Genomic DNA, 57,245 nt, shown 5'->3' with positions numbered 1-57,245 from the left:
GCCGCGCAGTTCGCGGACTGCGCCGTGACGACCGCGCTGGTCACCGGAGACCTGCTGGACCGGCTCCCCGCGGATCTCCCGGAGCCCGTGGTGCTGGACGGGGGAACACCCGAACTCGCTGAGGCACCCGCCGGGCCGGCCGACGCCGATGTGGCCGCGGACTCGCCGGCGTACGTCATCCACACCTCCGGATCGACCGGCGCCCCCAAGGGCGTCGTCGTCTCGCACGGCAACGCGCTGCGGCTGTTCACCGCGGCGTGGCGGCTGTTCGACCTGGACGAGACCGATGTGTGGACGCTCTTCCACTCCTGCTCCTTCGACTTCTCGGTGTGGGAGCTGTGGGGGGCACTGGCACACGGCGGCCGGCTGGTGGTGGTGCCGCAGTGGGTCACCAGGGCACCGGACGCCTTCGCCGAGCTGCTTCAGCGGGAGAACGTCACCGTGCTCAACCAGACCCCGTCCGCGTTCGGACAGCTCTCCCGGGTCCTGCTGGACGCGCCACGGCCGCTCGCCCTGCGCTATGTGGTCTTCGGGGGCGAGGCACTGGACCTGCCGTCCCTGCGCGACTGGACGGACGTGTACGGCGACGAGGCGCCCCGGCTGGTCAACATGTACGGGATCACCGAGACGACGGTGCACGTCACCTTCCGGCGGATCACCCGGGCGGACACGGCGAGCACCCGCTCCCTGATCGGCCGTCCGCTGCCGGATCTCACGCTGTACCTGCTCGACGACGAGCTGCGGCCGGTGCCTCCCGGTGTCCCCGGAGAGATCTTCGTCGGTGGCGCGGGCGTCACCCCGGGCTACCACGGCGCGGCAGCCCTGACCGCGCAGCGGATGCTGCCCGACCCCTACAGTCCGCAGCCCGGCGCCCGGATGTACCGGAGCGGGGACCTGGCCGTCCGGCTCAGGGACGGGGAGCTGGCCCATCTCGGCCGGCTCGACCACCAGTACAAGATCCGTGGTCACCGGGTCGAGACCGGAGAGGTGCAGGCCGCACTCGGCCGGCTCGACGAGGTCGCGGAGAGCGCGGTGCTGGTCACCGACGACCGCGTCCGCGGGAAGACCCTCGTGGCCTACGTGGTGCCCGAGCCCGGCAGGGACGTCACCCCGACCCGGGTCCGCCGTGCGCTGCTGCGCACTCTGCCGGACTGGCTCGCCCCGTCCTCGGTGGTGCTCCTGGACTCGTTGCCGCTGACCCGCAACGGCAAGCTGGACCGGCAGGCGCTCGCGGCCCGGCAGCGCGACGCCGGCCGGGAGCCCACCCGGTCCGCCGCGCCGCAGGGCCCCACGGCGGTCGCTCTGGCCGCGATCTGGGCGGAGCTGCTCGGTGTCGACCACGTCGGCGCGGAGGACGACTTCTTCGAACTGGGCGGCCATTCGCTGATGGTCGTGCACCTGGTGTCGACGATCCGGGCCCGGCTCGGCGTCGAGGTCCCGCTGGACACCCTCTTCCGGCGACCCGAACTCCAGGCGATGGCGGACGAAGTGGACCGTCTGACGGCCGGGCCCGGACCCGCGGCCACGGACAGCGACGGCGCTGCGGCGCATGCTGCGCCCGGGGCCCTCGGTGACGGCCCGCCGACCTCGTCCAACGATCTGCGGGCGGTGCGGGCCGAGATCGACTCCCGGCTGGCGGCCGTGCGGCCGCCGGCCGGCGGCGCCGGCCTCCCCGCGGGGGAGCCCGGTACGGTCCTGCTCACGGGGGCGACCGGGTTCGTCGGCGCCTTCCTCCTCGCCGAACTCGCCGAGAGCGGCGCGCACGTGGTCTGCCTGCTGCGTGGCGGGGCGGATCGCAGGGACGGGCTCGTGGCACGGCTGCGGGAGCTGGGACTGTGGCGGGAGCGGTACGCGTCGCGTGTCGAGGTCGTGGGCGGTGACATCGGCCGGCCGCTGCTCGGCCTCGCCCCTGACGCGTACCGGGACCTGTGCGGCCGGGTGGGACGTGTCGTGCACGCCGCCGCCTGGGTCAACCACATCTATCCGTACGACCGGCTCGCCGAGGTCAACGCGCACAGTGCCGCCGCCCTGCTGGCCTTCGCCGCGACCACCGTGCGCAAGAGCCTCACGCTGGTCTCCACCAGCGCCGTCTTCGAGGCCGCCGACCTGCCCGAGGGCAGCGAGGTCGGGGCGGTCCCGGTGCGCTGCCTGCCGGGGCAGAGCAGCGGCTACGTGCGCTCCAAAGCGGTCGCCGAACTGTACGCGGAGCAGGCGGGTCACTTCGGGGTCCCGGCCGCCGTGGTGCGCATCCCCAGCGTCTTCGGCGACCGCCGCCTCTTCCAGATCAACACCTCCGACGCGATCTGGAGCTGGACCAGGGCCATGCTGGTCACCGGCCGCTACCCACGCAGCTTCGACGATCCGGACAACGAACTCTTCCAGGCGCTGCCCGCGGACATCGCCGCGCGCGCGATCGCCGCCGTCAGCCGGAGCACGGACGAGCCCGGCTGCCGGATCGTCAACGCCGTTCCCCGAACGGTCGGCGGCACCCGGCTGCTGCTGGAGGGGCTGCGCGCCGCGGGACACGACCCGCGGCCCATGCCCGACCGGGAGTGGTATGACCTGGTCGGCCGGCTCGACGCCCGTGAGGTCTGGGTCGCGGGCATCGCCACCCGTCTCGCGCGGCGTCCCGGCACCGGAGCGCCCCGGCAGCGACTCCACCGCTTCTCACCGGCTCCGGACCCGGACGTCGCACGCCTCGTCGACGCCCACGCCATCCGGTCACCGGCCGACATGGCCGGCTACATCGGATCGCTGACCGGGTCCGGTGGTTCCACGGCGGAGCACCTCGTCCGCTGACGCACGTGTACGGCCCTGCGGTTCTCCCGGTACAAGGAACGGATTCAGGAGCGACATTGAGCACGGACAACCGGAACTACCTCGTGGTGGTCAACCACGAGGAACAGTATTCGATCTGGCAGGCCGACCGGGACATCCCGGAGGGCTGGACGGCCACGGGCTTCGACGGAACGAAGGACGCGTGCCTGTCGCACATCGCCGAGGTGTGGAAGGACCTGCGGCCGCTGAGCCTGCGGAGACGGCTGGCGCAGTCGGCCGCCGAAGGGGGGAACCGACGGTGACACCGCGCGACGAGGCCGACGACGCCATCGCGGTCATCGGGATGAGCTGCCGGTTCGCCCCGGACCTCGCCACGCCGGAGAAGCTCTGGTCGTTCCTGGCCGACGGCGCAAGCAGGATCAGCGACATGCCGGACAAGCGGTGGGAGCCCTACACCTCCGGCAGCCCCGAAGCGACCGCGATCCTGCGCAAGACCACCCGTCACGGGGCCTTCCTTGACGACATCGAGGGCTTCGACGCGGAGTTCTTCCAGATCACGCCGCGCGAGGCGGAGTTCCTCGACCCGCAGCAGCGCATCTGCCTCGAACTCGCCTGGGAGGCGCTCGGTGACGCGGGCGTGCCGCCGCTCTCCCTGTCCGGTACCGAGGCAGGCGTGTACATGTCCGCCAACTCCAACGACTACGGCCGCCGGCTGCTGGAGGACATACCGCGGACGGGCGCCTGGGCGGTCAACGGAACGACGTACTACGGGATGGCCAACCGCATCTCGTACTTCCTCGATCTGCGCGGTCCGAGCATCGCCGTCGACACCGCGTGTGCCGGCTCGCTGACCGCCCTCCACGTCGCCGCGCAGAGTCTGCGGCTCGGCGAGACACCGCTGGCGATCGTCGGCGGCATCAACATCATGGCAACGCCCGCCCTGGTGGTGGCCCTGGACGCCGCGGGCGCGACCGCGCCCGACGGGCGCAGCAAGGCGTTCGACCAGGCCGCCAACGGCTACGGCCGCGGCGAGGGCGCCGGAGTGATGGTGCTCAAGCGCCTGACCGACGCCCGCCGCGACGGCGACCGCGTCCGCGCGGTCATCGTGGGCAGCGGCGTCTTCCAGGACGGCCGGTCCGACGGCATGATGGCGCCCAACGGGGACGCGCAGGAACACATGCTGCGCCAGGTCTACGAGCGGGCGGGCATCGAGCCTGCCTCCGTCGACTACGTCGAGGCGCACGGCACGGGAACGCCCCTCGGGGACGTCGCGGAGAGCCGGGCCCTCGGCGCCGTGCTCGGCGCGGTACGCCCGGCCGGCGACCCCCTTCTGTTCGGCACCCTCAAGCCCAACATCGGGCACGTGGAAGCCGCCTCGGGCATCGCGGGCGCCATCAAGGTCGTGCTGTCGATGGAGCACGGCCTGATCCCGGCGAGCCCGCACGAGGTGGTCAACCCCGATCTCGATCTGGCCGCGCAGGGGCTCCGCCTGGTGGGCGAGACGACGCGGTGGCCGCGCCGGGACGGCCCGCGTCGTGCGGGGGTGTCCAGTTACGGCGTGGGCGGCACGGTCGCGCACCTGATCCTTGAGGAGGCGCCCGAGGCACCGGCCGGCCGGACCCCGGACGCCGGGCCCGAGGAGACCCCGCGCGTCTTCCCCCTCTCGGCCGTCGCCGAGGCGGGGGTGCGCTCGCTGGCCGGGTCGGTGGCCCAGTGGGTCCGTGAGGACACCGGCACGTCGCTCTCCTCCGTCGCGCACACGCTGACCCGCCGGCGGTCGCACCTGGCGGTGCGGGGCGCGGTCGTCGCCTCCTCCAAGGCGGAGCTGGCCGAGCGACTGGACGTCCTGGCGGCGGGCGACAGGTCGCCCCAGGTGGCCTTCGGGCAGGTGGTGGCCGGGGCCCCCGGAGCGGTCTGGGTGTTCTCCGGGCACGGAGCCCAGTGGACCGGCATGGGCCGGGGGCTGCTGCGCGACGCCCCGGCCTTCGCCAGGACCGTCGACGAGCTGGCCGAGGTCTTCCGGGCCGAGCTGGGGTGGACGCCCCGCGAAGTGATCGACGAGGGCGGCCCGTGGACCGTCACCACCGTCCAGGCCATGACGTTCGCCATGCAGGTGGCGCTCGCCGAGACCTGGCACGCGCAGGGCGCGCGGCCGGCGGCGGTGATCGGGCACTCGGTGGGCGAGATCGCGGCAGCCGTGGTGGCGGGCGCGCTCGGCCTGAAGGACGCGGCCCGGTTCGCCTGCCGCCGGGCCAAGGCGCTGGAGGCGGTGGCCGGGCGAGGAGCCATGGCGCTGGTGGGCCTGCCCTTCGCGGAGGCCGCAGAACGTCTCGCGGGCCGTGCCGACGTGGTCGCCGCCATCTCCGCCGGCGCCCGGTCCGCCGTCGTCTCCGGTGACACCGAGGCCGTCGGGGAGCTGGCACGCCGGCTCCGGGCGGAGGGAGTGGACGTGCGGCGGGTCAACAGCGACGTGGCCTTCCACAGCCCGCACATGGACGCCGTGCTGCCGCAGGTGTCGGCCGCCGCGCGGGAACTGACCGCCCGGAAGCCCCGGGTGCCGCTCTACAGCACGGCCCTGGAGGACCCGCGCTCCGGGCAGCCGCGGGAGGGGGCGTACTGGGAGACCAACCTGCGTGCGCCGGTGCGCTTCGCCGAAGCGGTGGCGGCGGCGCTCGATGACGGTGCCCGCGTCTTCCTGGAGGTGTCCGCGCACCCCCTCGTGGCGCACTCGGTGACGGAGACGGCGCACGCGGCCGGTGCGGAGGACGTGCTGGTGGCGGTGAGCCTCCGCCGCGACCAGCCCGAGCTGGGCACGCTGCTGGTGAACCTCGCACAGCTGCACTGCGCGGGCGTCGAGGTGGACTGGCGGTACGAAGGCGAGCTGGCCGCGCTGCCCGCTGTGCACTGGCAGCACCGCCCCTACTGGATCTTCCCGGAGAGGTCGGCCGAGAGCCGCGGCCGGGGCCACGACCCCGACACCCACACCCTCCTGGGCGGGCTCAGCACGGTGGCGAGCGCTCCCGCGCAACGCGTGTGGCAGACCCACCTGGACATGTCGAGCCGCCCGTATCACCAGGACCACAAGGTGGTGGGCGTCGAGACGGTGCCCGCCTCCGTGGTGATCAACTCGTTCGTCACGGCGGCGGCCCGCGACGGCGGCACCCCGGGGCTGACCGACATCGTGCTGCGCACCCCGCTCGCGGCCACCCCGCCCCGCGTGGTGCAGGTCGTGCTCGACCAGAACCAAGTGCGGCTCGCCAGCCGCATCCGGCGGGCCGACGGCGCGGGAGGCGACGAGGACCAGGACCACGAGTGGATCACCCACGCCACGGCGAACGTGGACCGGGGCGCCGTCGTGGGGTCGCGGCCGATGGAGGACGTCGAGGCGATCCGCGCCCGCTGCCCGGAGGAGTGGACCTGGACCCGCGTCGACCAGATCTTCCGCAACATGGGAGTGGACGGCTACACGTTCCCCTGGGTGGTCGAGGAGCTGAGGCGCAACGCGGCGGAGCAACTCGCCGTCGTGACCGTCGACCACACGCCGAAGCTGCACCCGAGCAGCTGGACAGCCGTGATCGACGGCGCTCTGACGGTGAGCGGCGTCCTGGTGACCCAGGAGGACTCGCGGACGCTGCGCACGTCCTCCCATCTCGACGCGATCGCCTTCCGGGGCGATCCGCCAGGGCGGATCGTCGTGCACACAACACGGTCCGCGGCATCGCCGGAGACCACCATCGACGTGCTGGTCTCCGACATGGACGGCAACGTCGTGTGCGAGGCGACCGGCCTCCGTTTCACTCAGGTGCACGACAAGCCGGGCAGCGCCCTGCCGCCGCGCCGGCTGGTGCACGAGATCGCCTGGGAACCGGTGGGGCCGTCGACGGACTCCGGCCTCCCCGTCGAGCACGCGGTGCTGCTCGGCGCCGAGGCGGTCACCGCGCCGCTGGCCGAGCGGTTCGCCGCGCGCGGCGTGCCGTGCCTGCGACTGGAGCGGGCCCAGGACCTGCCCCACGTGCCCGGGAACGGCAACGGGGTCCTGGTGGTGGCCCCGGAACCGCAGCGCGCCGGGGAGACGCCGGAAGAGGCGGCCGAAAGGTGCGCCTGGACGCTGATCGACGCCGCTCAGCACCTGGGCCGGCGCCCGTCGCGCACGGCGGACGGCACCGGGCAGCCGCTCAGACTGTGGTGCGTGACCACGGGCGTGCGCGCGCCCCGGCGCGAGTCGGATCTGTCCCACGCGCCGCTGTGGGGGGTCTCCAGGATCATCGCCGGTGAGCGTTCGGACCTGTGGGGCGGTGTGGTCGACCTCGCGGCCGAGGCGGCCCCGATCGGCGCGGGCACGGCCGATCTGCTGCTCGACCTCTTCCGCGGCCTGGACGGCACCGAGGACATCGTGTCGGTCACACAGGACGGCGCGTTCGCCGCGCGGCTGACGCAGGTGGAGCGGCCGGCCGGGAACCAGGCTCCGGAACTGCGGCCCAACGGCACCTACCTGATCACCGGTGGGCTGGGCGGGATCGGTCTGGAGGTCGCCCGGCACCTGGCAGACCGGGGCGCCCGCCGCCTGGTGCTGGCGGGCCGGCGCGGACTGCCGCCCCGGTCAAAGTGGGAGCGGGTGCGGGAGCCCGCGGTGCGGGCCCGGGTCGACGCGGTACTCGCGCTGGAGGCGAGGGGCGTGACCGTCCGGGTGCTCGCGCTGGACATCTCGGACGCCGACGCGGCGGCCGCAGCCCTGTCGCCGTCGGCGCTGGACCTGCCGCCCATCCGCGGGGTGGTGCACGCGGCGGGTGTCGTGTCGGACGCGCTGGTGGACAAGACGAACCGGCAGGGCCTTCGTACGACGCTGGCCCCGAAGGCCGGGGGCGCGATGGCGCTGCACAGGCTGTTCCCCGCGGGCACGCTGGACTTCTTCACGATGTTCTCGTCGTGCGGGCAACTCGTCCGGCTCACCGGGCAGGCCAGTTACGCGGCGGCCAACTCGTTCCTGGACGCGCTCGCGGTGCTCCGTCACGCGGACGGCCACACCGAGACGACCAGCCTCGGATGGACGCAGTGGTGGGGAACGGGTATGGGCGAGACCACGGCCGGCACCACCATCCTGGAGGCCGAGTCACGGGGGCTGGGCGGCATCTCCGCGGCCGAGGCGTTCCGCGCCTGGTCGTTCGCCGACCAGCTCCGCTCGCCGTACGCCGCGATCCTGCGCGTGCTGCCGGAACGGTCGCTCCCGGTGTTCTCAAGGCTGCAGGCGGCCGAGGCGGAGGAGTACGGGGCCGGTGCCGAAACGGTCGACTGGGCGGCGCTGTCCGAGGGGGAGATCGCGGAGCGGGTCCTGGCCGAGGTGCACGGAAGCGTGGCCGCCGAGCTCAGCCTGCCCACCGCCGACATCGCGGTCGACCGTCCGCTGGTCGAGCTGGGGGTCGACTCGGTGATGACGGTGGGGCTCAGGGTCCGGCTGCACCGGCGCTTCGGCGTCGACCTGCCTCCCACGATCCTGTGGAGCAGTCCGACCGTGCGGGCTCTCGCCGACTTCCTGGCCGGCGAGATCCGGGGCGACGACACGGCCGAGGACGGAGCCGGTGCCGTGGAGGCGGCGGTGCCGGCCTGACGGGCGGTCCCACCGGGGCAGGGGACACGGCGTCCCCTGCTCCGGTGGGCCGGCCGGCGGCCAGGTCAGGCCGCTGATCGAGCCGTGCCAACGGGGAGGAGACCACGATGAGTTACCTCGGTGTGCCGGGGGCGGAGCTGTACTACGAGGTGTCCGGGGCCGGACCGGTGCTGCTGCTGATCTCCGGAGGGACGGACGACGCGCGCGACTTCGAGGGGGTCGTACCGCTGCTCCAGGACGCCTTCACCGTCGTCGCCTACGACTGCCGCGGGCTCTCCCGCAGCCGTCTCGACGGCGATCCGGTGGACGTCCCGGTCGAGGTCCACGCCGACGACGCCCGGCGGCTGCTCCACGCGGTCGGCGACGGGCCGGCCCAGGTGTTCGGCAGCAGCAGTGGCGGCCAGATCGCGCTGTCCCTGACCGCCCGTCACCCGGAACTGGTCCGCGCCGTGGTGGCCCACGAGCCGCCCGCCGTCACCCTCCTCCCCGACGGCGACCCGCGCCGCACCGCGCTCGCCGAGGCCCGTGCCGTCCACGCGCGCGAGGGCGTGCGGGCGGGCATGGCGGCGTTCGTCGCGGCGGCCGGCCTCGACAGGGTGCGGCACCCCGGGCGCCATGCGCCCGAGAGCCCCAGGGCCGCGGTGAACACGCAGAGGCGGCTCGTCCGCATGGAGCGCAACCTGGAGTACTTCCTCTCCCACGTCGTCGGGCCCGCGGCCGACTACGTACCGGACGTCGACGCCCTGTCGTCGGTGCCGGCCCGGGTCACCGTCGCGGTCGGGGACGCCTCCGAGGGCCAGCTCGCCCACGCGGCGGGGCGGGCGCTGGCCGTCCGGCTGGGCCGGGAGCCCGCCGTCCTCCCGGGCGGCCACGCGGGGTTCGTCACCCACCCCACGGCGTTCGCCCGGGTGCTGCGCGCACTGCTCGCAGTGCGGCCGGGTGCGGTCTAGAGGGGCGTCTGCTGGTGGAGGACGACACGCCAGGCGTCGTCCTCGCGGCTGTAGACGGTGGTGGCGAGAGCGGCGTGGTCGACGTCGCCCTGGTCCGTCCGGGCCGTGTAGTCGACCCGGTAGGTGACCAAAGCGCTGTCCGGCGACAGCAGCCGGACCTGTTGGCCGCTCAACTCGCTGCGTACGAACGGGTTGTGATTGGCCTCGATCAGCGGAACGATCTGCTCCTTGCCGGCCGTTCCGAAGCGGCTCACCAAAAGGGCGTCCCTGCGCAGCAGCCGGTCGTACGCCGGCCCGTCCCCGTCACGGTTGGCCCGCCAGAGTTCCTCTTCCAGGGCGGACAGCAGTTTCTCGACATCGCTCATGAGGCCTCCGGGGTGCACGACCACGTCGGAGACCTACAGTACGGATGTCACGGCCGGTCGCCAAAACGGCACTCTGCGTGGCCCTGGGTCCGGCGGAGGGACCGCTCCGGCGTTCTGTATGGATGTATGCATACGGGTGCGGTCGTGAATGGATCGCTGATACCGTGCTCGCATGAGCGACACCCCCGCAGAGCGGTTGCAGCGCCTCTTCGAGGGGCACCGCCTGACGCCCGCGCAGCGGCGCATCGCGCACAGCATGGTGCGCCGCGCGGGAGACGCCCCGTTCCTGTCCAGTGTGGAGCTCGCGGAACTGGCGGGGGTCAGCCAGCCGTCCGTCACCAGGTTCGCGGTCGCGCTCGGCTTCGACGGCTATCCGGCGCTCCGCCGCCACCTGCGCGAGGTCGCGCCCGCCGCCGCGCCCGAGGAGGCGGACGAGGGGGCCGAGTACAACGCGTACCAGCAGGCGGTCCTCGGTGAGATCGACAATCTGCGCGAGCTCGCCGCGCTGCTCGCCGACCCGTCGCCCGTCGAGCGGGCCGGGCGGCTGCTCGCCGCGTCCCGGCCGCTGCCCGTGCTCGGGCTGCGCGCGGCCTCCTCGCAGGCCCGGGGTTTCGCGTACTTCGCCGCCAAGGTCCACCCCGACGTGCGGCTGCTCGACGAGGGCGGCACGATGCTCGTCGACCGCCTCGACGCGGCCCGCCGCGCCGGCGCCACCGCACTCATCTGCTTCGCCCTGCCCCGCCACCCGCGCGAGGTGGTGGAGGCGCTGGGGCACGCCCGGAAGGCCGGTCTCACCGTGGTGACGGTCGCCGACTCGGCGTTCGCGCCGGTCGCCGCCCACAGCGATCTGCTGATCCCCGCGGCCGTGGGCACGGGACTCGCCTTCGACACGGTCTGCGCGCCCATGCTGCTCGGACGCGTCCTGCTGGAGGCCATGTGCGACGAACTGCCGGACGCGCCCACGCGCCTTGAGGAGTTCGACGCCGCGGCCGTCGCCCGCGGACTCTTCGCCGAGTAGGCGCCCGCCGCGCCCGCTCCGTACGTTTTCTCAGCGCGCGTTCAGCTTTTCTCATACCTCCCTCACATGCGCTGATTACTGTGCGGCCACCAACGGCACGGACAAAGGAGGCAGATCGTGGCGCGCGGAGGGCAGCAGTCGCTCGCACGGGTGGCGGTGATCGTCCGGGCGGGCTGGGCACCGCTGTTCTGGCTGGGGGTGCTCTCCGCCGCGATCGGCCTGCTCCTGCCGGGGCTCAGCGGGCGGCGCGTGGGCGGGTACGCGGGCGCGGCGCTGTTCGTCGTCTGCGCGGCCTTCGTCGCGCTCGTGCGCCGCGGCCGCTACCGTGCCTGGGCCGAACGTGCCTCCCGCGCGGGCAAGTTCGACTTCCTCCAGGACCGTGCCGTGACCCTGCGCGCCTGGCGCCGCGCGCACCGCTGGTGGCTCGTGGGCGCGTTCGTGCTCGGCGTCGCCTCCTCGTTCGCCGCGCCCGCCGTCCTCGGCCTCGCCTTCGCGGGCGCGGGGGCCGGGCTCCGGCTCAAGGCGGGGTGGATCGGCCGCAGGGAGCGCGAAGACGAGAGGGCCCTGTGGGTCCGTACCGACTGGGCGGGCACCGGCAGCCCCGTGGGCAAGCGGGTCAAGGGCTACCGCACCACGGGCCTCGCGGCGGGCGACGCCGCGCCCGGCGGGGCGCTGCGCCGCTGAGCCGGGGCCCGCGGTGCGCTCGCGGCGGGCCGCCGGGGGCGGCCCTGGTTCAGATCTCCAGGCCCGCCTCGATCTTGACCAGCTGGTGGCGGGCCATCGCCAGGTTCGAGCGGGCCTTGTCGAGCGCGAGGTAGAGGAAGAGGCCGTTGTTGCCCCGCCCTCTGAGCAGCCGGATCAGGTGGTACTGGGTGCCCAGCGTGATCAGGACGTCCTCGATCTCGTCCTTCAGGCCGAGCAGTTCCATCGTGCGGACCTTCGCCCGTATGACGTCGGTGTTGCCCGCCGCCGCGACCGTCAGGTCCAGGTCCTTGCCGCCGCCGACCGTGCCGAGCGCCATGCCGCTCGTGTAGTCGACCAGTGCCGCGCCGAGCGCGCCGTCGATGGTGGTGAGGGCTTCCTTGAGGGAGGCTTCGGTGTTGGCCATGGGTGTCGCACTTCCTTTGCCGTCGGGTGCGGCCGCCGCCTTCGGCGCTCTGCGGCCGCGTCTCGTAGGGGATGTGGGGGGTTTCGCACGAGCAGGGGTCATCGCTCAGGCGTTCTCCAACCGGTCGAGGGCGCCGTCCACCAGTTCGCCGATGCGCGCGCTCGACCTGCGGGCCTCCAGATGCAGGCGGCCCACGTTGGTCCTCGGTTCGGCCACCAGGGTCAGGACCGCGGACGCGCCCGCCGCGTACGTGGCGACGTAGCCGTGCTCGCCCTGTACGAGCAGTTCGCGGAAGGCGCCCTGGCCGGTGCTGGCGGTCAGCCGCTGCGCCACCCCGAGCGCCGCCGCGGTCAGCGCGGCCACGCCCTCCGCCTCGGCGCCCGCGCTCTCCCGGGCGAGCACCAGCCCGTCGACGCTCGCCGCGAGCGCGCCCGTCACCTGGGGCAGGCGCGCCCGCAGGCGCCGCAGCTCGCCGAGTACGTCGGCCTCTGCCGTCATCAGCTGTCTCCTCTCGGCGCGCTGCCGCAGCGTGCGCCTCACGACGGGCTCGTCAGGGCGGGGGAGCGGGGGATCACAGGGTCGCCTCCAGCGCGTCGCGCAGCCTGCGCAGCAGCGCGATGTCGGGGTCGTCGGAGACCGCCGCGACCCAGGCCGGCACGGCCCCCGCTGCCCCCGGCGGGGGGAGGGCCTCCCGGGGCGTGTCCACGAGTCCCGCCGCGGCGAGCCTGCGGATCTCCAGCAGGGTGTGGAAGGCCGGGCGGCCCAGCGCCCACGCGATCGCGGCGGGCGACTTGGTGCCGTCGGCCAGCGCGAGTACCTCGCGCTGCCTGTGCGGCACGGCCTGCCCGGGAGCGGGCTCGCGGGCGACGACCGGCGCGGTGTCGACGCTCCCGTACGGCCAGACGTCGTCGAGCAGTTCGCGGCGGCGGAGCGTCTCGCGCTCGACGGCCGCCGCGGACACGGGCCGCACGGTGCCGAACCAGTGCGCCGCTCCGTACCGGAACCTGGTCGGCCCGCTCCCCGGCGCGAGCGCGAAGAACGCCGCGTCGAACACCGCGCCCACGTGGCACAGCTCCAGCTCGCCCCCGCGCACCCGGCCGCTGTCGACCAGGTGGCGCGCCACCTCGCGGCGGGCCCCCGCGCGGTCGACCGCCTCCTGCCACGCGGTGGGCGCCAGCCGCCCGCCCGCGGTGAGCAGCACGTCGACGCCGGGCGCCGCCGGGCTCTCCGCGTGCACGACCCGGCCCCCGGCGAGATACAGGGTGCCGTGGTCGCGCAGCAGGGCGCCGGTGGCCCGCTCCTCGGCCAGGCGCAGCAGCATCGGGGAGACGGAGCGCGCGGTGGTCATCCGAGCACCAGCCGTTCCGCGAGCTGCCGCACGCGTATGCGGGCCAGCGCGAGGTTGCCGGTGTCCCGGTCGAGCCAGAGGTGCAGGAAGACGCTGCTGTCGAACGTCGTGTCCACGAAGCACAGCACGTGGTAGCCGTCGCGGGTGGAGACGATCACGTCCTCGACGGGCAGCCCCTTGCCTCCTGCCGCGCCGTTCCCCCCGCCGCTCCCCGCCCCGGCGCCCGCGCCGCCGCCCACGCCGGGGCCCGGTGCCGCGCCGTCCCAGGCGTCCGGCGTGAACGTCGGCAACTCGGCCGCCGCGCGCGCCAGTTCCGCGGTCTCCGCGGCCGCCGCCTCCTGGTCGCCGCCGGGCGGCTCGCCCGCGGTGCCGAGGGCGAGCCCGCTCGTCCAGTCGACGACCGCCGCGCCGCGCGCCCCCGGCAGGGCCATGGCCTCGTCCAGGCATGCGTCGATTCCGGGCACGCGCACTCCCTCCCCCAGACGGATGTCCTGACGCACAGTCGTGCGGAATCCGTGACGGCGACACTACGCACAGCACACGCCATGGGAGGGAAGTCCGGCCTTTTCCTTCACCGGAATTCAGTTATGAACGTGGCATATGCAAAAACCTGTCCGATCCCGACCGCCCCCGACCGCGACCGCCCGTTTCACCGGAGGTCGGGGCACGGGGGCCGGGGGTCAGGGCGGGGTTGGGGGGCCGCGGGCGGGAGCCGGGGGCGGGTGCGTCGTGGCGCCGCGGGACGTGCGCGCCGGGGCGACGGGCCCGCGCGGCCAGGGTTTTCGTTTGGCTCAGGGCGGATCTGGGAGCGGGGTCCGGTGCCTGGGGGCGCCCCCGGCCGGAGGCTGGGGAGGATCGCACGGCGGAGGAGGTCATGGTGGAGTCCTGGCGGCCGACGACAACGCCGCGAGTGGGGGCCCCGGCCGGGGGCTGGGGGAGGTGCCGGGACACGCGGGCCCGGCATGATCCACGCGGCAAGAGGTCCTAGGGCAGCAGCGCGTCCGTGTGGGCCGCGCCGGACTCCGTGACGATCTCCTCGACCGTCTGGGGCGTGCGCACCGTGGCGAAACGCACGTCCTGGCTGCCCGCGGGGTCCTCCGTGAAGCCGTACACCCCCGGCCTCGGCAGGCTGTTGTACGCGTAGTGGTGGGCGAAGTAGTACGCGCCGGTGTCGAGCGCGGCGACCACGTCGCCCTGCTGGATCAGCGGCAGCGGCCGGTCCGTCGCCAGCAGGTCGCCCGCGAAGCAGGCGGGGCCCGCCACGTCCTGCGCGACCGGCTCTCCGGTGCGCGGCTCGCCCTCGGCGTCGTACGCGGCGATGCGCAGCGGCCACGACTCGGGCGCGTACACCGTACGCGTGGCGACCTGCACGCCCGCGTGCGTCACGGCGATGGGCCTGGCGCCCGCCGACTTGGTGTACTCGACCTTCGCGAGGACCGTGCCGTGCTTGGCCAGCAGCGACCTGCCGAACTCCGTCACCAGCCCGTACCGCCCCTCGAACAGGCCGGGCACCGCATCCCGCAGCGCGTCCACGTACGCGGCGAAGTCCGGGGTGTGCTCGTCGGAGGCGAAGTTCACCGGGAGGCCGCCGCCGATGTCGAGCGTGTCGACCTGCCGCCGGCCCGCCGCCTCGTTGATCTCCTCGGCGAGCCCGTACAGCACCGCTATGCCCTCGGCGATCAGCTTCAGCGGCACGCCCTGCGAACCGGAGTGCGCGTGCAGCCGGGTCAGCCACGGCCGCCGCGCGTACGCCTCGACGACCCACTCGCGCACGCCCGGGTCCCGCAGCGCCACGCCGAACTTCGACGTGGACGTCGCCGTGGACAGCGCGCCGATGGACCCCGTGCCGGTCTGCGGGTTGACCCGGACGCCCAGCGGGGAGCGGGTGCCGAGCTCGGCGACGAGGGCGTCGAGCCTGGCCAGCTCCTGCGCGTTGTCGGCGTTGACCGCGATGCCGAGCGACAGCGCCTCCCGCAGCTCTGCGGTGGTCTTCGCGGGCGAGTCGAGCACGGTCGCCTCCACCGGCACCCCGGCGGCGCGGGCGAGCGCGAGCTCTCCTGGGCTCGCGACCTCCGCGCCGATCCCCAGCTCGCGCAGCAGCCGCACCACCGGCACCAGCGGCGACGCCTTCACCGCGAACGCGTGCAGCACGGGCGTCCCCGGCGGCAGCGCCTCCTCGAACGCCGTGCGCAGCGCGGCGGCGGACTCCCGGATGCCCGCCACGTCGAGCAGCCCGACGACCGGCTGCTCGTCGCTGATCAGGCCCCCGGCCACGGCGGCGCGTACCGCGCGGTGCCGTCGCCCGGCCGCTGCCGCGCCCCGGTCCGCCGCCGAGCCCCGTATGTCGGTCATGTCGGTCTCCGTCCTGCCCATGTGCATGTGCCCATCATGCTCGATGGCCCGGTTGGCCCGACCGGCCCTGTTGACTAAGAATATTCATCAAGTCAGGATGTGAATAACCGGATGTGGACACCCGGTCCACCACGCCCGCCGGATCGCTCGCGGAGGAGTCACCCGCCATGTCAGAGCCCCGCATCGTCAGGGCCCCGCGCGGCCCCCAGCTCAGCGCCCTGGGATGGCAGCAGGAGGCCGCCCTGCGCATGCTCCAGAACAACCTCGACCCCGAGGTGGCGGAGCACCCCGAGAAGCTCGTCGTCTACGGCGGCACCGGCAAGGCCGCCCGCGACTGGCGCTCCTTCGACGCCATGGTCCGCACCCTGCGGACCCTGAAGCAGGACGAGACGATGCTCGTCCAGTCCGGCCGCCCGGTCGGCGTGATGCAGACCCACGAGTGGGCCCCGCGCGTCCTCATCGCCAACTCCAACCTCGTCGGCGACTGGGCGAACTGGGAGGAGTTCCGCCGCCTCGAAGCCCTCGGCCTGACCATGTACGGGCAGATGACCGCCGGCTCCTGGATCTACATCGGCACCCAGGGCATCCTCCAGGGCACCTACGAGACCTTCGCCGCCGTCGCCGCCAAGCGCTTCGGCGGCACGCTCGCCGGGACGATCACCCTGACCGCGGGACTCGGCGGCATGGGCGGCGCCCAGCCCCTCGCCGTCACCATGAACGACGGCGTCGCCGTCTGCGTCGACGTCGACCCGCGCGCCATCGAGCGCCGCATCGAGCACCGCTACCTCGACGTGCGCGCCGACAGCGTCGAGCACGCCCTCCAGCTCGCCGTCGAGGCCCGCGACGCCCGCCGTCCGCTCTCCATCGGCCTGCTCGGCAACGCCGCGGAGGTGCTGCCGAGGATGCTCGCCGAGGGCGCGCCCATCGACATCGTCACCGACCAGACCTCCGCCCACGACCCCCTCTCCTACCTGCCCGTCGGCGTCGACTTCGACGACATGGCCGCCTACGCGGCCGAGAAGCCCGCCGACTTCACCACCAGGGCCCGCGAGTCCATGGCCCGCCACGTCGAGGCCATGGTCGGCTTCCAGGACGCCGGCGCCGAGGTCTTCGACTACGGCAACTCCCTGCGCGGCGAGGCCAAGCTCGCCGGCTACGAGCGCGCCTTCGACTACCCGGGCTTCGTCCCCGCCTACATCCGCCCGCTGTTCTGCGAGGGCAAGGGCCCCTTCCGCTGGGCCGCCCTGTCCGGCGAGGCCTCCGACATCCACAAGACGGACAAGGCGATCCTCGACCTCTTCCCGGAGAACGAGTCCCTCCACCGCTGGATCACCATGGCCCGGGAGCGCGTCCACTTCCAGGGCCTGCCCGCCCGTATCTGCTGGCTCGGCTACGGCGAACGCGACCGCGCGGGCGAGCGCTTCAACGACATGGTCGCCTCCGGCGAACTCGCCGCCCCGCTCGCCATCGGCCGCGACCACCTCGACACGGGCTCCGTCGCCTCCCCGTACCGCGAGACCGAGGCCATGCGCGACGGCTCCGACGCCATCGCCGACTGGCCGCTGCTCAACGCCATGGTCAACGTCTCCTCCGGTGCCTCCTGGGTCTCCATCCACCACGGCGGCGGCGTCGGCATGGGCCGCTCCCTGCACGCGGGCCAGGTCACCGTCGCGGACGGCACCCCGCTCGCGGGCGAGAAGATCCGCCGCGTCCTCACCAACGACCCCGGCATGGGCGTCATCCGCCATGTCGACGCCGGCTACGAGGAGGCCGAGGCCGTCGCCGAGGCCAAGGGCGTCCGCGTCCCCATGCGCGAGCAGGCCGCGGAGGAGACCAAGTGAGCGCCCCCTCCTTCCAGACGATGTGGGCGGAGCTCGCCCGCGTCGGCAAGGACCCCGGCACCGGCGGCTACCGCCGCTACGCGTGGACCGGTGCCGACCTCGACTGCCGCGCCTGGTTCCGCGACCAGGCCGAGGCACGCGGCCTGCGCCACGAGACCGACCGCAACGGCAACCTCTGGGCCTGGCTCGGCGACCCGGAGGCGGGCGACGCCGTCGTCACCGGCTCCCACCTCGACTCCGTGCCGGACGGCGGAGCCTTCGACGGCCCCCTCGGCGTGGTCTCCGCCTTCGCGGCCCTCGACGAACTGCGCGCCCGGGGCGCCCGGCCCGTCAAGCCCCTCGCCATCACCGCCTTCGGCGACGAGGAGGGCGCACGCTTCGGCGTCGCCTGCGTCGGCTCCCGGCTGTCCGCGGGACAGCTCACCCGCGAACAGGCCCACGCCCTGCGCGCCGCGGACGGCACCTCGCTGCCGCAGGCCATGGAGGCCGCGGGACAGGACCCCGACGCCATAGGCGCCGACCCGGAGCGGCTCGGCCGCATCGGCGCCCTGGTGGAGCTCCACGTCGAACAGGGCCGCGCCCTCGACCTCACAGGCGACCCGGTCGGACTCGCCTCCGCCATCTGGCCGCACGGCCGCTGGCGGTTCGACTTCCGCGGCGAGGGCAACCACGCGGGCACCACCCGCCTCGCGGACCGCAGGGACCCCACGCTCCCCTACGCGGAGACCGTCCTCGCGGCCCGCCGCGAGGCACAACTCGCCGGAGCCCTCGCCACCTTCGGCAAGGTCCTCGTCCAGCCGAACGGCGTCAACGCCATCCCCTCCCTCGTCAGTGCCTGGCTCGACTCCCGCGCAGCCGACCCGGCGTCCCTCGACACCGTCGTCGCCGCCGTCGAGGCGGCGGCCCGCGAAGCCGCCACCCGCTCCGGCGTCGAACTCGCCGTCGTACGCGAGTCCTTCACCCCGAGCGTCGAGTTCGGCCACGCGCTGCGCGACGAACTCGCCCGGATCCTCGAAGCCCGCTCCGCCACCCCGCTTCCCGTGATCGACTCGGGTGCGGGACACGACGCGGGCATCCTGTCCGCGTCCGTCCCCACCGCCATGCTGTTCGTACGGAACCCCACCGGCGTCTCGCACGCCCCGGCCGAGACCGCGGCCGAGGACGACTGCGTGGCCGGTGTGCGCGCCCTCGCCGACGTACTGGAAGGACTCGCGTGCGCATGAGCACCGCCGGCGCCGCCTACTGGCTCGAACACGCCTGGCTCGGCGACCGCGTCGAGCCGGGCGTCACGGTCGAGACCGCGGCAGGACGAATCGCCGCCGTACGCACCGGGACACCGGGCCCGCCGCCCGGCGCGACCGCGCTGCGCGGCCTCACCCTCCCGGGCCTCGCCAACGCACACAGCCACGCCTTCCACCGTGCCCTGCGCTCCGAGGTCCAGGTCGGCAGCGGCACCTTCTGGACCTGGCGCGACGCCATGTACCGGACGGCGGGCCGCCTCACCCCCGACACGTACCACGCCCTCGCCAGGGCCGCCTACGCGGAGATGGCCCTCGCGGGCATCACCGCCGTCGGCGAGTTCCACTACCTGCACCACGCGCCAGGCGGCACCCCCTACTCCGACCCCAACGCCATGGGCGAGGCCCTCATCGCCGCCGCCGCGGAAGCGGGCATCCGCATCACCCTCCTCGACACGCTCTACCTCTCCTCCGGACTCTCCGCCACGGACCCGGCAGGCGAGCCCCCCACCCCCGACCAGCTCCGTTTCTCCGACGGCACCGCCGACGCCTGGGCCGCACGCGTCTCCGCGCTGCGGACGCCCGACCCGGAGCAGGCGCTCGTCGGAGCCGCCGTGCACTCCGTGCGTGCCGTGCCCCCGGGGCAGTTGGGCGCCGTCGCCGCCTGGGCCGAGGCCCGCTCCGCGCCCCTGCACGTCCACCTCTCCGAGCAGACCGCGGAGAACGACGCCTGCCTCGCCGCGCACGGCCGCACCCCGACCGGGCTCCTCGCCGACCACGGCGTGCTCGGCCCGCGCACCACCGCCGTGCACGCCACGCACCTCACCGAAGAGGACGTCGCCCTCCTCGGCGCCTCACGCACCGGCACCTGCATGTGCCCCACCACAGAGCGCGACCTCGCCGACGGCATCGGCCCCGCCGTCGCCCTGGAGGCCGCGGGCTCCCCCCTCTCCCTCGGCAGCGACAGCCACGCCGTCATCGACCTGCTCGAAGAGGCCCGCGCCATGGAACTCGACGAGCGCCTGCGCACCCGCAAGCGGGGCCACTGGACGGCGGCGGCGCTGCTGCGGGCCGCCTCGGGGACCGGCCACGCCGCGCTCGGCCGGCCCGACGCCGGCCGCATCGAGCAGGGCATGCTCGCGGACCTGACGACCATCGCCCTCGACTCCGTCAGAACCGCGGGGCCGCGGGCCACGCTGGGCGCGGAGACCGCCGTATTCGCCGCGACAGCTGCCGATGTGCGCCATACCGTGGTCGGCGGCCGCCATGTCGTACGGGACGGGGCCCACGCCCTCGTACCCGATGTGCCCACCGCGCTCGCCGAAGCCGTCGCGGCGCTGCGCCCCTGACCCGTGGCAGGCCGCGGCCCATGTCCCCCACACCGCCGCGGCCGCCCGGCCCTGCGGCCCACGGCCACAGCCTGGACCACCGGCCGCCACCCACCGCTCGTCCCCGGAAGGAACACAGCATCGCGATGACGACACTCGTCACCCACATCGCACGTCTGGTCACCAACGATCCCTCCCTCGGTGACGGAACCCCCCTCGGCCTGATCCAGGACGCGGCCGTCGTCATCGACGGCGACCGCGTCGCCTGGGTCGGTGAGACAAGCAAAGCACCCGCCACTGACAACCGGGTCGACGCGGAGGGCCGCGCGGGCCTCCCCGGCTTCGTGGACTCCCACTCCCACCTGGTCTTCGCGGGCGACCGCACCGCCGAGTTCAACGCCCGGATGTCCGGCCGCCCGTACTCCGCGGGCGGCATCCGCACCACGGTGGCGGCGACCCGCGCCGCCACCGACGCCGAGCTGGCCGCGAACCTCGACCGCTACCTCGCCGAGGCCCTGCGCCAGGGCACCACGACGATGGAGACCAAGTCGGGCTACGGCCTCACGGCGGCCGACGAGTCCCGCGCGCTGCGCGTGGCGGCCGCGCGCACGGACGAAGTCACCTACCTCGGCGCCCACATCGTCGCCCCCGAGTACGCCGACGACCCCGGCGCGTACGTCGACCTGGTCACCGGCCCCATCCTCGACGCCTGCGCCCCGCACGCCCGCTGGGTCGACGTCTTCTGCGAGCGCGGCGCCTTCGACGGCGACCAGGCCCGCGCCGTCTTGACCGCGGGGGCGCGGAAGGGACTGCTGCCGCGCATCCACGCCAACCAGCTGACGTACGGGCCCGGCGTGCAGCTCGCGGTGGAGCTCGGCGCCGCCTCGGCCGACCACTGCACCCACCTCAGCGACGAGGACGTGGACGCGCTCGCCCAGGGCGACACGGTCGCGACGCTGCTGCCGGGCGCCGAGTTCTCCACCCGCGCCGAGTGGCCCGACGCCCGCCGCCTCCTCGACGCCGGTGCCACGGTCGCGCTCGCCTCGGACTGCAACCCCGGCTCGTCGTTCACCTCCTCCGTCCCCTTCTGCGTGGCGCTCGCCGTACGCGACATGGGCATGACCCCGGACGAGGCCGTGTGGGCGGCGACGGCCGGCGGCGCGGCCGCCCTGCGCCGCACCGACGTGGGGCGGATCAGCCCCGGGGCCCGCGCCGACCTCGTACTCCTCGACGCCCCGAGCCATGTCCACCTCGCCTACCGGCCGGGCGTCCCGCTGGTCTCGGCGGTCTGGCGGGCCGGACACCGGGAGGTCTGAGCAGCACGCCCGGGGTGCGGGGTGCCCTGACCCGGCCGTGCGCGCTCAGGTCCTGGCGGTGAGCAGATCGGTCAGCCCGATCCGCTCGTAGAACTCCGCGCGGACGCGGTCCGCGACATCGCTGACCTCACGGGAGCCGTCGTCTGCCGGGTCCACGGTGACGCGGAACGGCCGCTTCCCTTTGGGCGCGTCCACGATCGCGACGACCGCCCCCGCCACCTCGGCGGGATCGGCGTCCGGGGGCGCCAGTTCGGCCAGCCGCCGGCCGACGCCGTCCATCAGACCCGCGTACTGCTCCTCGTACGCCTCAGCCGTCTCCTTGTCCTCGGGTGCCATCGCGTGAGCGAAGTGGTTGGTTCCTGACGTGAAGGAACCCGGCACGACGATCGCGGAGTCGACGCCGAAGCGGGCGAGTTCCACGGCGTAGCCCTTGGCCACGTGGTCCTCGGCCGCCTTGGCGCCGAAGTAGGGGGAGAGGTAGGGCGGCGTACCGCCGAAGGTGCTGCTCGACCCGACCCACACCAGCAGCCCGTCCCCGCGTGCGCGCATCTGCGGCAGGACGGCGCGGTTGAGGCGCTGCGTGGAGACGACGTTCGTGTCGTACAGCTCGTGCAACTGCTCCGGTGTGAAGGCCTCTGTGGGGCCGAGGGACATGTGGCCCGCGTTGTGGACGACGACGTCGACCCCGCCGGTCTCTTCGGTGATCCGGCCGACCGCGCCGTCCACGGACTGCTGGTCCGACACGTCGAGTTCGACCGCGCGCAGGTCGACGGAGCGCTGCCGCGCGTACTGGGATGCCTCCTGGGCCGCCGAGGCGTTGTGGCCGCCGGAATCGCGCATTCCGGCGTACGCGGTGTATCCGGCGTCGGCCAGCGCCCGGGCGGTCATGGCCCCGAATCCGCTGGAAGCGCCACTGATGAGGACGGTCTGTGACATGAGCTTCTCCTCCGTGTGGGGCGCGGGTGCGATCGCACGCGGCCCGCCTCTGCGGTGCTCGGAGCGGGAGCGGTGCCGGACGGACGGTGTGGGCGGACCGCGGCGCGGCGGCACCGCCGCCTCAGGGGAACGCGATGACGCTGCGCCCGTGCGCGGTGTGCGCGTCCATCGCGTCGAGCGCGGCGCCCGCGCCGTCGAGGCCGATGACATGGACCTCCGGCACGATGCCGTGCCGCGCCGAGAAGTCCAGGGTGTCCCGCAGGGCGTGCGGGGAGCCCGAGGGCGAGGCCATCACGTGCAGCCGGTTCAGCACCATCTGCTGCGCCTCCAGCACCAGCGGCTCCGTGTCGTAACCGCACATCACCAGCGTGCCGTCGGGCGCCAGGCCCGGTACCGAGGCTGCCGCTGTGGCGTTCGCCGGTGCCGTGTTGAGGACGAGGTCGGCGCCGCCGTCCCAGGTCGCGAGGGCCTCGCCCGGGTCCTCGTCCGCCGAGGCGACGAAACGTTCCGCGCCCAGTTCCTTCGCCGCGTCCTCGCCCCGGCGCGACCGGCCCACCACGGCGACCCTGGCCCCCAGCGCCACCGCGTACCGGATGGCCAGCGACCCCATACCGCCCGTTCCGATCACCGCGACACGGGAGTTCGGGCGCGCCCCGCCCTGCCGGAGCCCGTTGTACGCCGTGAGCCCCGCGCAGGCCAGGGGCGCGGCCGTCACCGGATCGAGCCCCTCGGGCAGCGGTGTCGCGAAAGCGGCCTTGAGGACCGTGTACTCGGCGTAGCCGCCGTCGACGACCACCCCCGTGATCCGCTTGCGCCGGCAGAGTATCGGCTCACCGCTCACGCAGTAGTCGCAGGTGCCGTCCGAGTCGAAGAGGAACTGGCCGGCCACCGCCGTACCGGCCGCGGGCAGCGACACCCCGTCGCCCACCGCCTCCACCACGCCGGTGATCTCGTGTCCGGGAACCACGGGGAAGCGGGCGAACGGATACCCGCCGTGGAGGAGGTTCAGATCGGAGTGACACACTCCGCAGCCCGTTACCCTGACGAGCACCTCGCCGGGCCCGGGTTCCGGAACGTCGCGCTCCGTCAGTGTCAGGGGCTCGCGGACCCCGGTGGCCAGCGCCGTACGCATCGCATTCTCCCGTCATGGCCCGACACCCCCGCCGGTCCCGGGACGGCGTCGGGCTGCGGTGTCCGCAGGTCCGCGATGTCCTGAGGGGGTCGATCCGGCTCTCGGGTCCGTCCGGTCGCCCGCTTCCCCGGTACGTGGGCCGACGGTCGCAGCCGTGCCCCTGTGATCGCGGCGGTCGCCCGCCGATGGTCGTGGCGGGCACGCGCGCCGGGGCGCGGAACGCCAGCAGGGCCCGGTGGGTGTGATCTGTGTCACTCCAGTGTGGCGCGGTCGGTCGGCTGGTGCAAAGCGGTGGTCGCCGGTCCTTCCTCCCTTGCTCGTTTCCTGTGGGGCCGCGCCGGCTCCCGGCCGGTTCTCCGCTGCTGGGAGCCGTCGCAGTCGACCCGTTCGCCCCCCGCGTCCCACCGGTCCCACGCGAGAGGAGAGGCCCTGTCCTCGGCGGATTTGGGCCGGTAACGTCCTGTTCCGCATGCGGGTTCCTGGTGACGGCGCCCGCGGGGGGCCGGGACAGCGCACCGCGACCGGGGGGGGCGAGTTGAGCGTCGAGGGCAGTGCCGTGCGGATACGGGTGGTCGCGCCGGGCCGGTTGGGCGAGAGCGAGGCGGACGCCTGGCGTGCGCTGCGCGCGAAGTCGGGAGCTCCCGGCAATCCGTTCATGGAACCCGAGTTCGCCCGCGCGGTGGGCCGGGTGCGGCCCGCGGCGCGGGTCGCCGTGATCACCGAGGCCCGGGAGGGCGCCGACTGGACGGAGGGCCCGGGCGCCGCCGTGGAGCCCGCCGGGTTCTTCCCGTTCGAGGCGGACCCACTGGGCCGCGGCCGGGCCCTGGGCCTCGGAGTGTCCGACAGCCAGGGGGCCGTCCTGCGGCCCGGCTTGCGGCTGGCCGCCGATGAGCTGCTGCGCGCGTGCTCGCTGGCGGCCTGGGAGTTCGACAACCTCGAAGAGGGCCAGACGTCCTTCATGGCGGGCGCCGCCGACGCGTTCGAGTCGCCTGTCGTGGATGTGGGGAACGGCTTCGCGGCGTACGAGGCGGCGCTGCGCGAGCGGTCGCCCACGTTCTACCGCACGACCACCGCCAAGGAGCGCCGCCTCGGCCGCCAGGTCGGCGAGGTCCGCTTCGTCTTCGACGAGCGCGATCCGGCCGTGCTGGCGAAGCTCATGGAGTGGAAGTCCGCGCAGTACCGCAGGACGGGCCGCCGCGACCGGTTCGCCAAGGAGTGGATCCGCGACCTCGTGCGGCTGCTCGCCGGCACCCGGAGCCCCGGCTGCTCCGGCGTCCTGAGCGTGCTGTACGCGGCGGACCGGCCGATCGCCGCGCACTTCGGGCTGCGCTCCCGGACGGTGCTGTCCTGCTGGTTCCCCGCCTACGACACCGGGTTCGCGAAGTACTCGCCCGGGCTCGTGCTCCATCTGCGGATGGCGCGGGCCGCGGCCGCCGAGGGCATCGGGATGCTGGACCTCGGGCGGGGGGCCGCTGAGTACAAGGACTCGTTGAAGACGGGCGGACTGACGGTGTACGAGGGGGCGGTGGTGCGGCCGGGGCCCCGCGCCGCGCTGTACCGGCTGAGCAGGGAGCCCGGCAGACGCGTCCACGGCTTCGTCAGGGACAGGCCGGAGCTGGCCTCGCTCGCGCGGCGGACACTCAACCAGATCGGCCGGGTGCGTGCGCGATGAGGCGGACCGCGCGGGACGGCGGCCCGCCGGACACCACGCCGGGGAGGTCCGCCGACGATTCTTCGAAACGATACGTGACGAACGGCCACGGCGTGTGTCCAAGGGAGTATGGAAGACACCGAGCAGAGCCGCACGCTTCTCATGCGCCGCCCGCGACGCGGCCTCACCGCACCACCGCCGCCCCGCCCTGGCGCAGCGCCACCACGGGAGCGCGCCACCGCGCCGCCCCGTGGGCCGGACGGCCCGGTTGAGAGCACCGAACACAGCGCTGGACCAAGGACGTTGACCTTGCCGACCCTGAGGGCGGCACCGCACCAAGGGGGGACCGTGCCGTACGGGGATCTGCCACCGCAGCCACCGCCCCGCGCCCGCCGCCCCGCACCCGGGGGTGCGGCCCCCGCGCCCCCGCGCCCCGCCGCGGTCGCCGTCGTCGACCTCGATCTCGCCGGGCCGGACGGGCCGGTGCTGTCCTGCGTGCCCGCACCCGGCGGCCAGGACCCCGGGCCGGGAAGCTATGTGTACGCGCTGGTCCGCCTGCGCGGAAGACCGGTGGGCGCGGTGCTGACCCGTGTCCCGCCGGGCACGGACCCCGCCGAAGCGATCGCCGCCGCCTACCGGGCCGGACCCGCGCCGGGTGCCGGAGCTCCCGCACCGGCACCCCCCGGCGCCGACCCGACAGCCGTGCCGCCGCGTACGGCCGTGGTGGTCGGTACCCGTGAGCGCGCAGGTCGCCTCGGCCGCGCCCTCGCCTCCCTGCTGGCCCAGGACCATCCGGACTTCGCGGTCCTCGTGGTGGACAACGCCCCCGAGACGACGGCCACCCGCGATCTCGTCACGGGGCCCTTCGCGGGCCGTGTCGGTTACGTGCGGGAGCCGGTGCCGGGCCTCGCCGCTGCGCACAACAGGGGCCTCGCGTCGCTGCCATCCGACGTGGTGGCCGTCGCGTTCACGGACGACGACGTCGTCGCTGACCCGCACTGGCTGACGGCGCTCACCACGCCCTTCGCCGACGACCCCGGTCTCGGCTGCACCACGGGCCTCATCCTTCCCGCCCGCCTCGGCACACCGGCCCAGATACTCCTGGAGAGCCACGGCGGCTTCGCCAAGGGATTCGTGCCGCGGCTGTACGAACCGGCGCGGCCGCCCGCCGGCGAGCCGCTGTTCCCGTTCGCCGCGGGCAGCTTCGGCTCCGGGGCCAACATGGCGTTCCGGGTGTCCGCCCTGCGGGCCGTGGGCGGCTTCGACCCGGCCACGGGCACCGGCACCCCCGCCAGAGGCGGCGACGACCTGTACGGCTTCGTCAGCATCCTCGCCGGGGGCCATCGCCTGAGGTACACACCGGACGCGCTGGTCTGGCACCACCACCGCGAGACCTGGCAGGACCTCAGAAACCAGGCGTTCGGATACGGAGCGGGCCTCACGGCGTACCTCACCGCGGTCCTCGTGCGACAGCCCGCCCTGCTGCCCGCGCTGCTCGCCCGGCTGCCGCGCGGTCTGGCGCACGCCAGGGCCCTCACAGCGCACCGGCCCGGCGGACAGGGTCCGGCACCGGGGGCGCCAGGGGCGCAGAGCCACCCCTGGCCCCGCTCGCTCTCCCGGCTCGAACGCCGGGGCATGCTGTACGGGCCCGTCGGCTACCTGCGGGCCCGGGCCGCCTGGCGGGGGAGGCGGCGATGGTCGTGACCCCGGTCCCCGTGCTGCTCTACCACGCGGTGATGGCCGACCCGCCCGCCTGGATCGCGGAGTTCACGGTCGGGCCCCGGCAGTTCGCGGCCCAGTTGGACGCCGTGGTCGCGTCCGGCCGTACGCCGGTCACCGCGGGCGCGTTCGCCGCCGCGCTCACCGGGCAGGGGCAACTCCCGGCCCGACCCGCGGTGTTGACGTTCGACGACGGGTTCGCCGACCTGCCGGGCCCGACCGCCGAGGCGCTCGCGGCCCGCTCCCTGCCCGCCACCGCCTACCTCACGACCGGCGCCCTCGCCCGAGGGCGTGGCATCCCGGGACACGGCAGCCTGCTGCCGCCCGCGCCGATGATGTCGCTCTCCCAGGCGGCGTCGCTGGAGGGGCACGGCGTCGAAATCGGGGCGCACACCGTGACGCATGCCCAGCTCGACACGCTTCCGGCTTCCGCGCTCCGTGGTGAACTACGGGACTCCAAAGACGTGTTGGAGGACACCCTCGGACACGCGGTGGACCACCTCGCCTATCCCCACGGCTACAACAGCCGCGCCGTGCGCGACGCGGCGCGCGCCGCCGGATACACGTCGGCCGCCGCCGTGCGGCACGCCCTCAGCTCCACGGCCGACGAGCCGTTCCGGATGGCACGGCTCATCCTGCGCCGCTCCCACACCGCGGCGGACGTGGCCGCGTGGATGGCGGGGGAGGGCGCCCGCGCGGCGCCGTTCCCCGACGCCGCGAGGACGGTCGGCTGGCGGATCTACCGCAGGGCCAGGGCGCGCTTCCTCGGCCCCAAGTTCGCGGGGTAGCCGCCACCGAGTCCCGGGCGGCGCCGGCCGGACGGCGCCGAGACCCCGCGTCACCAGGGCCGGGGCGGCAGAGAAACGAGGCACCGCGGACCGACAGGGAGACGCGCAGAGCGGCAGACGGACGGCGGGCGCACAGACAGGCACAGCACACACGACAGCGCCCACAGACACAGCGCTCACAGACACAGCGCTCACAGACACAGCGCCCACAGACACGGCGAGGCGCGCCGACCGGCAGGCGCGGGACAGGCACACCACACACGAGGCGGCACACGCACAGACAGGCACACGTGGCCCGCAGAGGGACAGACCGACAGCGCGGCACCGAAGGCGCGACCGACGAACACGACAGGGGGGCCAGGGCGGTGGCACAGCACGAGATGACCGCGTCGGGCGGCGCGCACGGCGCGCGGGCCGACCGGGAGGGCGCGAGACGCCTCCCGGTTGGTCCCGTCCGGCTGCTGACCTGGCTGCCGTTACCCGTGGCCGCGGCGCTGTGGGCCTGGTCGCTGCCGAGGATCCGCTTCCACGACATGGGCGACTTCGGGCTGCTCGACCGCTTCCCCGTCGCGTTCTACGGGGCGCTGGCCGTCCTCACCGTCGGATTCGTCGCCTCGCTGCGCCGGGCGGGCACGGCCCCCTGGTGGCCGTGCGCCTACAGCCTCGGGATGCTGTTCGCGCTGAAGGCCCCCACGGCGCTGCTGTACGACACGGTGCGCTACGCGTGGGCGTCCAAGCACGACGCGGTCATCGCCCGCCTGCTCACCGAGGGCACAGTCCACCCTCACCACCAGCTGAACGGCGGCATGTCCGCCTATGACCAGTGGCCCGGCTTCTTCTCCCTCAACGCCGCCCTCATCCGCGCCTTCGGGGTGCACGGCGCCGCCGTCTACACCAACTGGGCCCCCGTCACCTATGGCGCCCTGATGCTGCCGGTCCTCGTGCTCATCTACCGCACGTTCACCGACGACTGGCGTCTCGTGTGGACGGCGGTGTGGATCTTCCAGCTCGCGAACTGGGTGGGGCAGGACTACCTGTCACCGCAGGGGTTCGCCTATGTGCTGTTCCTTGCGATCTTCGCGGTGGTGCTGCGGCACTTCGTGCGGCCGGGGACGGCGGGCCCGCTGCGCGACCGGGAGCGGCTCGACCCGGCGGCCGCCCCCGTGCCGCCGTCGACGACCTGGCGACAGCGCGCGGTCGGCGTCGTGCTCCTTGTGCCGCTGATCGCCGCGATCAACTCCGCGCACCAGCTGACGCCGGTGATGCTGTGCGTGACCCTGTTCGCGTTCTGCCTCACCCGGCGCTACCGCAACATCGGACTGTTCGCGACGGCCGTCGTCATCATGGGGATCTGGGACCTCACGATGGGCCGGCCGCTGTTCGTCGACACGATGAAGACCCTCAGCGGGCAACTCGGTGACCTGTTGAGCAACGCGAAGCCGGGCATCGGCGGCAACCCGACCGGCGCGGGTGCCGAACTGGTCGGCCTGGTCAACATCGTGATGGTGGTGTCGCTCGGGGTGCTCGCCGTGGCGGCGGTCCTGCTGCGCCGCCGGCTCGCCAGGTCCGCCCTGCCGCTGCTGCTCGCCGCGATCGCCCCCGCGCCCCTGCTCGCGGTGAACAACTACGGCGGCGAAATGGTCTTCCGGGTCTATCTGTTCGGACTGCCCGGCTCGGCGTTCTTCGCCGCCGCGGCGCTGGTGCCCTCGGCGGCCTACGCGGGAAGGGCACGCAGGATCGCCCAGCGCGTGATGGTCGTCGCGCTGCCCGCCGGAGTCCTCGTCCTGCTCGCGGGCTTCCTCCCCTCCTACTACGGAAAGGAGGCCATGCAGTACGCGCCGCCGCAGGAGGTGTCCTTCGTGGAGCGCGCCTACGACCGGGCGCCGACGGGTTCGCTGGTGATGGCGGCCACGGGCTCGTTCCCCGGCGCGTACTACCACTACAACCACTACGACCACTGGTTCTTCACCGAGCAGGACGCCAGGGCGAACCGGCAGCTGCTCAAGGACCCCGGGGACTACCTCGCCGAGGGGATACCCGCGGGCTGCCCGGCCTTCGTCCTCCTCACCCCGACCCAGCGCGACGCGGTCCAGGGCGAGGGCTATCTGCCGCCGGGCGGGTACGACCGGCTGGTCGCAGCACTCAGGGCGTCCCCGCACTTCAAGGTCGTCGAGGACACCAGCCACGGGCTGCTGCTCCAGCACCTGCCGGTGCCGACCACCCCCGAGCCACTCCCACCCGACGTCGAGCCCTGACCCGGGCCTTCCCGGCAGGCACACCCCATCCGCCCATCCGCCCCGCCCCCGCCGCCCCGCCGTCCCCAGCCAAGGAGGCACCTCACGCCATGAATCGCACTCAGGCGCAGCTCAGAACCGTCCTCGCGCTCTCTGGATGGGTCGCGCTCGCCGCGACCCTGCTGCCCGGCGGCGATGTCCTGCGCTGGGCTCCCGTCCTGCTGTTCGTCACCTTGGGGCCGGGCCTCGCCGTCCTCCACCCCCAACCGGGGGCGCCGCGCCCGGCGGCCCGGCTTGAGACCCTGGCCCTCGCGGCACCGCTGAGCTGGTCGCTCGCGGCGCTCGACGCGACCGCCCTCTTCCTCGTACGGGGCTTCTCGGCGCCGGTCTTCCTGATCTCGCTCGCGGCGTTCTGCACCGTGGCCGCGCTGTTGCCGGGCCTGCCCCTCCCGGGGGCGATACGCGGCGGGCGTGACGAGGCCGCCGACGCCACGGGGGCCGGCGCGGGCGGAGAGCCCTGACCATGAGGCGCCTCAGAGTGTGGCCCTCGGCAAGGCCCCCGGTGCGCCGCTCGGCCGACGCGCGGCTGCTCGTGGCGCTGGCGACCGTGGGCGTCCTGCTCGCCGGCATCGGCACCTGGTGGATCGTCCGCGCCTCGGACAACTCCTCGGACTGTTCGCCCACGCGGCTGCTCGCGCCGCCGTGCGGTGCCTGGTGGGGAGCGTATGTGCCGTACGCGCAGGACGGCTCGCTCACCGAGGCGGTACACGGCTTCGAGGCGAAGATCGGCCGCAGGCTCGACCTCGTCTACACGTACCACGACATGTCCAACACGCGGCGGGACGGCGTGCTGCTGACGTCCGACGAGCGCGGGCTGGGAAAGGAGCGGATGCTGATGCTCGCCTGGGAATCGACGGTGTGGAAGGAGCCGCACCACAGGAACTACACGGAGACACAGCTCGGTTGGGCGCGGGTCGCGGCCGGGGACTTCGACCGCACGATCATCGACCCGCAGGCCGAGCGCATCAAGGCGTACGGGAAGACGGTCTTCTTCACCTTCGACCAGGAGGCGGACTTCCGCACCCCCGACGCCGGAACCCCCGCCGAGTTCGTCGCCGCCTACCGCCATGTGCACGACCGGTTCCGGCAGTTGGGCGTGGACAACGCGGTCTGGGTGTGGACGGTGTCCGGCTACCTCGGCCACAAGGAGCTGATGAGGCAGCTGTATCCGGGGGACGCCTACGTCGACTGGATCGGCGTGGACCAGTACAACTACTACCTCTGCCACAAGTCGCCGGACTGGCTGGACTTCCGGCAGAGCCAGCAGCCCTCCTACGACTGGCTGCGGGAGAACATCTCGGCGACCAAGCCCCTGATGCTGGCGGAGTTCAGCACGGCCCCCGACCCGGCCGACCCGGACCGGCAGCAGGACTGGTACGAGCGCATACCCGACGCGGCGCGCCACCTGCCGGCGGTGAAGGCCATGGTCCAGTGGGACAGCCCCGTGCCGGGACCAAACTGCGACCTGCGGGCGGACCACGGCCCCGCGCTCCGGGGCTACCGGAAGGCGGGCGCGTCGCCCTACTTCAACCAGCCCCTGCCGAGCGGCGTCCGCGGCACGCCCCGCTGACACGCCCCGCTGACACGCCCCGCTGGACACCTCCTGCTGACACGCCCTGGTCGCACGGCCGGATCACAGAGGCCACAGTGGCCCGGCCGGACCCCGGGCCCGGCCGTACCCGGTCGGTACGAGACCCCTGCGCCGCCTGTCCTGGGGCACCCGGTCCGGCCGGGCCACCGGCCGCGTTCGGCGGGCTACGCGGCCGGTGCGCCGCCGGCGGTCGGCACGGGGCCGTCCAACTGGTCGATCGTGGCCAGCGACGGGCCGCGCTTGGCGCTCAGGCTCCGTGCCGCGTCCTCGGCCCCGCGCAGGGTGCGCACGGCGTTCTGCCAGGTCAGCTTGGCCAGGTCCGCGCGGGACCAGCCGCGGGCGCGCAGCTCGGCCAGCAGGTTCGGGTAGCCGGCCACGTCGGAGAGGTCGCTCGGGGTGAAGGCCGTGCCGTCGAAGTCGCCGCCGATGCCGATGTGGTCCACGCCCGCCACCTCGCGCATGTGGTCCAGGTGGTCGGCCACCGTGGCCGCGGTCGCGACCGGGCGCGGGCTGGCCGCCTCGAACTCCTCGTGCAGGCGCATCGCCTGCGGAGTGGTGTCGAGATGGTGCAGGCCGTGGGCGCGCAGGTTGTCGTCGGCGGCCTGGGTCCAGGCGACGGCCTCCGGCAGGACGAACTTCGGCACGAAGGTCGCCATCGCGACACCGCCGTTGGCGGGCAGTTGCGCGAGTACGTCGTCAGGGATGTTCCTCGGGTGGTCGCAGACCGCCCGGGACGACGAGTGGGAGAAGATCACCGGCGCCTCGGTCACCGCGAGCGCGTCCCGCATCGTCGTCGCCGCCACATGGGAGAGGTCGACCAGCATGCCGAGCCGGTTCATCTCCCGCACGACCTCACGGCCGAAGGCGGTGAGGCCGCCCGCCCGCGGCTGGTCCGTCGCCGAGTCCGCCCAGCGCAGGTTGTGGTTGTGGGTGAGCGTCATGTAGCGCACACCCAGCTCGTACAGGGCGCGCAGGGTGCCCATCGACTCGGCGATGGACTGGCCGCCCTCCGCCCCCATCAGTGACGCGATGCGGCCCTCGGCGCGTGCGGCCTCCATCTCGTCGGCCGTGCGGGCCGGTGCCAGGGACTCGGGGAAGCGGGCCAGGAGCCGGCGCACGAAGTCGATCTGCTCCAGGGTCGCGGCGACCGGGTTCTCGCCGGGACCCATGTCGGACGGCACGTACACCGACCAGAACTGGCCGCCGACTCCGCCGCGGCGCAGGCGGGGGAGGTCGGTGTGGAGCTGGCCGGTGCGGTCGCCCGCCACGTCCAGCGCGTCGAGGTCGTAGCCCGCCTGTTCACGCATCGCCCACGGGAGGTCGTTGTGTCCGTCCACCACGGGAAACTCCGTGAGCAGTTCGCGCACCTCGTCGAGGTGCTCCTGCGCCGCGCCGCCGCTCTCCTGCGCCATGCCCCGCCTCACTTTCCGAAACCGAAGGACGCCTCGCCCTGGGCCTTCGCCCGCAGTCGCTTGCCCTTCTCCGTCGCCTGGTCGTTCAGCTCCTGCTGGAAGTCCTTCATGTGGGACAGCAGCGCGGGGTCGCTCGTGGCGAGGATGCGGGCGGCCAGGAGGCCCGCGTTGCGGGCGCCGCCCACCGACACCGTCGCGACGGGCACGCCCGCGGGCATCTGCACGATCGACAGGAGGGAGTCCATGCCGTCCAGGTACTTCAGCGGCACCGGCACGCCGATCACCGGCAGCGGCGTCACCGACGCCAGCATGCCCGGCAGGTGCGCCGCGCCGCCGGCGCCCGCGATGACCGCCTTCAGGCCGCGGTCCGCCGCGCCCTCGCCGTACGCGATCATCTCGCGCGGCATGCGGTGGGCCGAGACCACGTCGACCTCGTACGGGATACCGAACTCGTCGAGGGCCTTGGCGGCGGCCTCCATCACGGGCCAGTCGGAGTCGGAGCCCATCACGATGCCGATGAGCGGCGCGTTGTCGGAGGTCATTCGGTGATCGTCCCTCGCAGGTAGCCGGCGGCGTGGCGGGCGCGCTCCAACACGTCGTCCAGGTCGTCGCCGTAGGTGTTGACGTGCCCGACCTTGCGGCCCGGCTTCACATCCTTGCCGTACATGTGGATCTTCAACTGCGGGTCGCGGGCCATGCAGTGCAGGTACGCCGCGTACATGTCGGGGTAGTCGCCGCCGAGGACGTTGCCCATCACCGTCCACCGCGCGCGGGGGCGCGGGTCGCCGAGGGGCAGGTCGAGCACGGCGCGGACATGGTTGGCGAACTGGGAGGTGATCGCGCCGTCCTGCGTCCAGTGGCCGGAGTTGTGGGGGCGCATCGCCAGCTCGTTCACGAGGATGCGGCCGTCGCGCGTCTCGAAGAGCTCGACCGCGAGGTGGCCGACGACGCCGAGTTCCTTCGCGATGCGCAGCGCCAGCTCCTGTGCCTCGCCCGACAGCTCTTCGGACAGGCCGGGCGCGGGGGCGATGACCGTGTCGCAGACCCCGTCCACCTGCTGCGACTCCACCACCGGGTAGGCGACGGCCTGGCCGTGCGGGGACCGTACGACATTGGCGGCGAGCTCGCGCGCGAAGTCGACCTTCTCCTCCGCGAGCACCGGGACGCCCGCCTTGAAGGGCTCGGCGGCCTCGGCCTCGGTGCGTACGACCCACACGCCCTTGCCGTCGTAGCCGCCGCGGACGGTCTTGAGGACCACCGGGTAGCCGTCGCCGCCGTCGGTGCCCGCGCCCTCGGCGGCGAAGGCCGTCACGTCCGCAGGGCCGCTCACCACGCGGTGGCGGGGGCACGGCACACCGAGCGCCGTCAGTCGCTCCCGCATCACGCCCTTGTCCTGGGCGTGCGCGAGCGCGTCGGGGCCGGGACGCACGGTCACGCCGTCCGCCTCCAGCGCCCGCAGGTGCGCGAGCGGCACGTGCTCGTGGTCGAAGGTGATCACGTCGCAGTCGCGCGCGAAGGCCCGCAGGGTCTCCAGGTCGCGGTAGTCGCCGACGACGACGTCGGACACCACCTGCGCCGCGGAGTCCTGCGCTGTGTCACTGAGGAGCTTGAACTTCAGGCCGAGGGGGATGCCCGCCTCGTGGGTCATACGGGCGAGCTGACCGCCACCGACCATGCCGACTACGGGAAACGTCACCGGACCAGGGTATCCGGCGCGTTTCCCACCACGGAGGGCCGCTCGCGCGAGCCCCTCCCCGAACCGCGAACCCCCTCTGCCGCTCGCGCGAGCCCTGCCCGTACGGTGTCCGGTTCGCTCGCGCGAGCCCCTCCCCGTACCCCGAACCCCCTCTGCCGCTCGCGCGAGCCCTGCCCGTACGGTCTCTGGTTCGCTCGCGCGAGCCCTGCCCGTACGGTGTCCGGTGCCTGCGCGCGCCCTGGCCGTGCATCGTCCCGGCTCGTGCGCGGCCCCGGCCGTACGGTGCCGCGCTCGGGCCGTCCGGCGCCGGGAGCGGTCCCGGGAGGGGCTCGCTGGTTAGCATGGGTCGCCACGACACCGAACGGACGGGGCTTGACCACATGGGCGTACGGGAAGCGGGCGCGGCGCCTGAGGCGCGGCTGCACCGGGTGCTCAAGGAAGTCGTCAAGTTCGGCGCCGTCGGCGGGGCCGGCCTGCTGGTGAACCTGCTGGTGTTCAACCTGGTCAGGCATGTGACGAGCCTGCCGGTCGTGCGGGCGTCGGTGCTGGCGACGATCGTGTCGATCGTCTTCAACTACATCGGCTTCCGCTACTTCGCGTACCGGGACCGCGACAAGACGGGGCGCACCCGCGAGCTGACGCTGTTCCTCTTCTTCAGCGTCATCGGCCTGGTCATCGAGAACGGCATCCTCTACACGGCCACCTACGGCTTCGGGTGGGACTCGCCGCTCCAGAGCAACGTGTTCAAGTTCGTCGGGATCGGCGTGGCCACGCTGTTCCGGTTCTGGTCGTACCGGTCGTGGGTGTTCAAGGCGCTGCCGCCGGGCGGCACGCCGTTCCTCGACCGCCCGGGGACAGGGGCGGCCGGGACGCAGGGGACCGGGCAGCACGCCGAGCCCCTGGAGGCGGCGCCCCGCCGCCTCGGCTGAGACCCGGCCGCCGCTCGACGGGGATCGCGCGGCTCAGCGCACCGGGCGCTCCCGCTCCTGCGGCTCCTGGGTCTCGCGGCTGAGGAACAGCGCGAACACCGGCGGATGCGGCTGCAGCAGTTCGAGGCGCCCCCCGTCGGCCTCCGCCAGGTCGCGGGCGACGGCGAGGCCGATGCCCGTCGAGTTGTGGCCGCTGATGGCCCGCTCGAAGATCCGCGCCCCGAGGTCGGGGGAGACCCCCGCCCCCTCGTCGGTGACCTCGATGACCGCCTGGTTGCCGGTGACACGGGTACGCAGCGCGACGGTGCCGCCGCCGTGCATGAGCGAGTTCTCGATCAGCGCGGCGAGCACCTGCGCGATCGCGCCGGGTGTCGCCATCACCCACACGCCCTGCCGTCCCGACCGCACGATGGCGCGGCCCGCGCTGCGGTAGACGGGTTTCCACTCCTCTATCTGCTGCTTGATGATCCGGTCGAGGTCGAGGGGGATCGCCGATCCGGTACGCGGGTCCCGCGCGTTGGTGAGCAGCCGTTCCACCACGTCGGTGAGGCGCTCCACCTGGTTGAGCGCGATGGACGCCTCGTCCCGTGCCGTGTCCAGGTCCTCGGTGACGGTGATCTCCTCAAGCCGCATGGACAGCGCCGTCAGGGGCGTGCGGAGCTGGTGCGACGCGTCGGCGGCGAGCCTGCGTTCCGCGGTCAGCATGCGGGCGATGCGCTCGGCGCTGGAGTCGAGGACGTCGGCGACCCGGTCGAGCTCGGGCACCGCGTACCGCTTGTGCCGGGGCCGCGGGTCGCCCGAACCCAGCTTCTCCGCAGTCTCGGCCAGGTCGACCAGCGGGGACGCCAGCATGTTGGCCTGCCGTACGGCCAGCAGCACGGCCGCGATGATCGCGAGCAGCGCCACCGCGCCGATGATCAGCAGCGTCCTGCCGACCTCGCGCGTCACGGAGGAGCTCAGCTCCTCGACGGTGACGACCTCGCCCTGTTCGCCCCGGGCCTCGCCCCGGATGACGGAGCCCTTCGGTTTGCTGCCGACCTGCACGTCCCGGTGGCCCGGCACATCGACGCGCGCGTACCTGTTGGCGGTGATCTGCTGCTTGAGGACGCTCGCGCTGATGGACTCGCCGCCGAGCAGCCGTCCGTCGACGATGCTGACCACCCGCAGGGCCTCGGAGTCCACGCTCTCCTGGGCACTGCTCGTGATCGTCCGCGTCTCGACGATGACGAGCGACACGCCGAAGACGGCGATGACGACGAGCACCACGGCCAGCGTGGAGTTGATCAGTCGACGGCGCAATGGGCCCTCCGTGTGGGGGTGGCACGGCAACGGGGCCGTTCCCTCGGTCGCGTCCAGCCTGCCAGGGCCGTGCGTCCGCGGGCGCGGCGCCCGGCCGCAAGACCGCCCGCGACACCCGGTCCAGGGTCCGTGCCCCACCCAGGGAGCAGCGCGGCACCCGGCTGCGCGGGCCTCCGGGCACCGTGGCCGCCCGGCACCGGCGACCGGGCCTCGCGCCCACCGGACGTCGGCGAAACCGGGCCCGCGACCGCGGGGGCGCTGCAAGCGCCCCACACAGGGACAAACCCCGCAACCCCGCAACCCCGCAACCCGACACCGTGGCCGCCCGCCCCCATGCGGACCCCGGCGTCAGCGCGGGCCCCCGCCGGGCGGCGCCGGCACCGGGCCCCACCGGCCGCCGCCCGCCGGCACCGGGCCCCGGCGGGCGGCGGCCTCAGCTCTTTTCGAAGCGGAAGCCGACGCCCCGCACCGTGGCGATGTACCGCGGGTTCGCCGCGTCGTCGCCGAGCTTCTTGCGCAGCCAGGAGATGTGCATGTCGAGCGTCTTGGTTGAGGACCACCAGGTCGTGTCCCAGACCTCGCGCATCAGCTGGTCGCGGGTGACGACCCGGCCAGCGTCCCGTACCAGCACCCGCAGCAGGTCGAACTCCTTGGCGGTGAGCTGCAGCTCGTCGTCGCCCATCCACGCCCGGTGCGACTCGACGTCGATCCGCACACCGTGCGTCGCCGGGGCGGGCTGGGGCTCGCTCGCCCCGCGCCGCAGCAGGGCCCGGACGCGGGCGAGCAGCTCGGCGAGGCGGAACGGCTTGGTCACGTAGTCGTCGGCGCCCGCGTCGAGCCCGACGACCGTGTCGACCTCGTCGGCGCGCGCCGTGAGGACGAGGATCGGCACCGCGTGGCCCTCGGCCCGCAGCCTGCGGGCGACTTCGAGCCCGTCCATGCCGGGCAGGCCGAGATCGAGGACGACCAGGTCGATACCACCCTGAAGGCCCGCGTCGAGAGCGGAGGGTCCGTCCTCGCGGACCTCGACCTCGTACCCCTCCCGGCGAAGGGCGCGGGCCAGGGGTTCTGAGATGGATGCATCGTCCTCGGCGAGCAGTACACGGGTCATGTGGTGATGGTAGTCCGCAGGCGACGGCGGTAGGGCAACCCTCGGGCGCGCCTGCGGTACAGACGGTGACGTAGCGTTCGGCCTTCGAATCGGGTGTTTCCCCCACTCGTAACCTGTGATTGATATCTCAAGTCCTTCTATATGGCTCCATGATGTGCCGTATGGTGATGCAGAGCCTGTAGTACGACTGGAGGGCCTTTGGCGATGACGCTGCCAAAGGTCTTTTTCGTGTGCGGGCGGCCTCCCCGCCCCGCGTGCGGGCGGCGGCCTCCCGCGGGGCGCCCCGTCCCTCCACGGATCCCCGCGGCCCCCACGGTGTGCGGCCCCCGGGCCGCCACGCCCCCACGACGTGCGGCCCCCACGGCCGGCACGCCCCCCACGAGCTAGGAACACCATGGCGACCACACTGACGAAGGACGTGCCGAGCCCACCCGGCAGCGGCAAGACCTTCTTCGGCCACCCGCGCGGTCTGGCCACCCTCTTCATGACCGAGATGTGGGAGCGGTTCAGCTTCTACGGCATGCGGGCGCTGCTCACCATCTATCTGCTGTCCGGAGGCCCGGACGCGTCCAAGGGCCTGCACGGGGGCGGCCTCGGCATGGACCTGGCCGCCACCACCGCGATCTACTCGATCTACAACTCGCTGGTCTACCTGCTCGCGATGCCGGGCGGCTGGCTCGGCGACCGGGTGTGGAGCCCGCGCAGGACGGTGGCCGTGGCCGCCGGGACGATCATGGTGGGGCACCTGACGCTCGCGCTGCCCGGCTCGGGCACGTTCTTCGTCGGGCTCGCCCTCGTGGCGCTCGGCTCCGGCCTGCTCAAGGCCAACATCTCGACGATGGTCGGCCACCTCTACGACGGCCCCAACGACCCGCGCAGGGACGGCGGCTTCACGATCTTCTACATGGGGATCAACATCGGCGCCTTCTTCGCCCCGCTGACGATCGGCACTGTGGGCGAGAAGTACAGCTGGCACCTGGGCTTCGCGCTCGCCGCCGTCGGCATGGCCCTCGGTCTGGCGCAGTTCCTCATCGGCACGCGCCACCTGAGTCCCGAGAGCAGCCGGGTGCCTCAGCCGCTGACCCGCGAGGAACGCGCCTCATGGCTGCGCAAGGGCCTGCTGTGGCTGATCGTCGCGGTCGTCGCGTACGGGATCATCGGACTGAGCGGCCACTTCACGATGAACTGGGCGATGGTCCCGCTGACCGTCGCGGGCCTGGTCATACCGGCCGGGGTGCTGTGGCGGATCAAGCGGGACCGGTCGCTGTCCACGGGCGAGCAGACCAAGATGTCCGGGTACATCTGGTTCTTCGTGGCCGCCGCGGTCTTCTGGATGATCTACGACCAGGGCGGTTCCACGGTCCAGGCGTTCGGCACGGGCAAGGCGTCCGACTCGCTGCTCGGCCTGTCGTTCCCGACGTCCTGGTACCAGTCGCTCAACCCCGTCTTCATCATGGCGCTCGCGCCCGTGCTTGCCTGGTTCTGGCTCTGGATGAACCGCCGCGGCAAGGAGCCGAGCACGGTCGTCAAGTTCGCGGTCGGGCTGGTCTTCGTCGGCGTCTCGTTCTTCTTCTTCCTGATCCCGCTGACCATGGCGGTCGGCGGGACGCTGGTCAGCCCGGTCTGGCTGGTCGGCATCTATCTGATCCAGACGGTCGGTGAGCTGTGCCTCTCGCCGGTGGGCCTCTCGGTGACGACGAAGATGGCGCCGGAGAAGTACGCGAGCCAGATGATGGGCGTGTGGTTCCTCGCCGTGACCGCGGGCGACTCGGTGACCGGCCTCCTCTCCCTCGCCAAGGTGGACCTGAGCGGCGCGGGCGTCGTGGCGCTGGAAGCCGGCCTCGCCACGCTCGCCGGTGTGGCCGTGGTGATGTACCGGCGCCGCGTGCGGGCGCTGATGGGGGAGATCCACTGAGGCCGCTCCCGCGCCCGGCAGAGGGCCCCGCGCCGACGGCCCCGACCGGCTGCGAGCCGGCCGGGGCCGTCGTGCGCCGTGCGCCGTCGTGCGCCGTGCGTCGGGGCGTCGTGGGGGCGTGGGGCGCGGGTGGTGGTGGGTCCGGGACCTGCGACGGGTCCCAGGGCCCGCCGGGGGCCCTCCGTTACGCCGGAGCCGCCAGTTCCGCCCACACCGTCTTGCCGGGGACGTCCGGGTCGTGCCGTACGCCCCAGTCGAGGCAGAGGCGCTGGACGATGAACATGCCGTGGCCGCCGGGCCGCCCTGCCCGGTGCGGGGTGCGCGGCTCGGGCCTGCCCTCACCCCGGTCGGTGACCTCAAGGCGCAGTACTTTCGCCGCGGTCGACACCCGCAGCCGCTCGGGGCCCTCGGCGTGCAGGCACGCGTTCGTGACCAGTTCCGAGACGACCAGCAGGACATCCTCTGCCGCCGCCCGCGCGTCCGGGGTCGCCGCGGGCAGCCAGCCCCAGTCGTAGAGCGCCTGGCGGGTGAAGTCGCGCGCCAGCGGGACGACGCCGCTGGCACTGTCCAGCATGAGCGTGCGGTTCGTGCCCTCGGACACGGACACCTGGCCGGCGTCCGGCTCGGGGCCGAGGTCGCCCGGCGGTGGCTGCCGGGTGGTGCTCATCAGCGCTTCACCTCACCGATTCGCCGAGTTGCCATGGTTGCTGCACAGAGAGTGATAACAGGGGAGTGTGCTGCCTGCGGGAGTCTTCTGCCCGAACGCGTCGGGACAACACCCGACGCCGCGGCACAACACCCGGTGCCGTCACAGCACCCCGCCGGAACCGGACTCACACGCTCACTCCGCCAGCGCGTCGTGCAGCGACGCGTGCACGCCGAAGACCGCGTCGGCGCCGGTGATCTCGAAGACCCGGGCGACCACGGGCCGCATCCCGGCCAGGTGGACACCGCCGCCGGCCGCGTCCGCCCTGAGGCGGGCCCCGAGCAGCACGTTGAGCCCGGTCGAGTCGCAGAACTCCAGCTGCGAGCAGTCGATCACCAGCCGTGACCGCCCCTGATCAAGCGCTTCGTCCAGCGGGGCTCGCAGCAGTTCGGCCGTGTGGTGATCGAGTTCACCCGCCGCCGTAACGACCTCGCTGCGGCCCTCGGTGCGAACCTCGACCCTGAGCCGGCCCTGGTTCGTACTGCCGACCGTCTGGCGGTCCATTCCGCCCCTTTTCGCCGTGATTGCCGTGTGGTGTTTCGTGCCGTGGTCGCTCCCCGCGCGCAGGCCGCGCCGTGCGACGGCGGGCCCGATGGGCTGTGGGGATCGGCGTCCGCTCCGGAACCCGGCCGACGGCGGACGCCCGCAGAACATTACGCCTTTCACCGGCCGCGGGGTAGCCGAAGTAGCCAACATTGCCTATCAAAGCGGACAATTGGGACTTGCAACGGTCTGCGCCTACCGGGTAGGGCTAGAAGAAGACACATCCGCACACGGCACGGCCTGGGAGGCGCCGCACGCCGCAGTCAATGCGCACCGGTATCGGCAGCCATATTGCCGAGAACGATGGAGGAGACCATGTCACCCCGGCTCGACGAACCGCGTACCCCGATCGCGCCGTCGGCATCAACGCACGAACTTTCTGTGACCGACGTCACATCCTGGATGTACGGTCCTGACGCGGAGGCCTCCGCGGCCCCCGCCGTCGAGGCGCGCACCTCCGCGCCCGCCACGGCTCCTTCCGCGGACGCAGGACTGCTTCCGCCGCCCGACATCCCGTCGCAGGAAGCCCTCGCCGACATGGACGCGGTCGACGCGCGTGTCCTGTCCAAGACCCTGTTCGCCCGGCTCGAAGCCCTCGAAGAGGGCACCCACGAGTACGCCTACGTGCGCAACACACTGGTCGAGCTGAACCTCGCCCTGGTGAAGTTCGCCGCGTCACGCTTCCGTACCCGCAGCGAGCCGATGGAGGACATCGTCCAGGTCGGCACGATCGGTCTGATCAAGTCGATCGACCGGTTCGAGCTGAGCCGCGGTGTCGAGTTCCCCACCTTCGCCATGCCGACGATCATCGGCGAGATCAAGCGCTTCTTCCGCGACACGTCGTGGTCGGTGCGCGTCCCGCGCAGGCTCCAGGAGCTGCGGCTCGACCTCGCCAAGACCAGCGACGAACTGGCCCAGCGGCTGGACCGCGCCCCGAGCGTCGGCGAGCTCGCCGACGCGCTCGGCATCACCCGCGAAGAGGTCGTCGAGGGCATGACGGCGAGCAACGCGTACACCGCGAGCTCGCTGGACGCACAGCCCGAGGAGGAGGACGGCGGCGAGGCCACCCTCGCCGACCGCATCGGCTACGAGGACCACGGCATCGAGGGCATCGAGTACATCGAGTCGCTCAAGCCGCTGATCGCCGGCCTCCCGCACCGGGACAGAAAGATCCTCTCGCTGCGCTTCGTGGCCAACATGACGCAGTCCGAGATCGGCGAGGAACTCGGCATCTCGCAGATGCACGTCTCGCGGCTGCTGTCGCGGACCCTGGCCAAGCTCCGCAGGGGCCTGACGCTGGACGAGTAGCGACGAGCGGCACGGCCGGGCGCACCGTGCCCGCCGCCACGGACGCCCCCGCGGGAAGCGCCCCGCGGGGGCGTCGGCCTGTCCTGCGGGGGCGTGTGCGCGGGACAGGCCCAGCGGGGGCCGTGTTGACGCCCCGTCCGGTATGAGCCACATTGGGCGCCGGGGCAGGGGGGAATCCGCATGGCACGTGGGGAAGGCCGTCCGGGGGGCCGCGCGGCGCTCGAAGCGCTGATGCGGCGGCGCCTCGGCAGGGAGTGCCTGTACACACCGTCGTGCAGGCTCGGCCTGTACGTGGCGCTGCGGCACTGGTGCCGGCCCGGCGGGCGGATCCTGATGTCGCCCGTCAACGACGACGTGATCTTCTTCGTCGTCCTCGCGGCCGGACTGCGGCCCGTACAGGCGCCGTTGAACCCGCTCGACGGGACGATCGACCTCGGGGCCGTACCCGAGGCGACCTGGCGCGGCCTGTCCGCCGTCCTCACCGCCAACCTGTACGGGAACCCCGACCCCGCCCCCGAACTCCGCGCCCGCTGCGACGCGTCGGGCATCCCGCTCATCGAGGACGCGGCGCACGCGATCGGCAGCGTCCACACCGACGGGCGGCACGTCGGGGCCGTGGGCGACGCGTCCGTGTTCAGCCTCTCGAAGCACGCGGGCGCAGGGACCGGAGGGTTCCTGGCCTTCGCCGACCCCGCCCTTCGCCCCCGACTGGAAGCATTACGCGACGAGTTGCTGCGACCGGCCCGGTTCGCATCCGAGGTGCTCTACGCGCTGCGCCCGTACGCGGAAGCCGGCGTGCGCGGCCTGCGGCTGACCGGCGCGGCCCACGCCGCACTGCGCGTCCTCGGCGCCGAGGAGCGCGCGGAGATCCGGATGCCGCTGCGCGCGGCCGAGTTGGCGCGGGCACTGGCACCGGCGGCCGTGCCGGGGCTCGACCCGCTCGACCCCTGGATACGCGTCGACATGCACCCCTACCGCATCACCCCCGGCCCCGTGCGCCTGCGCCGCACCACGCGCCTCCTCGAACGCCTCGACGCCCGCCTGGCCCGCCACGCCGCAGGCACCGCGGCGCTCCTGAACGCCATCCCCGCCGGTCTTCGCCACGCACCGGGAGAGAGCCCCCGGCGTCCCCAACCCCTCTTCCGCGTACCGCTGCTGGTCGCCGACCGGGACGCGGCGCTCGCCGCGCTCGCCCGCCGCCGTATCACCGTCGGATACCTCTACGACCCGCCGCTCGACGCCTACGCGGGCGAGGAGTTCACGGACCCGTCGCCCGAACCCGGCCCCGCCGCCTGGTTCGCCCGGCACGCGCTCCCCGTCGACCCGTGCAGGGCGGCGGAGATCGCCCCGGTCCTCGCGGCGCTGCCCGTCACCCCCGTACAGCCGCCCCGCAGCGCCCCCGCCCGCGAGGGCCGTGACGGTGGCTGACCCGGCCGGCCTGCCGGGGGCCCCGGCGGCAGGCGGCGCCCCGCCCGAGGCCGACGCCCGCCCGATGTTCCGCAACGCCTACGCGCTGATGCTCTCCACCGGCGTCTCGGCCGCGCTCGGCCTCGGCTTCTGGGTGGTCGCGGCCCGCCACTACACCGAGGAGGCGGTCGGTCAGGGCTCCGCCGCCATCGCCGCGATGCGGCTGCTCGCGTCGATCACCGCGACCACCATGATCGGCGCCGTGGTCCGCTACGTGCCCCGCGCGGGACGCGGTACCGCGGCGCTGGTGTGGCGGGTCTACGGGCTCAGCTCGGTGGTGGTGTGCGCCGCGTCGCTGGTGTTCCTCGCGACACTGCACCGCTGGGGCGACTCGTACGCGCCGCTCGGCGGCCCGCTCCCCGGCCTCGTCTTCACCGCGGCCTGCGTAGCCTGGGCCGTACTCACTTTGCAGGAAGGGGTGTTGACGGGGCTGCGCAGAGCGTTCTGGGTGCCCGTGGGCAACACGGTCTTCTCCCTCGCGAAGCTGGTGCTCCTCGCCGTGCTCGCGGCGGCCCTGCCCGTCCTCGGTGTGTTCGTCTCCTGGGCCGCGGCGATCGCGCTCTCCCTGCTGCCCCTGGGCTGGCTGGTCTTCCGCAGGCTGATCCCGCGCCAGGCCGCGCAGCAGCGCGAGCACCCGCCCCTGCGCTACGCGGACGTCGGGCGCTTCATGGCGGGCGACTCGGCGGGCTCGCTGTTCAGCCTCGCCATGATCAACCTGCTGCCGGTGATGGTGGCCGTACGGTTCGACGCGGCGCACAACGCGTTCTTCTACGCGGCGTACACCGTGGGCGGCACCATGGAGTTCATGGCCATCAACATGGCCTCCTCGCTCACCGCGCACGCCTCGTACGAACCCGGCGCACTCGCCGCGGGCGTGCGCGGGGCGCTGCGCAGGATGGCCGTCCTGCTGGTGCCGGCGGTCGCGGTGATCGTGGCGTTCGCCCCGCTGGTCCTGGCACCCTTCGGCACCGCGTACGCCTCCCACGGCACCACCGTCCTGCGCCTCCTCGCGCTCGCCACCCTGCCCCGCGTCCTGGTCGAGCTCTACCTCGGCATCCTCAGGGTCCAGGGCCGCACCGCCCTGCTCGCCCTGTTCCAGGCCGCGATGTGCCTGATCACCCTGGGCGGCTCGGCGGCCCTCATGCCTCCTCTCGGCATCACAGGCGCGGGCGTCGCGGTCCTGGCCGCCGTGACCCTGGTGGGCGCGGCCACCACCCCCGGCGTCACCCGCACCCTGCGGGCGGGCCCGCAGGGTGCGGCGTGAGCGTTTCCTACTCCCAGCCCCCGAAGATGCCCTCGGAGAGCTGGGCCGAGCAGATGTTGTACCCGCCGGAGGCGTGTCCGGTCTTCGTCTTCCCGTCGACGGTGACCGAGCAGTGGATGTCACCGCCGCCGGACAACTGCGCGGTGACGTCGTAGTACATGGCGTCGTCCGAGAGCGTCAGCGTCTTGCTCAGGGGCAGGCCGTGCCCCTCGATGTTCTCGCTGTCGGACCCGTAGGTGATGTCGGCCCCCGAGGGCGCCGAACCCCACACCCTGAACAGCACCCTGCCCTTCGGAGCGCTCTCCGCCTTCTTCTTCGCGGGCGCGGGCGCGGCCGGCGCCTCCGCCTTCACGGTCCTCGTCGCCGTGGCGGTCACGGTCACGGTCGGTGCGGGCTCGGCCTTCGCAGCGGCCTTCGCCGCCGGCGCGGCTGCTGCGGTCACGGTCACGGTCGGTGCGGCGAGCGGCTTGGCGTCGGCGGCGGTCTTGGCGTTCGTGCTGCTGCCACCGCCCCCGCCGGCGGCGGCACCGATGACGATGCCCACGACGAACACCCCAGCCGTCACCGGCAGGATGACCCGCTTCCGGATCCAACCCGGCCGCCGCCCAAGGTCCTTCGGCGGTTCGACCGCGAAGGCGGCGCCCCACTGCGGCGGTTGCTGGGGCTGCGGCGGCTGCGGCGGTTGCGGCACGTTCGGTTCCTGGGTCACGACAGGCTCCTCCACTGAGCAACTGAACGACCCGGCGTGGGGGCGCCGTGCGTTGAAGGTGTCTGTGAGACCGCCGCACGGGCCGAAGGGTTGTACGCGCCCCGTTACGGGCCGCGCGCGGCCGGGGTGCGCCCGGGGCCACCCCGCACGCGGGGCCCACTACACGCCGGCACCGGTCCAAGGTTCCGCGTCGGGACCACCCCCGCGCCTGCGGGGACAACGCGTCGCCGCGGTCCGACCCGGCCGTCACGTCGGGACCACCCCCGCGTGCGCGGGGACTACCGTGAGGCGGCTCACTCGCTCTCCCCGGCGCGGGGACCACCCCCGCGTGCGCGGGGACTACACCGAGATCGACACGGCCGACGACACCGGCCCGGGACCACCCCCGCGTGCGCGGGGACTACCCGCTACGGGCCCCGTCGAAAAAGAGGAGTCGAGGACCACCCCCGCGTGCGCGGGGACTACCCTCCGCGAGCTGGGTTTCTACGCGATGCCCACGCAGGTTTCGGCCACTTCGCCGAGTCCCGGCATTGCTCACCCTCCGGGTGTCCCATGCTCCGCATCCTCCTGGAACCGTAGCCCCCGGCGGGCGAGGACGACGTGCTCGCGGCCGGGCGGTGCCCGTTCAGGCGTCGCCGCGCAGTGGGGGGACTCCGGGGTACGGAGGCGCCTGCTCGACGTCGCGCCGGGTCAGCCGGTACTTCTCCGGGAAGCGGGACCGGAGGATCCTGCTCTCCGGCTCGGTGTCGCGCCACGTGTAGTTGCACAGGTCGCACCGGTACACCTCCCACACCCCCGCCAGGGGCGAGCTCGCCAGATGCTCGACCGCCTCGTGGGCGCAGCGCGGGCACATCTCAGGAACCGTCCTCTCCGGCGCGGTCATCGCCGGCTCCCCTCGCCCGGTGCCCCGGCTGCCGCGGCGCCGCGCAGCGCCGCGAGCCGTTCGAACCACGCGTCCGCGTCGGCGAGGTCCCGCACCGGCGTCGCGTACTCCCCGCGTTGGTCGGGGAAGACCGGCGTAGTCGCGTCGATGACCAGCTTGTCGCTGATCCCCTGCGGCGAGGAGCCGGGGTCCGCGGGCGTGATGGACATCGACGGCAGCCGGATCACATCGCGTCCCGGATCGACCTTGGTCGAGATCGCCCACATCACCCGCGGCAGGTCGAACGGGTCGACGAAGTCGTCGACCACGACGACGACCTTGCAGTACCCGAGCCCGTGGCGGGTGGTGGCGGTCCGCACGCCGACGGCATGGGCGAAGCCGCCGTAGGGCGTCCCCGTCGAGACGATCGTGAGCAGGCCGTGGGTGTACATCGCGTTGACCGCGCGCACCTGGGGGAACGACTCGCGAAGCTCCTTGAGCACCGGCAGGCAGGTGCTCGGCCCCATCAGGTAGTCGATCTCGGTCCAGGGCGTGCCGAGATAGAGCACCTCGAAGATCGGCCGGGTGCGGTAGGAGATCCGGTCGACGCGCACGACCGGCACCCGGCGCCCGCCGGAGTACTGCCCGGTGAACTCGCCGAACGGGCCCTCGTGCACCCGCTGACGTGCCTCCACCACGCCCTCGATGACGACCTCGGCGCCCCAGGGCACGTCGAGCCCGGTGGCGGGCGCCGCGGTGATCGGAGCCGGTGCGCCGCGCAGCGCGCCCGACATCTCGAACTCCGAGTCACCGCCCGCGATCGGCATGCCCGCCACGATGGGGATGGAGGGCTCGTTGCCGAGCGCGATCGCGATCGGCAGGTCCTCGCCTCGCGACTCCGCGGCGGCGATGTGCCGCCCCAGGTCGTGGACGGCCACCGGGATGACGGTCAGCCGCCGCTTGCCGATCACCTGCAGCCGGTACGTGCCGACGTTCTGCTGTCCGAAGTCGTCCGGGCGGTCCGGGTCCCGGCTCACGACGGCCGCCTTGTCGAGATAGAAGCCGCCGTCGGCGTCGTTGAGCCGGAACAGCGGCAGGATCCCGAAGATGTCGACATCCTCGCCCTCGACGCCGTTCTCCAAAAACGGCGCGTCCGCCCGGCGCTCGACGGGGACCGGGAACGTGTCCCACCGCCTGCCGAACTCCTCGACCTGCTCGCGCACGGGGGTGCCGGGCGGCAGCCCGAGCGCGAGGGCGTGGTTCGCCCACGACCCGTGCACGTTCATCACGACCCGGGCGCCCGGGAAGCCCCGCAGGTTGTCGAACCAGAGCGCGGGGGCGCGTTCGCCGAAGCGGCCCAGCGCGTTGCCCGCGGCGCCCAGGTCGGGTTCGAGCGCCACCTCGTCATGGACTCGCAGCAACTGCCCGCTCTCTTCGAGCGTTTCGACGAAGTGCCGCAGATCGTCGTACGGCATGGCGCGACCTCCTGGATGTACGGGAAGCGGAGCGCGAGCAGCGCGCGGCGCTCCTCGGCCACGGTCGCACGTGCCTTCCGCCCCCGGGAGAGGCCGGTGCCGTCCTGGGACACGGCTGTCCCAGGCAGGGCCGCCAGGCCAGGCCCGCCCTGGCCCGCGTCCGCGGGCCCGGTGGCCGCCGTCCTGGCGCTGTTAGGCTCCGCCCATGGGCGGCGATGCTCACAGCAATGAGCTGGGCGACTTCCTCAGGGCCCGCCGCGGCGAACTGCGCCCCGCGGACCTCGGGCTCGCGGAGACCGGGCACCGCCGGCGGGTCGCCGGCCTGCGCCGTGAGGAGGTCGCCTCGCTGGCCTCCATCAGCCCGGACTTCTACACCCGCCTCGAACAGGGCCGCCGCCAGCCCTCCGAGCAGGTGCTCGACACGCTCGCACGGGTGCTCGGGCTCAGCGAGGAGGAACGGGACTACGCCTTCGAGCTGGCCGGCCTCGGCCCCGCCAGGCGACCGCGTCCGCCGCAGCGGGTCCTGCCGCACCTGCGGCGCATCCTCGACGGCCTGACGACCGTCCCCGCGGTGGTCATCGGCCTGCGCACCGACATCCTGGCGTGGAACCCGCCGGCGGCCGCGCTGTTCACCGACTTCGCCCGACTGCCGCGGGCCGAGCGGAACTTCCTCAGGCTGGTCTTCCTCGACCCGGGCGTGCGGTCGCTCTACCCCGAGTGGGAGCGGGTCGCGGCAGCCGGTGTCGCACAGCTGCGGCGCGAGGCCGCGCAACACCCGGACGATCCCGAACTGGCCGCCCTGGTCGACGACCTCTCCTCCGGTGACCCCGACTTCCGCCGCTGGTGGGCGGCGCACCACGTGGCCGTCCGCGGCGCGGGCACCCACACGATCCGGCACCCGCGCGTCGGCGAGCTGACCCTCGACTGGGCGGCCCTGGTCAGCACCGCCGTCCCCAGCCAGCAGCTTTTCAGCTGGACCGCGGAGCCGGGCTCGGACTCCGAGGCCAGACTGCGGGCGCTCGCCGCCCGCGCGTAGCCGTTCCTCGGCCCGCCGGAGTCACGGCCGCCGGGCCAGGAAGACGTACTCGCGACCCGGACGGTCCGGGGCGTCGCGGACCTCCTGGAGGGTGAAGTCGTGGGTGGCGAGGTCCGCCTCGACCTCCTCGCGTTCGCGGAAGCGCAGCGTCGAGTCGGAGGTCAGGGTCCGACCGTCCGACGCGAACTCGTACGTCCAGCGGAAGCTCACCAACGGGCCCGCGACCTCCGTGAGTTCGACCCAGCCGCGGACCCGGCCGAGGCCCGGGACGTCCACCTCCCGGAGGGACGCCTCGCGGTTCCACTCCTCCCAGGCGCGGCGCGCCGGGACGCGCGTCTCGAACACCAGGTGCCCGCCGGGCCGCAGCGCGGCACGGGCGCCGCTGAGCGTGCCCTCCCAGGCGTCGGGGGCGGCGATCGCCTGCGCCACGTTCGCCGTCATCGTGGCGAGGTCCACGGCGAGGGGCGGCAGCGCTGTCGCGTCCCCGCAGAGCCAACGCACGCGTACCGCGCCCGGCTTGGCGCGGGCCACGTCGAGCGAGGCCCGGCTCGGGTCCACGCCGACGACGTCGATGCCGCGTTCCGCCAGCAGGAGCGCGAACACGCCCGTGCCGCAGCCGATGTCCAGCACGCGCCGGGCCCCCGACTGCCGGGCGAGGTCGAGATACGGGACGAGATCACCGCGGTCGGGGTCGAACGGGTCGTAGAGCGCCGCCAGTCGGGGATGTGTGAAGATTTCGTCAGCCATGCCGCAGAAGCTAGAGCATCGGTGGGGTCGGCCGCGCGCCGGACTGACGGGGCCGGCCCCCGCCCGCCTCACGCGAACTGGTTGCCCTCGGCGCGGAGTTTCCTGCGCAGGACCTTCCCGTTGCCGTTGCGAGGCAGCGCGTCCAGCCAGACGACGTCGGCGGGGACCTTGTACCAGGACAGCCGGTCACGGGCGAGGCCGACCAACTCGGCCGCGAGGGCGTCGGTGTCGGGGCCTTCGCCGTCCCCGTTCGCGGGGGACGCCACCACGTACGCGCGCAGGCTGGTGTCACCCGCCGTGCGGCGCACCGCGCTCACGGCCGCTTCGAGCACCCGCGGGTGGGATTCGAGGAGGCGCTCCACCTCGCCGGGTACGACGTTCTGCCCGCCGATGACCTCGACGTCGTCGAGCCGGCCGTGCGCGTGCACGACCCCGTCCTCGTCGAGCGACGCGAGGTCGCCGGTGGGCCACCACACGTCGGCCTCCTGGCGCGGGCCGAGGCTGCCCCGGGCGACGCCGCGCGTGGCGAGGGGGACGCGGATGTGCAACTCGCCCCGGGCGCCGAGGGGGAGGGGGTTTCCTTCGCCGTCGACGATGCGTACCTGCCGGTCGGCGAACGGCTGCCCGACCGCAGACGGCACGTCGTACACGGCGGGCGGGCCCACGGCGATGCCGCCGATCTCGGTCGCGCCGTACGCGTTGACCAGCCGCTTGCCCAGCAGCGGCACCAGCTTCTCCCGCAGCCGCGCCGAGAGCACCTCGCCCGCGCACACCACCTGTTGGAGCTGCCCCAACACCTCGGCGTGGCCGGGTTCGAGCAGCAGCCGCGCGAGGAAGCTCGGCTGCGCGAACAGGTTGGTCACCCCGTGGCGTCCGATGAGTGCGAGCGCGGCGGCGGGGGTGGCGCGGGGCCGGGACAACACGGCGACCTGGCCGGTTTCCAGGGTGGTGAAGAGCGAGGCGCCGAGGCCGCCGAGGAAGTACATCCGCGACACGGAGAGCCCCACCGCGCCCGCGCGGATGGCCTGTTGCGGGCCACGGGGCCGGCCGAGGTCGCGGTGGAGGTAGAAGCAGAGCTTGGGGGCGCCGGTGGTACCGGAGGTGAAGAGGGCGAGCGCCGGGTCCTCGCCGCCGCCGGTGAACTCGGTGTCGGGCTCGCCGGCGACGAGCGCGCGCGCCCCGGTGGCCGGTACGGGTGCCGCGCCGTCGAGCCACCCAGCGGTCTCGGGGTCGGCCACGATCAGGGCGGGTTCGGCGGTGCCGATGTCGCGCGTCAGGTCCTCGCGGCTCATCTGGACGTTGACCGGCACCGCGACGAGGCCGGCCTGCCATGCGCCGAGCAGGCACCAGACCATCTCGATGCTGTCGGGCAGCGCGAGCAGGACCCGGTCGCCGGGCCGTAACCCGGCCCCTCGGTACCCCCGGGCGACCCGGGCCGCCCCCTCGAACACCCCCCGGAACGTCCAGGCGTCGTCCTCCACGAGGAAGGCCGTACGGTCGCCCCACCCCAGCCCGTCGACCTGCTCACCCAGCCGCCACGTCAGATTCCCGCCCACGTCCACAACCCCTCCGAAATCGCGCAACTCCCCTACCAGGAGCCTCCCTTGGACGATAGCCCCCCACCGCCACCCCAGGCAGAGGGCGTTACTCGGCGCACGCACCTGGCGCCGGGCGCGCGGGGGTGTCCGCACGGTGGGGGCGCCCCGCTGCGGGGAGTGCGCCGGCCCCGCGTGCGCGGGGAGTACGGTCCTCGTGTCATCGAACTGGCACGCCGCGTCGGGACCACCCCCGCACGCGCGGGGAGCACCGCTCGCGGGGCCCTACGACCTGTACGGGGTGGGGACCACCCCCGCACGCGCGGGGAGCACCCGGACCCCCGGCAGGGACCACGGTGGGCGGCGGGACCACCCCCGCACGCGCGGGGAGCACTCTACGTGCTCCCCGCGGGCGTGGAGCACGGCGGGACCACCCCCGCACGCGCGGGGAGCACGACCCGGACGACGATGACACCCCGTGCGTGACGGGACCACCCCCGCACGCGCGGGGAGCACTGCTTCGGCGGCGGCAAGCTGGAAGCGTTCGTCGGGACCACCCCCGCACGCGCGGGGAGCACCGATGGCGATGGTCAACTGGAAAAGAGCCGCCGGGACCACCCCCGCACGCGCGGGGAGTACTCTTCGTGACCTGGGGTGTTAGACGACGCCGGCCTGGCTCTCGACCACTTTGCCAACTCTCGGCATTCTTCCCCTTTCGGGTATCCGGGCTTCGTGTCGCACTCAGACCTTAGCCCCGGGGGCTCCTGGGAGAGACGAGGCGACGCCGGCGTCAGTCGACGCAGAGGCAGAACGGGTGGCCGGCCGGGTCGCGGTAGACGCGGAAGTCGCGGCCCGGGGCGTCGGTGTCGAGGGGGGTCGCGCCGAGGGCTAGTACCTCGCGTTCGCCGGTGTCCAGGTCGGGGACGGTGAAGTCCAGGTGGAGCTGCTGGGACTTGTCCTCGGAGGGCCACTCGGGTGGTACGAGCCCCGGCGCGGCCTGGAACGAGAGGCGGGTGCCCACCGCGCCCTCCAGGTCGACCCAGCCGTCGCCGCCGTCCTTCACCTCGCCCCCGATGATCCGGGCGTAGAAGCCCGCGAGGGCCACGGGATCGGGCGCGTCGAGGACGATGGCACGCTGTGTGGCGATGGGCATGGCGGGTACCTCCGGTGGGTGGGCTGTCGGAAGGGGCGTCGGGGCGGTCGTCGCGCGGGCGCTATGCCGGGGGGCGTCCGCCGGGGTGTGCGCGTCTCGTGGCGCCCGTTGCCCCTTGTGCAGGTGTTACCGGTAATCCCCATTGAACAGGTAACGCGGTACCGTCGCAACCATGAACGACCGACCCTCCGCGCCCGAGGGGCTGCTGCTGATCCAGGACCTGGTGAACACCCGGGACATCGAGGACGGCACCGACACCCTCGACTCGGCGCCGGGGCGCCGGGCCTTCGGGCTCCCGGCCGCCGATGTGCCCGCGGCGAAGGAGCTGCGGGAGGCGCTGCGTGCGGCGTGCCTTGCGCACGCGGGGCACGGCTCCGCGCACGCGCTCGACGTACTGCTCGCGGACGTGGCCCTGCGCGTGAACGTGGGCGCGGACGGCGCGGCCTCGGTCACGGCGCGCGGCGCCGACCTGCGGTCGCGTGTCGCGGAGTCGGTCGCACGGGCCTCGCTCGACGGGACGTGGCTGCGGCTCAAGGCGTGCGAGGCCGAGACCTGCCAGTGGGCGTACTACGACCGGAGCCCGGCCGGGCGGCGCCGCTGGTGCTCGATGTCGGTCTGCGGCGCCCGCAACAAGATGCGGAACTATCGGGCCCGTCACGCCTGAGGGCTCGGGGCGGCCCGTCATATTTCGGGCCCGTCACGCCTCAGGCGTATCAGGGCCCACGCCCCCGCCCCGCGAGCCGCCCGCCACGGGCAGACGCCCCCGCCCCGCGAGCCGCCCGCCACGGGCAGACGCCCCCGCGCGAGGGGCTACGCGTTCGGCCGCCCCATCGCCCGGTACGTCCAGCCCGCCGCGCGCCAGCGCCCCGCGTCCAGGACGTTGCGGCCGTCGAGGACGACGCGAACGGCGGCGAGCTTGCCCAGCTCCTCCGGGTCGAGCTCGCGGAACTCCTGCCACTCGGTGAGGTGCAGGACGACGTCTGCGCCGCGCACCGCGTCGTGCGCGCTGTCCGCGTAGCCGAGGGTGGGGAAGACGCGGCGCGCGTTGTCCATGCCCTTCGGGTCGTACACGGTGACCTGACCGCCCTGGAGGTGGATCTGCCCTGCGACGTTGAGCGCGGGGGAGTCGCGCACGTCGTCGCTGTCCGGCTTGAACGCGGCGCCGAGCACCGCGACCCGCTTGCCGAGGAACGAGTCGCCGCCGACGGCCTCGCGCGCCATGTCGACCATGTGGCCGCGGCGGCGCATGTTGACCGAGTCGACCTCGCGCAGGAAGGTCAGCGCCTGGTCGGCGCCGAGCTCGCCCGCGCGGGCCATGAACGCGCGGATGTCCTTCGGCAGGCAGCCGCCGCCGAAGCCGATGCCCGCGCGCAGGAACTTCCTGCCGATGCGGTCGTCGTAGCCGATCGCCTCCGCGAGCGTAGCGACGTCGCCGCCCGCCGCCTCGCACACCTCGGCCATCGCGTTGATGAAGGAGATCTTCGTGGCGAGGAAGGAGTTCGCGGACGCCTTCACCAGCTCCGCCGTCGCGTAGTCCGCGACCACGAACGGCGTACCCTCCGCGACCGGCTTCGCGTACACCTCGCGCAGCAGCTTCTCGGCGCGCTCGCTGCGCACGCCCACCACGATGCGGTCGGGGTGCAGGGTGTCCTCGACGGCGAAGCCCTCCCGCAGGAACTCGGGGTTCCAGGCCAGCTCGACCTGGTCGCCCGCGGGCGCGAGCCGGGCGAGCCGCGCCGCGAGCCGCTCCGCGCTGCCCACCGGCACGGTCGACTTGCCGACGACGAGCGCGGGACCCGTCAGGTGCGCGGCGAGCGCGTCGACCGCGCTGTCCACGTACGACATGTCGCAGGCGTACTCCCCCTGCTTCTGCGGGGTGTTCACGCACACGAAGTGCACGTCGCCGAAGGCGGCGACCTCGGCCCAGTCCATCGTGAAGCGCAGCCGCCCCGAGGAGCCCTCGATGCCCGCGACATGCCTGCGGAGCAGGTCTTCGAGCCCCGGCTCGTACAGCGGGACGCGCCCGGCGCGCAGCGCGTCGATCTTCGACTCGACGACGTCGAGCGCGAGCACCTCGAACCCCAGCTCGGCCATGGCCGCGGCGTGCGTGGCGCCGAGGTAGCCGGTGCCGATCACGGTGATCTTGAGGGCCATGCGCTGCTCCATATGCATACGACGGTCGGGACGCCGCCTGAGCATAGCCGCGGCCCTCCCTGTGCCCCGGCTCACCTATGCCATCGGGCGGCAGGCGCTCTAGTATCGGGTTACTTAACGGTAGTTAGCATCGCCCGGACCGCCGTCCGGGCCGTCGTCACAGCGAGCAGCTTCCCTGGGAGTGAGAGACCGTGGCCGGATCGACTGGGTCGTCGTTTGACCTGTACCGCCCCGCCGAGGAGCACGACGCGCTCCGGGAGGCCGTGCGCGGCCTCGCGGAGGCGAAGATCGCGCCGTTCGCCGCGGCCGTCGACGAGGAGGCACGCTTCCCGCAGGAGGCGCTCGACGCCCTCGTCTCGAACGACTTCCACGCCATCCACGTGCCGGAGGAGTACGGCGGCGCCGGCGGCGACGCCCTCGCGACGGTGATCGTGATCGAGGAGGTCGCCCGGGTGTGCGCGTCCTCCTCGCTGATCCCCGCGGTCAACAAGCTGGGCTCGCTGCCCGTGATCCTCTCCGGCAGCGAGGAGCTCAAGCGGAAGTACCTGCCGCCGCTGGCGGCGGGCGACGCGATGTTCTCGTACTGCCTCTCGGAGCCCGACGCGGGCTCCGACGCAGGCGGCATGAAGACCCGCGCGGTGCGCGACGGCGACGCGTACGTCCTCAACGGCGTGAAGCGGTGGATCACCAACGCCGGCGTCTCCGACTACTACACGGTGATGGCCGTCACCGACCCCGACAAGCGGACCAAGGGGATCAGCGCGTTCGTCGTGGAGAAGTCCGACGAGGGCGTCTCCTTCGGCGCGCCGGAGAAGAAGCTCGGCATCAAGGGCTCGCCGACCCGCGAGGTCTACCTCGACGACGTCCGCGTCCCCGCCGACCGGATCATCGGCGAGGAGGGCACCGGCTTCGCCACCGCGATGAAGACCCTCGACCACACCCGCATCACCATCGCCGCCCAGGCCCTCGGCATCGCCCAGGGAGCGCTCGACTACGCGAAGGGGTACGTCAAGGAGCGCAAGCAGTTCGGCAAGCCGGTCGGCGACTTCCAGGGCGTCCAGTTCATGCTCGCCGACATGGCGATGAAGCTGGAGGCGGCCCGCCAGCTCACCTACGCGGCCGCCGCGCGCTCCGAGCGCGTGCACCGCGGCGCCGCCAAGGAGGACCTGACCTTCTTCGGCGCCGCCGCCAAGTGCTACGCCTCCGACGCCGCCATGGAGATCACCACCGACGCGGTCCAGCTCCTCGGCGGCTACGGCTACACCCGCGACTACCCGCTGGAGCGCATGATGCGCGACGCCAAGATCACCCAGATCTACGAGGGCACCAACCAGGTCCAGCGCATCGTCATGGCCCGCAACATCCCGTAGCCGCACGCCCGCGCCCGGACAGCAGGAGGAAGCGGGCGCGTCAGCCGGCCGATGCCGCCGCGGCCGCCCGACGCAGGGCGGCCGCAGCGCCGCGGGTCAGCGGATCGCCGTGCCCGAACACCACCGTGCCGACGTCGAGCCCGGCCAGCCGGCGCAGCGAGGCGACGGCACGGGCGCGGTCGGTGTTGAAGACCCCGAGTGTCGTCCTGCCCACGTTGGCGACGGCGTCGCCGGTGACGAGGATCCCGGGGCCCGGCAGGTGCAGCGCGACGGACCCGTCCGTGTGCCCGGGGACGGCGACCACCACGGCCCCGCCGCCGAAGTCCAGGACGTCACCGTCCTCGACCTCCCGGTCGACCCGGCAGGGAGGGGCCGGCGGCAGCGGCGGGATCCCCGCCCTGATCGCCACCTCGAACTCCTCAAGCACCGGGGGCGCCCCGGCCGCCTCCCCCCGGACCACCGGCGCATCCAGCCGGTGGGCGACCACCTCGGCGCCGTACCGCCCGGCCAGCCGGGCCGCCGAACCCGTGTGGTCCTCGTGCCAGTGCGTCAGCACGATCCGGCGCAGCACACCGTCGAGGACCGCCTCGATCTCCCCGCCGCGGTCCGCGGCCCCGGTGTCGACGAGCGTCAGCTCCTCGCCGTCCCGCCACAGATAGGCAGCCCCCACGGGAAAGCGCAGCATGCGCAGCCCCGGCACCACTTCGGTCACGTCCATACGACGCAGCCTGCCCCCCGCGCCCGTCCGACCGCGAGGAAGTTCGCCGTGGGCTCAGCGCGGGATCCGGTCCTCGCGCGATGGCGGGGGCGCCGTGGAGCCCGCGGGATGTGCGGTCACGCGGGCGACGGAGGGGACGGGGGCGCCGGCGGGGGCCGCGTCGGCGGTGCGTTCCGCGGTGGGGGCGGGGGTGCCGGCCGAGCTGGCGAGCAGGCGGAGCTTCGGCTCCGGCGTCCTGCGGTGCTTGGCGCCGGACAGCGGGCGTACGGCGCCGAGTTCGCGCACCAGCTGGGTGAGCTGGAGCAGCGGCAGGCTCGCCGGGGGCAGCGGGAACGGTGCGGGCCGCTCGGGGCGGCGCGCGAGCAGCGCGTACTCGGCGTCCCTCAGGTGCTGCTCCACCTCGCGGTGCGGGGCTGCGGCGAGCGCGGGGTGGTCGACCAGGTGGGCGGCGGCGGCCGCGCGGGAGCGGGCCGCGCCC

Annotated in this window: 46 protein-coding genes, 2 pseudogenes and 2 CRISPR repeat arrays (1 of these 50 running past the window's edge); of the genes and pseudogenes, 24 read left to right on the top strand and 24 right to left on the bottom strand. The window is 73.6% G+C overall.

From position 1 onward, the window contains the following. The 4 genes from ABEA77_RS11055 to ABEA77_RS11040 form a co-directional block, all read left to right on the top strand. Positions 1–2,799, top strand: the 3' portion of a protein-coding gene (locus ABEA77_RS11055) for a non-ribosomal peptide synthetase (RefSeq protein ID WP_345644709.1). Its footprint begins 1,782 nt before the window's first position; only the last 2,799 of its 4,581 coding nucleotides appear in the window; its start codon lies off the left edge, out of view; it ends in the stop codon at positions 2,797–2,799. Between the two features lie 56 nt (positions 2,800–2,855). Then, positions 2,856–3,080, top strand: a complete 225-nt coding sequence (locus tag ABEA77_RS11050) for an MbtH family protein (protein ID WP_345644706.1) — start codon at positions 2,856–2,858, stop codon at positions 3,078–3,080. Next, the gene (locus tag ABEA77_RS11045; RefSeq protein ID WP_345644703.1) at positions 3,077–8,383 is read left to right on the top strand and encodes a type I polyketide synthase; all 5,307 of its coding nucleotides are present in this window, start codon (positions 3,077–3,079) and stop codon (positions 8,381–8,383) included. Before ABEA77_RS11050 ends, ABEA77_RS11045 begins: the two co-directional genes overlap by 4 nt. A gap of 107 nt (positions 8,384–8,490) precedes the next feature. Further along, entirely contained in the window at positions 8,491–9,333 is an 843-nt protein-coding gene (locus tag ABEA77_RS11040) for an alpha/beta fold hydrolase (RefSeq protein WP_345644700.1), read from the top strand. Here the strand turns inward: ABEA77_RS11040 and ABEA77_RS11035 are convergent. Next, positions 9,330–9,698, bottom strand: a complete 369-nt coding sequence (locus ABEA77_RS11035) for a nuclear transport factor 2 family protein (RefSeq protein ID WP_345644697.1) — start codon at positions 9,696–9,698, stop codon at positions 9,330–9,332. The two genes, ABEA77_RS11040 and ABEA77_RS11035, sit on opposite strands and share 4 nt — an antisense overlap. 172 nt (positions 9,699–9,870) lie before the next feature. Here ABEA77_RS11035 and ABEA77_RS11030 point away from each other — a divergent pair, with 172 nt between their 5' ends. Beyond that, positions 9,871–10,716 carry a MurR/RpiR family transcriptional regulator gene (locus ABEA77_RS11030; protein ID WP_345644694.1) on the top strand — a complete coding sequence of 282 codons (846 nt, stop codon included), beginning with the start codon at positions 9,871–9,873 and terminating at the stop codon, positions 10,714–10,716. A gap of 117 nt (positions 10,717–10,833) precedes the next feature. After that, positions 10,834–11,400, top strand: a complete 567-nt coding sequence (locus tag ABEA77_RS11025; protein ID WP_345644691.1) for a hypothetical protein — start codon at positions 10,834–10,836, stop codon at positions 11,398–11,400. Between the two features lie 49 nt (positions 11,401–11,449). Here the strand turns inward: ABEA77_RS11025 and ABEA77_RS11020 are convergent, their stop codons facing one another. From ABEA77_RS11020 to ABEA77_RS11000, 5 genes are all read right to left on the bottom strand, one after another. Then, entirely contained in the window at positions 11,450–11,824 is a 375-nt protein-coding gene (locus ABEA77_RS11020; protein ID WP_345644688.1) for a hypothetical protein, read from the bottom strand. A 105-nt stretch (positions 11,825–11,929) separates the two neighbouring features. Then, positions 11,930–12,322: a roadblock/LC7 domain-containing protein gene (locus ABEA77_RS11015; protein WP_345644685.1), complete on the bottom strand. Its 393-nt coding sequence runs from the start codon at positions 12,320–12,322 to the stop codon at positions 11,930–11,932. 73 nt (positions 12,323–12,395) lie between these two features. Next, the gene (locus ABEA77_RS11010) at positions 12,396–13,172 is read right to left on the bottom strand and encodes a transcriptional regulator (protein ID WP_345644682.1); all 777 of its coding nucleotides are present in this window, start codon (positions 13,170–13,172) and stop codon (positions 12,396–12,398) included. Then, on the bottom strand, positions 13,169–13,636 hold the full coding sequence (locus tag ABEA77_RS11005; RefSeq protein ID WP_345644679.1) for a hypothetical protein: 468 nt from the start codon (positions 13,634–13,636) through the stop codon (positions 13,169–13,171). The genes ABEA77_RS11010 and ABEA77_RS11005 overlap by 4 nt, the downstream gene beginning before the upstream one ends. A gap of 520 nt (positions 13,637–14,156) precedes the next feature. Continuing rightward, on the bottom strand, positions 14,157–15,524 hold the full coding sequence (locus tag ABEA77_RS11000; RefSeq protein ID WP_425588254.1) for a type III PLP-dependent enzyme domain-containing protein: 1,368 nt from the start codon (positions 15,522–15,524) through the stop codon (positions 14,157–14,159). Positions 15,525–15,691: 167 nt separating this feature from the next. Here ABEA77_RS11000 and hutU point away from each other — a divergent pair, with 167 nt between their 5' ends. The 4 genes from hutU to hutI all read left to right on the top strand — a co-directional run bounded on the left by hutU (position 15,692) and on the right by hutI (position 21,247). Then, positions 15,692–17,365, top strand: coding sequence for a urocanate hydratase (gene hutU / locus ABEA77_RS10995; protein ID WP_345644676.1), 1,674 nt, complete (start codon positions 15,692–15,694; stop codon positions 17,363–17,365). Positions 17,366–17,385: 20 nt separating this feature from the next. Further along, entirely contained in the window at positions 17,386–18,588 is a 1,203-nt protein-coding gene (locus tag ABEA77_RS10990) for an allantoate amidohydrolase (RefSeq protein ID WP_345644875.1), read from the top strand. Continuing rightward, positions 18,585–19,952, top strand: a complete 1,368-nt coding sequence (locus ABEA77_RS10985; RefSeq protein ID WP_345644673.1) for a formimidoylglutamate deiminase — start codon at positions 18,585–18,587, stop codon at positions 19,950–19,952. Before ABEA77_RS10990 ends, ABEA77_RS10985 begins: the two co-directional genes overlap by 4 nt. A 125-nt stretch (positions 19,953–20,077) precedes the next feature. Beyond that, positions 20,078–21,247 (top strand): imidazolonepropionase, encoded by a 1,170-nt coding sequence (gene hutI / locus ABEA77_RS10980; protein WP_345644671.1) that lies wholly within the window; start codon positions 20,078–20,080, stop codon positions 21,245–21,247. A 45-nt stretch (positions 21,248–21,292) separates the two neighbouring features. Here the strand turns inward: hutI and ABEA77_RS10975 are convergent, their stop codons facing one another. Then, positions 21,293–22,183, bottom strand: a complete 891-nt coding sequence (locus ABEA77_RS10975; protein WP_345644669.1) for an SDR family oxidoreductase — start codon at positions 22,181–22,183, stop codon at positions 21,293–21,295. Between the two features lie 121 nt (positions 22,184–22,304). Next, positions 22,305–23,315, bottom strand: coding sequence for an alcohol dehydrogenase catalytic domain-containing protein (locus tag ABEA77_RS10970; protein WP_345644667.1), 1,011 nt, complete (start codon positions 23,313–23,315; stop codon positions 22,305–22,307). 556 nt (positions 23,316–23,871) lie between these two features. Between ABEA77_RS10970 and ABEA77_RS10965 the strand changes: the two genes are divergently transcribed. The 6 genes from ABEA77_RS10965 (at position 23,872) to ABEA77_RS10940 (ending at position 31,337) form a co-directional block, all read left to right on the top strand. Further along, on the top strand, positions 23,872–24,987 hold the full coding sequence (locus ABEA77_RS10965) for a GNAT family N-acetyltransferase (RefSeq protein ID WP_345644872.1): 1,116 nt from the start codon (positions 23,872–23,874) through the stop codon (positions 24,985–24,987). A 462-nt stretch (positions 24,988–25,449) separates the two neighbouring features. Continuing rightward, on the top strand, positions 25,450–26,670 hold the full coding sequence (locus ABEA77_RS10960) for a glycosyltransferase family 2 protein (RefSeq protein WP_345644869.1): 1,221 nt from the start codon (positions 25,450–25,452) through the stop codon (positions 26,668–26,670). Further along, positions 26,661–27,473, top strand: coding sequence for a polysaccharide deacetylase family protein (locus ABEA77_RS10955; protein ID WP_345644664.1), 813 nt, complete (start codon positions 26,661–26,663; stop codon positions 27,471–27,473). Before ABEA77_RS10960 ends, ABEA77_RS10955 begins: the two co-directional genes overlap by 10 nt. A 365-nt stretch (positions 27,474–27,838) precedes the next feature. Next, on the top strand, positions 27,839–29,728 hold the full coding sequence (locus ABEA77_RS10950) for a hypothetical protein (RefSeq protein WP_345644661.1): 1,890 nt from the start codon (positions 27,839–27,841) through the stop codon (positions 29,726–29,728). An 89-nt stretch (positions 29,729–29,817) separates the two neighbouring features. Next, positions 29,818–30,228, top strand: coding sequence for a hypothetical protein (locus ABEA77_RS10945; protein WP_345644658.1), 411 nt, complete (start codon positions 29,818–29,820; stop codon positions 30,226–30,228). Positions 30,229–30,230: 2 nt separating this feature from the next. Continuing rightward, complete coding sequence (locus ABEA77_RS10940; protein WP_345644655.1) at positions 30,231–31,337, top strand: glycoside hydrolase family 26 protein; 1,107 nt, start codon at positions 30,231–30,233, stop codon at positions 31,335–31,337. 185 nt (positions 31,338–31,522) lie between these two features. Here ABEA77_RS10940 and ABEA77_RS10935 read toward each other — a convergent pair whose 3' ends face one another. The 3 genes from ABEA77_RS10935 to ABEA77_RS10925 are packed head-to-tail and all read right to left on the bottom strand — an operon-like array spanning position 31,523 to position 34,445. After that, positions 31,523–32,770, bottom strand: coding sequence for a dipeptidase (locus ABEA77_RS10935; RefSeq protein WP_345644652.1), 1,248 nt, complete (start codon positions 32,768–32,770; stop codon positions 31,523–31,525). An 8-nt stretch (positions 32,771–32,778) separates the two neighbouring features. Then, positions 32,779–33,312, bottom strand: coding sequence for a 5-(carboxyamino)imidazole ribonucleotide mutase (purE, locus tag ABEA77_RS10930; protein ID WP_345644650.1), 534 nt, complete (start codon positions 33,310–33,312; stop codon positions 32,779–32,781). Beyond that, positions 33,309–34,445, bottom strand: coding sequence for a 5-(carboxyamino)imidazole ribonucleotide synthase (locus ABEA77_RS10925; RefSeq protein WP_425588258.1), 1,137 nt, complete (start codon positions 34,443–34,445; stop codon positions 33,309–33,311). The genes purE and ABEA77_RS10925 overlap by 4 nt, the downstream gene beginning before the upstream one ends. 401 nt (positions 34,446–34,846) lie before the next feature. Between ABEA77_RS10925 and ABEA77_RS10920 the strand changes: the two genes are divergently transcribed. Beyond that, positions 34,847–35,395 carry a GtrA family protein gene (locus tag ABEA77_RS10920; protein WP_345644866.1) on the top strand — a complete coding sequence of 183 codons (549 nt, stop codon included), beginning with the start codon at positions 34,847–34,849 and terminating at the stop codon, positions 35,393–35,395. Positions 35,396–35,428: 33 nt separating this feature from the next. Here ABEA77_RS10920 and ABEA77_RS10915 read toward each other — a convergent pair whose 3' ends face one another. Beyond that, positions 35,429–36,694, bottom strand: coding sequence for an ATP-binding protein (locus ABEA77_RS10915; protein ID WP_345644644.1), 1,266 nt, complete (start codon positions 36,692–36,694; stop codon positions 35,429–35,431). Between the two features lie 433 nt (positions 36,695–37,127). After that, positions 37,128–37,805 (bottom strand): response regulator transcription factor, encoded by a 678-nt coding sequence (locus ABEA77_RS10910; protein ID WP_345644641.1) that lies wholly within the window; start codon positions 37,803–37,805, stop codon positions 37,128–37,130. 394 nt (positions 37,806–38,199) lie between these two features. Between ABEA77_RS10910 and ABEA77_RS10905 the strand changes: the two genes are divergently transcribed. After that, the gene (locus tag ABEA77_RS10905; RefSeq protein ID WP_345644638.1) at positions 38,200–39,720 is read left to right on the top strand and encodes a peptide MFS transporter; all 1,521 of its coding nucleotides are present in this window, start codon (positions 38,200–38,202) and stop codon (positions 39,718–39,720) included. 184 nt (positions 39,721–39,904) lie between these two features. On the opposite strand, the gene ABEA77_RS10900 is transcribed toward ABEA77_RS10905, so the two are convergent. Together ABEA77_RS10900 and ABEA77_RS10895 are read right to left on the bottom strand one after the other, a co-directional pair. After that, positions 39,905–40,387, bottom strand: coding sequence for an ATP-binding protein (locus ABEA77_RS10900; protein WP_345644635.1), 483 nt, complete (start codon positions 40,385–40,387; stop codon positions 39,905–39,907). A 174-nt stretch (positions 40,388–40,561) separates the two neighbouring features. Then, positions 40,562–40,930: an STAS domain-containing protein gene (locus ABEA77_RS10895; RefSeq protein WP_345644632.1), complete on the bottom strand. Its 369-nt coding sequence runs from the start codon at positions 40,928–40,930 to the stop codon at positions 40,562–40,564. 354 nt (positions 40,931–41,284) lie between these two features. On the opposite strand from ABEA77_RS10895, the gene ABEA77_RS10890 reads away from it, so the two are divergent. The 3 genes and pseudogenes from ABEA77_RS10890 to ABEA77_RS10880 all read left to right on the top strand — a co-directional run. After that, positions 41,285–42,277, top strand: a complete 993-nt coding sequence (locus ABEA77_RS10890) for an RNA polymerase sigma factor SigF (protein ID WP_345644630.1) — start codon at positions 41,285–41,287, stop codon at positions 42,275–42,277. Positions 42,278–42,457: 180 nt separating this feature from the next. After that, entirely contained in the window at positions 42,458–43,705 is a 1,248-nt protein-coding gene (locus ABEA77_RS10885) for a DegT/DnrJ/EryC1/StrS family aminotransferase (RefSeq protein WP_425588253.1), read from the top strand. Next, positions 43,692–44,984 (top strand): annotated as a pseudogene (locus tag ABEA77_RS10880) (lipopolysaccharide biosynthesis protein); the annotation flags it as partial. The gene ABEA77_RS10885 and the pseudogene ABEA77_RS10880, both read left to right, overlap by 14 nt. 31 nt (positions 44,985–45,015) lie before the next feature. Here ABEA77_RS10880 and ABEA77_RS10875 read toward each other — a convergent pair. From ABEA77_RS10875 to ABEA77_RS10865, 3 genes are all read right to left on the bottom strand, one after another. Further along, on the bottom strand, positions 45,016–45,717 hold the full coding sequence (locus ABEA77_RS10875) for an MmpS family transport accessory protein (protein WP_345644628.1): 702 nt from the start codon (positions 45,715–45,717) through the stop codon (positions 45,016–45,018). 192 nt (positions 45,718–45,909) lie between these two features. Further along, a CRISPR array of direct repeats spans positions 45,910–46,182; the repeat unit is 29 nt; unit sequence GGGACCACCCCCGCGTGCGCGGGGACTAC. Positions 46,183–46,342: 160 nt separating this feature from the next. After that, positions 46,343–46,600, bottom strand: a complete 258-nt coding sequence (locus ABEA77_RS10870) for a non-oxidative hydroxyarylic acid decarboxylases subunit D (protein WP_345644626.1) — start codon at positions 46,598–46,600, stop codon at positions 46,343–46,345. Then, complete coding sequence (locus ABEA77_RS10865) at positions 46,597–48,054, bottom strand: non-oxidative hydroxyarylic acid decarboxylases subunit C (protein ID WP_345644624.1); 1,458 nt, start codon at positions 48,052–48,054, stop codon at positions 46,597–46,599. The genes ABEA77_RS10870 and ABEA77_RS10865 overlap by 4 nt, the downstream gene beginning before the upstream one ends. 205 nt (positions 48,055–48,259) lie before the next feature. Here ABEA77_RS10865 and ABEA77_RS10860 point away from each other — a divergent pair, with 205 nt between their 5' ends. Then, positions 48,260–49,090, top strand: coding sequence for a helix-turn-helix domain-containing protein (locus tag ABEA77_RS10860; protein ID WP_345644622.1), 831 nt, complete (start codon positions 48,260–48,262; stop codon positions 49,088–49,090). 21 nt (positions 49,091–49,111) lie between these two features. Here the strand turns inward: ABEA77_RS10860 and ABEA77_RS10855 are convergent, their stop codons facing one another. The 3 genes from ABEA77_RS10855 to ABEA77_RS10845 form a co-directional block, all read right to left on the bottom strand. Continuing rightward, positions 49,112–49,837, bottom strand: a complete 726-nt coding sequence (locus tag ABEA77_RS10855) for a class I SAM-dependent methyltransferase (RefSeq protein WP_345644620.1) — start codon at positions 49,835–49,837, stop codon at positions 49,112–49,114. 68 nt (positions 49,838–49,905) lie between these two features. Further along, positions 49,906–51,393, bottom strand: coding sequence for a class I adenylate-forming enzyme family protein (locus tag ABEA77_RS10850; protein WP_345644617.1), 1,488 nt, complete (start codon positions 51,391–51,393; stop codon positions 49,906–49,908). A 221-nt stretch (positions 51,394–51,614) separates the two neighbouring features. Next, a CRISPR array of direct repeats spans positions 51,615–52,011; the repeat unit is 30 nt; unit sequence CGGGACCACCCCCGCACGCGCGGGGAGCAC. Between the two features lie 151 nt (positions 52,012–52,162). Further along, positions 52,163–52,525 (bottom strand): VOC family protein, encoded by a 363-nt coding sequence (locus tag ABEA77_RS10845; RefSeq protein WP_345644614.1) that lies wholly within the window; start codon positions 52,523–52,525, stop codon positions 52,163–52,165. 172 nt (positions 52,526–52,697) lie between these two features. On the opposite strand from ABEA77_RS10845, the gene ABEA77_RS10840 reads away from it, so the two are divergent. Further along, positions 52,698–53,189 carry a CGNR zinc finger domain-containing protein gene (locus ABEA77_RS10840; protein WP_345644612.1) on the top strand — a complete coding sequence of 164 codons (492 nt, stop codon included), beginning with the start codon at positions 52,698–52,700 and terminating at the stop codon, positions 53,187–53,189. A gap of 146 nt (positions 53,190–53,335) precedes the next feature. Here ABEA77_RS10840 and ABEA77_RS10835 read toward each other — a convergent pair whose 3' ends face one another. Further along, on the bottom strand, positions 53,336–54,679 hold the full coding sequence (locus ABEA77_RS10835) for a UDP-glucose dehydrogenase family protein (RefSeq protein ID WP_345644610.1): 1,344 nt from the start codon (positions 54,677–54,679) through the stop codon (positions 53,336–53,338). Between the two features lie 191 nt (positions 54,680–54,870). Here ABEA77_RS10835 and ABEA77_RS10830 point away from each other — a divergent pair, with 191 nt between their 5' ends. After that, positions 54,871–56,049: an acyl-CoA dehydrogenase gene (locus ABEA77_RS10830; RefSeq protein ID WP_345644608.1), complete on the top strand. Its 1,179-nt coding sequence runs from the start codon at positions 54,871–54,873 to the stop codon at positions 56,047–56,049. A 40-nt stretch (positions 56,050–56,089) separates the two neighbouring features. Here ABEA77_RS10830 and ABEA77_RS10825 read toward each other — a convergent pair whose 3' ends face one another. Together ABEA77_RS10825 and ABEA77_RS10820 are read right to left on the bottom strand one after the other, a co-directional pair. Next, positions 56,090–56,767 (bottom strand): MBL fold metallo-hydrolase, encoded by a 678-nt coding sequence (locus ABEA77_RS10825; protein ID WP_345644605.1) that lies wholly within the window; start codon positions 56,765–56,767, stop codon positions 56,090–56,092. A gap of 54 nt (positions 56,768–56,821) precedes the next feature. Continuing rightward, positions 56,822–57,245: pseudogene (locus ABEA77_RS10820) on the bottom strand (hypothetical protein); the annotation flags it as partial.

Source organism: Streptomyces tremellae (assembly GCF_039540215.1).
GTDB classification, from domain to species: Bacteria; Actinomycetota; Actinomycetes; order Streptomycetales; family Streptomycetaceae; genus Streptomyces; species Streptomyces tremellae.
The sequence above is the reverse complement of the archived record's forward strand: the minus strand, read 5'-3'. Positions and strand labels throughout refer to the sequence as shown.

Coding starts and splice junctions, on each gene's coding strand:
- ABEA77_RS11040 (WP_345644700.1), top strand. CDS start 8,491: ATGAGTTACCTCGGTGTGCCGGGGGCGGAGCTGTACTACGAGGTGTCC.
- ABEA77_RS11035 (WP_345644697.1), bottom strand. CDS start 9,698: ATGAGCGATGTCGAGAAACTGCTGTCCGCCCTGGAAGAGGAACTCTGG.
- ABEA77_RS11030 (WP_345644694.1), top strand. CDS start 9,871: ATGAGCGACACCCCCGCAGAGCGGTTGCAGCGCCTCTTCGAGGGGCAC.
- ABEA77_RS11020 (WP_345644688.1), bottom strand. CDS start 11,824: ATGGCCAACACCGAAGCCTCCCTCAAGGAAGCCCTCACCACCATCGAC.
- ABEA77_RS11015 (WP_345644685.1), bottom strand. CDS start 12,322: ATGACGGCAGAGGCCGACGTACTCGGCGAGCTGCGGCGCCTGCGGGCG.
- ABEA77_RS11010 (WP_345644682.1), bottom strand. CDS start 13,172: ATGACCACCGCGCGCTCCGTCTCCCCGATGCTGCTGCGCCTGGCCGAG.
- ABEA77_RS11000 (WP_425588254.1), bottom strand. CDS start 15,524: ATGACCGACATACGGGGCTCGGCGGCGGACCGGGGCGCGGCAGCGGCC.
- hutU (WP_345644676.1), top strand. CDS start 15,692: ATGTCAGAGCCCCGCATCGTCAGGGCCCCGCGCGGCCCCCAGCTCAGC.
- ABEA77_RS10990 (WP_345644875.1), top strand. CDS start 17,386: ATGTGGGCGGAGCTCGCCCGCGTCGGCAAGGACCCCGGCACCGGCGGC.
- ABEA77_RS10985 (WP_345644673.1), top strand. CDS start 18,585: ATGAGCACCGCCGGCGCCGCCTACTGGCTCGAACACGCCTGGCTCGGC.
- hutI (WP_345644671.1), top strand. CDS start 20,078: ATGACGACACTCGTCACCCACATCGCACGTCTGGTCACCAACGATCCC.
- ABEA77_RS10975 (WP_345644669.1), bottom strand. CDS start 22,183: ATGTCACAGACCGTCCTCATCAGTGGCGCTTCCAGCGGATTCGGGGCC.
- ABEA77_RS10970 (WP_345644667.1), bottom strand. CDS start 23,315: ATGCGTACGGCGCTGGCCACCGGGGTCCGCGAGCCCCTGACACTGACG.
- ABEA77_RS10955 (WP_345644664.1), top strand. CDS start 26,661: ATGGTCGTGACCCCGGTCCCCGTGCTGCTCTACCACGCGGTGATGGCC.
- ABEA77_RS10945 (WP_345644658.1), top strand. CDS start 29,818: ATGAATCGCACTCAGGCGCAGCTCAGAACCGTCCTCGCGCTCTCTGGA.
- ABEA77_RS10940 (WP_345644655.1), top strand. CDS start 30,231: ATGAGGCGCCTCAGAGTGTGGCCCTCGGCAAGGCCCCCGGTGCGCCGC.
- ABEA77_RS10935 (WP_345644652.1), bottom strand. CDS start 32,770: ATGGCGCAGGAGAGCGGCGGCGCGGCGCAGGAGCACCTCGACGAGGTG.
- purE (WP_345644650.1), bottom strand. CDS start 33,312: ATGACCTCCGACAACGCGCCGCTCATCGGCATCGTGATGGGCTCCGAC.
- ABEA77_RS10925 (WP_425588258.1), bottom strand. CDS start 34,445: ATGGTCGGTGGCGGTCAGCTCGCCCGTATGACCCACGAGGCGGGCATC.
- ABEA77_RS10920 (WP_345644866.1), top strand. CDS start 34,847: ATGGGCGTACGGGAAGCGGGCGCGGCGCCTGAGGCGCGGCTGCACCGG.
- ABEA77_RS10910 (WP_345644641.1), bottom strand. CDS start 37,805: ATGACCCGTGTACTGCTCGCCGAGGACGATGCATCCATCTCAGAACCC.
- ABEA77_RS10905 (WP_345644638.1), top strand. CDS start 38,200: ATGGCGACCACACTGACGAAGGACGTGCCGAGCCCACCCGGCAGCGGC.
- ABEA77_RS10900 (WP_345644635.1), bottom strand. CDS start 40,387: ATGAGCACCACCCGGCAGCCACCGCCGGGCGACCTCGGCCCCGAGCCG.
- ABEA77_RS10895 (WP_345644632.1), bottom strand. CDS start 40,930: ATGGACCGCCAGACGGTCGGCAGTACGAACCAGGGCCGGCTCAGGGTC.
- ABEA77_RS10890 (WP_345644630.1), top strand. CDS start 41,285: ATGTCACCCCGGCTCGACGAACCGCGTACCCCGATCGCGCCGTCGGCA.
- ABEA77_RS10885 (WP_425588253.1), top strand. CDS start 42,458: ATGGCACGTGGGGAAGGCCGTCCGGGGGGCCGCGCGGCGCTCGAAGCG.
- ABEA77_RS10870 (WP_345644626.1), bottom strand. CDS start 46,600: ATGACCGCGCCGGAGAGGACGGTTCCTGAGATGTGCCCGCGCTGCGCC.
- ABEA77_RS10865 (WP_345644624.1), bottom strand. CDS start 48,054: ATGCCGTACGACGATCTGCGGCACTTCGTCGAAACGCTCGAAGAGAGC.
- ABEA77_RS10860 (WP_345644622.1), top strand. CDS start 48,260: ATGGGCGGCGATGCTCACAGCAATGAGCTGGGCGACTTCCTCAGGGCC.
- ABEA77_RS10855 (WP_345644620.1), bottom strand. CDS start 49,837: ATGGCTGACGAAATCTTCACACATCCCCGACTGGCGGCGCTCTACGAC.
- ABEA77_RS10845 (WP_345644614.1), bottom strand. CDS start 52,525: ATGCCCATCGCCACACAGCGTGCCATCGTCCTCGACGCGCCCGATCCC.
- ABEA77_RS10840 (WP_345644612.1), top strand. CDS start 52,698: ATGAACGACCGACCCTCCGCGCCCGAGGGGCTGCTGCTGATCCAGGAC.
- ABEA77_RS10835 (WP_345644610.1), bottom strand. CDS start 54,679: ATGGCCCTCAAGATCACCGTGATCGGCACCGGCTACCTCGGCGCCACG.
- ABEA77_RS10825 (WP_345644605.1), bottom strand. CDS start 56,767: ATGGACGTGACCGAAGTGGTGCCGGGGCTGCGCATGCTGCGCTTTCCC.